General features: G+C 73.4%; 51 protein-coding genes and 1 pseudogene (1 of these 52 running past the window's edge). 14 read left to right on the top strand and 38 right to left on the bottom strand.

Translation table 11 applies throughout. From position 1 onward, the window contains the following. Positions 1-583 carry the 5' end (the start) of a hypothetical protein gene (locus ABZ937_RS03065; protein ID WP_361685031.1) on the bottom strand. The gene continues 1,208 nt to the left of window position 1, outside the view, so only the first 583 of its 1,791 coding nucleotides appear in the window; it begins with the start codon at positions 581-583; its stop codon lies beyond the left edge, outside the window. Further along, entirely contained in the window at positions 580-1,641 is a 1,062-nt protein-coding gene (locus ABZ937_RS03060) for an AAA family ATPase (RefSeq protein WP_361685029.1), read from the bottom strand. The genes ABZ937_RS03065 and ABZ937_RS03060 overlap by 4 nt, the downstream gene beginning before the upstream one ends. A gap of 193 nt (positions 1,642-1,834) precedes the next feature. On the opposite strand from ABZ937_RS03060, the gene ABZ937_RS03055 reads away from it, so the two are divergent. Further along, positions 1,835-2,686: a GIY-YIG nuclease family protein gene (locus tag ABZ937_RS03055; RefSeq protein ID WP_361685027.1), complete on the top strand. Its 852-nt coding sequence runs from the start codon at positions 1,835-1,837 to the stop codon at positions 2,684-2,686. 16 nt (positions 2,687-2,702) lie between these two features. On the opposite strand, the gene ABZ937_RS03050 is transcribed toward ABZ937_RS03055, so the two are convergent. Further along, complete coding sequence (locus tag ABZ937_RS03050) at positions 2,703-4,811, bottom strand: phage holin family protein (protein ID WP_361685025.1); 2,109 nt, start codon at positions 4,809-4,811, stop codon at positions 2,703-2,705. Between the two features lie 121 nt (positions 4,812-4,932). Further along, the gene (locus ABZ937_RS03045; protein WP_361685023.1) at positions 4,933-5,364 is read right to left on the bottom strand and encodes a hypothetical protein; all 432 of its coding nucleotides are present in this window, start codon (positions 5,362-5,364) and stop codon (positions 4,933-4,935) included. 84 nt (positions 5,365-5,448) lie between these two features. Between ABZ937_RS03045 and ABZ937_RS03040 the strand changes: the two genes are divergently transcribed. Beyond that, a complete protein-coding gene (locus tag ABZ937_RS03040) occupies positions 5,449-6,222 on the top strand; it encodes an MBL fold metallo-hydrolase (protein WP_361685419.1) in 774 nt (257 codons plus the stop codon). Next, positions 6,219-6,839: a VTT domain-containing protein gene (locus ABZ937_RS03035; protein ID WP_361685021.1), complete on the top strand. Its 621-nt coding sequence runs from the start codon at positions 6,219-6,221 to the stop codon at positions 6,837-6,839. Before ABZ937_RS03040 ends, ABZ937_RS03035 begins: the two co-directional genes overlap by 4 nt. Positions 6,840-6,853: 14 nt before the next feature. On the opposite strand, the gene ABZ937_RS03030 is transcribed toward ABZ937_RS03035, so the two are convergent. The 3 genes from ABZ937_RS03030 to ABZ937_RS03020 all read right to left on the bottom strand — a co-directional run bounded on the left by ABZ937_RS03030 (position 6,854) and on the right by ABZ937_RS03020 (position 10,272). Beyond that, positions 6,854-7,921: an MBL fold metallo-hydrolase gene (locus ABZ937_RS03030; RefSeq protein ID WP_361685019.1), complete on the bottom strand. Its 1,068-nt coding sequence runs from the start codon at positions 7,919-7,921 to the stop codon at positions 6,854-6,856. Next, positions 7,918-9,189: an aminotransferase class I/II-fold pyridoxal phosphate-dependent enzyme gene (locus ABZ937_RS03025; protein WP_361685017.1), complete on the bottom strand. Its 1,272-nt coding sequence runs from the start codon at positions 9,187-9,189 to the stop codon at positions 7,918-7,920. Before ABZ937_RS03025 ends, ABZ937_RS03030 begins: the two co-directional genes overlap by 4 nt. Positions 9,190-9,381: 192 nt before the next feature. Next, a complete protein-coding gene (locus tag ABZ937_RS03020) occupies positions 9,382-10,272 on the bottom strand; it encodes a hypothetical protein (protein WP_361685015.1) in 891 nt (296 codons plus the stop codon). Between the two features lie 289 nt (positions 10,273-10,561). Between ABZ937_RS03020 and ABZ937_RS03015 the strand changes: the two genes are divergently transcribed. The 4 genes from ABZ937_RS03015 to ABZ937_RS03000 all read left to right on the top strand — a co-directional run bounded on the left by ABZ937_RS03015 (position 10,562) and on the right by ABZ937_RS03000 (position 16,058). Beyond that, positions 10,562-12,358, top strand: a complete 1,797-nt coding sequence (locus tag ABZ937_RS03015; RefSeq protein ID WP_361685013.1) for a thiamine pyrophosphate-requiring protein — start codon at positions 10,562-10,564, stop codon at positions 12,356-12,358. Positions 12,359-12,609: 251 nt separating this feature from the next. Continuing rightward, positions 12,610-14,994 carry a phosphoketolase family protein gene (locus tag ABZ937_RS03010; protein WP_361685011.1) on the top strand — a complete coding sequence of 795 codons (2,385 nt, stop codon included), beginning with the start codon at positions 12,610-12,612 and terminating at the stop codon, positions 14,992-14,994. 111 nt (positions 14,995-15,105) lie between these two features. Next, the gene (locus ABZ937_RS03005) at positions 15,106-15,483 is read left to right on the top strand and encodes a DUF2795 domain-containing protein (protein WP_361685009.1); all 378 of its coding nucleotides are present in this window, start codon (positions 15,106-15,108) and stop codon (positions 15,481-15,483) included. A 32-nt stretch (positions 15,484-15,515) separates the two neighbouring features. Continuing rightward, complete coding sequence (locus ABZ937_RS03000; protein ID WP_361685007.1) at positions 15,516-16,058, top strand: type 1 glutamine amidotransferase domain-containing protein; 543 nt, start codon at positions 15,516-15,518, stop codon at positions 16,056-16,058. An 87-nt stretch (positions 16,059-16,145) separates the two neighbouring features. Here ABZ937_RS03000 and ABZ937_RS02995 read toward each other — a convergent pair whose 3' ends face one another. Continuing rightward, positions 16,146-16,433, bottom strand: coding sequence for a DUF6158 family protein (locus ABZ937_RS02995; protein WP_361685005.1), 288 nt, complete (start codon positions 16,431-16,433; stop codon positions 16,146-16,148). Between the two features lie 57 nt (positions 16,434-16,490). Between ABZ937_RS02995 and ABZ937_RS02990 the strand changes: the two genes are divergently transcribed. After that, complete coding sequence (locus ABZ937_RS02990) at positions 16,491-17,609, top strand: Vms1/Ankzf1 family peptidyl-tRNA hydrolase (protein ID WP_361685003.1); 1,119 nt, start codon at positions 16,491-16,493, stop codon at positions 17,607-17,609. A gap of 25 nt (positions 17,610-17,634) precedes the next feature. Here ABZ937_RS02990 and ABZ937_RS02985 read toward each other — a convergent pair whose 3' ends face one another. Beyond that, entirely contained in the window at positions 17,635-19,254 is a 1,620-nt protein-coding gene (locus ABZ937_RS02985) for an ATP-binding cassette domain-containing protein (RefSeq protein WP_361685001.1), read from the bottom strand. Between the two features lie 70 nt (positions 19,255-19,324). Further along, the gene (locus ABZ937_RS02980) at positions 19,325-19,981 is read right to left on the bottom strand and encodes a histidine phosphatase family protein (protein ID WP_361684999.1); all 657 of its coding nucleotides are present in this window, start codon (positions 19,979-19,981) and stop codon (positions 19,325-19,327) included. A 77-nt stretch (positions 19,982-20,058) separates the two neighbouring features. Between ABZ937_RS02980 and ABZ937_RS02975 the strand changes: the two genes are divergently transcribed. Together ABZ937_RS02975 and ABZ937_RS02970 are read left to right on the top strand one after the other, a co-directional pair. Continuing rightward, positions 20,059-21,555, top strand: a complete 1,497-nt coding sequence (locus tag ABZ937_RS02975; protein ID WP_361684997.1) for a phosphatase PAP2 family protein — start codon at positions 20,059-20,061, stop codon at positions 21,553-21,555. 145 nt (positions 21,556-21,700) lie between these two features. Next, positions 21,701-22,522 (top strand): class I SAM-dependent methyltransferase, encoded by an 822-nt coding sequence (locus ABZ937_RS02970; protein ID WP_361684995.1) that lies wholly within the window; start codon positions 21,701-21,703, stop codon positions 22,520-22,522. 21 nt (positions 22,523-22,543) lie between these two features. Here the strand turns inward: ABZ937_RS02970 and ABZ937_RS02965 are convergent, their stop codons facing one another. The 13 genes from ABZ937_RS02965 to ABZ937_RS02905 form a co-directional block, all read right to left on the bottom strand. Next, positions 22,544-22,834 (bottom strand): gas vesicle protein K, encoded by a 291-nt coding sequence (locus ABZ937_RS02965; RefSeq protein WP_361684993.1) that lies wholly within the window; start codon positions 22,832-22,834, stop codon positions 22,544-22,546. Beyond that, complete coding sequence (locus ABZ937_RS02960; RefSeq protein ID WP_361684991.1) at positions 22,831-23,019, bottom strand: gas vesicle protein; 189 nt, start codon at positions 23,017-23,019, stop codon at positions 22,831-22,833. Before ABZ937_RS02960 ends, ABZ937_RS02965 begins: the two co-directional genes overlap by 4 nt. Further along, positions 23,016-23,798, bottom strand: a complete 783-nt coding sequence (locus ABZ937_RS02955) for a GvpL/GvpF family gas vesicle protein (protein ID WP_361684989.1) — start codon at positions 23,796-23,798, stop codon at positions 23,016-23,018. The genes ABZ937_RS02960 and ABZ937_RS02955 overlap by 4 nt, the downstream gene beginning before the upstream one ends. Continuing rightward, positions 23,795-24,130 (bottom strand): gas vesicle protein, encoded by a 336-nt coding sequence (locus ABZ937_RS02950; RefSeq protein WP_361684987.1) that lies wholly within the window; start codon positions 24,128-24,130, stop codon positions 23,795-23,797. The genes ABZ937_RS02955 and ABZ937_RS02950 overlap by 4 nt, the downstream gene beginning before the upstream one ends. Continuing rightward, complete coding sequence (locus ABZ937_RS02945; RefSeq protein WP_361684985.1) at positions 24,127-25,218, bottom strand: SRPBCC family protein; 1,092 nt, start codon at positions 25,216-25,218, stop codon at positions 24,127-24,129. The genes ABZ937_RS02950 and ABZ937_RS02945 overlap by 4 nt, the downstream gene beginning before the upstream one ends. After that, positions 25,215-25,829: a DNA primase gene (locus tag ABZ937_RS02940; RefSeq protein ID WP_361685417.1), complete on the bottom strand. Its 615-nt coding sequence runs from the start codon at positions 25,827-25,829 to the stop codon at positions 25,215-25,217. Before ABZ937_RS02940 ends, ABZ937_RS02945 begins: the two co-directional genes overlap by 4 nt. 2 nt (positions 25,830-25,831) lie before the next feature. Continuing rightward, on the bottom strand, positions 25,832-26,089 hold the full coding sequence (locus ABZ937_RS02935) for a gas vesicle protein GvpG (protein WP_361684983.1): 258 nt from the start codon (positions 26,087-26,089) through the stop codon (positions 25,832-25,834). 29 nt (positions 26,090-26,118) lie between these two features. Beyond that, on the bottom strand, positions 26,119-26,889 hold the full coding sequence (locus ABZ937_RS02930) for a GvpL/GvpF family gas vesicle protein (protein ID WP_361684981.1): 771 nt from the start codon (positions 26,887-26,889) through the stop codon (positions 26,119-26,121). Continuing rightward, positions 26,886-27,305 carry a gas vesicle structural protein GvpA gene (locus tag ABZ937_RS02925; protein WP_361684979.1) on the bottom strand — a complete coding sequence of 140 codons (420 nt, stop codon included), beginning with the start codon at positions 27,303-27,305 and terminating at the stop codon, positions 26,886-26,888. The genes ABZ937_RS02930 and ABZ937_RS02925 overlap by 4 nt, the downstream gene beginning before the upstream one ends. A 70-nt stretch (positions 27,306-27,375) precedes the next feature. Further along, positions 27,376-27,747, bottom strand: coding sequence for a gas vesicle protein GvpO (gene gvpO / locus ABZ937_RS02920; protein WP_361684977.1), 372 nt, complete (start codon positions 27,745-27,747; stop codon positions 27,376-27,378). A gap of 45 nt (positions 27,748-27,792) precedes the next feature. Beyond that, a complete protein-coding gene (gene ligD / locus ABZ937_RS02915; protein WP_361684975.1) occupies positions 27,793-28,728 on the bottom strand; it encodes a non-homologous end-joining DNA ligase in 936 nt (311 codons plus the stop codon). Further along, on the bottom strand, positions 28,725-30,572 hold the full coding sequence (locus ABZ937_RS02910; protein ID WP_361684973.1) for a transketolase: 1,848 nt from the start codon (positions 30,570-30,572) through the stop codon (positions 28,725-28,727). Before ABZ937_RS02910 ends, ligD begins: the two co-directional genes overlap by 4 nt. Continuing rightward, entirely contained in the window at positions 30,569-31,945 is a 1,377-nt protein-coding gene (locus ABZ937_RS02905) for an NAD(P)/FAD-dependent oxidoreductase (RefSeq protein ID WP_361684971.1), read from the bottom strand. Before ABZ937_RS02905 ends, ABZ937_RS02910 begins: the two co-directional genes overlap by 4 nt. Positions 31,946-32,135: 190 nt before the next feature. On the opposite strand from ABZ937_RS02905, the gene ABZ937_RS02900 reads away from it, so the two are divergent. After that, the gene (locus tag ABZ937_RS02900) at positions 32,136-33,089 is read left to right on the top strand and encodes an LLM class F420-dependent oxidoreductase (protein ID WP_361685415.1); all 954 of its coding nucleotides are present in this window, start codon (positions 32,136-32,138) and stop codon (positions 33,087-33,089) included. 8 nt (positions 33,090-33,097) lie between these two features. On the opposite strand, the gene ABZ937_RS02895 is transcribed toward ABZ937_RS02900, so the two are convergent. Then, positions 33,098-33,523 (bottom strand): phage holin family protein, encoded by a 426-nt coding sequence (locus ABZ937_RS02895; protein WP_361684969.1) that lies wholly within the window; start codon positions 33,521-33,523, stop codon positions 33,098-33,100. Between the two features lie 79 nt (positions 33,524-33,602). On the opposite strand from ABZ937_RS02895, the gene ABZ937_RS02890 reads away from it, so the two are divergent. Then, complete coding sequence (locus ABZ937_RS02890; protein WP_361684967.1) at positions 33,603-33,950, top strand: VOC family protein; 348 nt, start codon at positions 33,603-33,605, stop codon at positions 33,948-33,950. Between the two features lie 5 nt (positions 33,951-33,955). On the opposite strand, the gene ABZ937_RS02885 is transcribed toward ABZ937_RS02890, so the two are convergent. The 14 genes and pseudogenes from ABZ937_RS02885 to ABZ937_RS02820 form a co-directional block, all read right to left on the bottom strand. Next, the gene (locus ABZ937_RS02885) at positions 33,956-34,501 is read right to left on the bottom strand and encodes a GNAT family protein (RefSeq protein WP_361684965.1); all 546 of its coding nucleotides are present in this window, start codon (positions 34,499-34,501) and stop codon (positions 33,956-33,958) included. Between the two features lie 122 nt (positions 34,502-34,623). After that, positions 34,624-35,562 (bottom strand): annotated as a pseudogene (locus ABZ937_RS02880) (hydroxyacid dehydrogenase); the annotation flags it as partial. Between the two features lie 164 nt (positions 35,563-35,726). Next, a complete protein-coding gene (locus ABZ937_RS02875) occupies positions 35,727-36,362 on the bottom strand; it encodes a LysE family translocator (protein ID WP_361684963.1) in 636 nt (211 codons plus the stop codon). 2 nt (positions 36,363-36,364) lie between these two features. Next, complete coding sequence (locus ABZ937_RS02870; RefSeq protein ID WP_361684961.1) at positions 36,365-37,294, bottom strand: homoserine O-succinyltransferase; 930 nt, start codon at positions 37,292-37,294, stop codon at positions 36,365-36,367. After that, positions 37,291-39,201 (bottom strand): FAD/NAD(P)-binding protein, encoded by a 1,911-nt coding sequence (locus ABZ937_RS02865; protein WP_361684959.1) that lies wholly within the window; start codon positions 39,199-39,201, stop codon positions 37,291-37,293. Before ABZ937_RS02865 ends, ABZ937_RS02870 begins: the two co-directional genes overlap by 4 nt. After that, a complete protein-coding gene (sbnB, locus tag ABZ937_RS02860; RefSeq protein WP_361684957.1) occupies positions 39,198-40,205 on the bottom strand; it encodes a 2,3-diaminopropionate biosynthesis protein SbnB in 1,008 nt (335 codons plus the stop codon). The genes ABZ937_RS02865 and sbnB overlap by 4 nt, the downstream gene beginning before the upstream one ends. 64 nt (positions 40,206-40,269) lie before the next feature. Further along, a complete protein-coding gene (gene sbnA / locus ABZ937_RS02855; RefSeq protein WP_361684955.1) occupies positions 40,270-41,217 on the bottom strand; it encodes a 2,3-diaminopropionate biosynthesis protein SbnA in 948 nt (315 codons plus the stop codon). Positions 41,218-41,987: 770 nt separating this feature from the next. After that, positions 41,988-43,955, bottom strand: coding sequence for a prolyl oligopeptidase family serine peptidase (locus ABZ937_RS02850; RefSeq protein ID WP_361684953.1), 1,968 nt, complete (start codon positions 43,953-43,955; stop codon positions 41,988-41,990). 3 nt (positions 43,956-43,958) lie between these two features. Further along, complete coding sequence (locus tag ABZ937_RS02845; RefSeq protein ID WP_361684951.1) at positions 43,959-45,263, bottom strand: M20/M25/M40 family metallo-hydrolase; 1,305 nt, start codon at positions 45,261-45,263, stop codon at positions 43,959-43,961. Further along, positions 45,256-46,089, bottom strand: coding sequence for a M55 family metallopeptidase (locus ABZ937_RS02840; protein WP_361684949.1), 834 nt, complete (start codon positions 46,087-46,089; stop codon positions 45,256-45,258). The genes ABZ937_RS02845 and ABZ937_RS02840 overlap by 8 nt, the downstream gene beginning before the upstream one ends. 106 nt (positions 46,090-46,195) lie before the next feature. Further along, positions 46,196-46,915: a methyltransferase domain-containing protein gene (locus ABZ937_RS02835; RefSeq protein WP_361684947.1), complete on the bottom strand. Its 720-nt coding sequence runs from the start codon at positions 46,913-46,915 to the stop codon at positions 46,196-46,198. Between the two features lie 77 nt (positions 46,916-46,992). After that, positions 46,993-49,425 carry a SpoIIE family protein phosphatase gene (locus ABZ937_RS02830; RefSeq protein WP_361684945.1) on the bottom strand — a complete coding sequence of 811 codons (2,433 nt, stop codon included), beginning with the start codon at positions 49,423-49,425 and terminating at the stop codon, positions 46,993-46,995. Between the two features lie 153 nt (positions 49,426-49,578). After that, positions 49,579-52,017: an MFS transporter gene (locus tag ABZ937_RS02825; RefSeq protein WP_361684943.1), complete on the bottom strand. Its 2,439-nt coding sequence runs from the start codon at positions 52,015-52,017 to the stop codon at positions 49,579-49,581. Positions 52,018-52,178: 161 nt separating this feature from the next. Further along, on the bottom strand, positions 52,179-52,622 hold the full coding sequence (locus ABZ937_RS02820; protein ID WP_361684941.1) for an SRPBCC family protein: 444 nt from the start codon (positions 52,620-52,622) through the stop codon (positions 52,179-52,181). A 134-nt stretch (positions 52,623-52,756) separates the two neighbouring features. On the opposite strand from ABZ937_RS02820, the gene ABZ937_RS02815 reads away from it, so the two are divergent. Both ABZ937_RS02815 and ABZ937_RS02810 read left to right on the top strand, forming a co-directional pair. Continuing rightward, on the top strand, positions 52,757-53,800 hold the full coding sequence (locus ABZ937_RS02815; RefSeq protein ID WP_361684939.1) for an Rv2578c family radical SAM protein: 1,044 nt from the start codon (positions 52,757-52,759) through the stop codon (positions 53,798-53,800). 149 nt (positions 53,801-53,949) lie between these two features. Further along, complete coding sequence (locus ABZ937_RS02810; RefSeq protein WP_361684937.1) at positions 53,950-55,503, top strand: alpha/beta hydrolase; 1,554 nt, start codon at positions 53,950-53,952, stop codon at positions 55,501-55,503. Positions 55,504-55,815 lie beyond the last annotated feature (312 nt).

Genomic DNA, 55,815 nt, shown 5'->3' with positions numbered 1-55,815 from the left:
CCATCGCGGCGGACACGGTCCGGGTCAGGGCGGTGGCGAAGGCCAGCTGCCGGTCCGGGATCGGGCCCTGCCAGGGCAGCCATTCGGTGAGCACCTGGTCGGGTTCGCCGGCCGCGGTGCCGCAGTGCTCGTAGGCGGGCGGCAGGCCGTGGGCGCGCCAGCGGGCCGCGAGCCGCTCCTCGTCGCCGTCGGGGTAGCTCGCGGGCAGTTCCTCGGGGGTGGTGCCGATGGGGAAGCCGAGCAGGAAGCGGTTGACGACGACGCAGCGGGCCGCGAGGTCGTACCGGTCGGGCTGCTCGCGCGGGCCCTGGGCGGCCGGGACGTGTCCGAAGCCGACGTGGAGGGCGGCGTGCGCGAGGGCCCACGCCCAGGCGCCGGGTTCGGCGAGCCGGTCGGGGTGGGCGTGCACGGTGGCGTCGGAGTCGACGACGAGCAGGCCGTCGCGCGGGGCGTGGACGCAGTTCTCGCCGCGGCAGACGCCGAAGTCGACGGCGGCGAGCGCCGGGTTGGCGCGCACCAGCCGCATGCCCTCGGCGAACGCCTCCCCGGCGAGGTCCCGCTGCTTCGGCCGGGTGCGGCTCACCGCCGCGCCTCCACCAGGCGGGGCATGTCGCGGGCGGCCTCGACCAGGAACCACGACGGCAGGACCGGGTTGCCGTCGGCATCGGAGGCGATGACGGTCTGGGCGACCTCGACGGAGACCTCGGCGAGCTGCACCAGCAGCGACTTGGCGCGGTAGGCGATCTGCCGGCCGTTCGCCGACATGTGCTCCTTGCTGACGGGCAGCTCCTTCACCAGCCGGCCGCGGAACGACTCGGCGAGGTAGTACAGCAGGTCGCGGTCCTGGAGGCGGTGCGGCCAGCGGGCGTCGCCCTTGAGGATCGCCTCGATCCCGAACCGGCTGCGCACGATCTTCACGTAGCCGCGGAAGGCGGTGGCGTGCGCGGGGGTGAGCGTGCCGTGCGCGAGGACGCTCAGGGTCGGCTCGTCCAGGTCGGGACCGAAGGAGTGCAGGGCGTCGGAGAGCATGTGCCAGGAGCGGGGCGTGGAGAACGGCTCCTCGGTCTTGGGCGGCTTGGACCACAGGTGGTCCGGCCGGTCGGTGAGGTGGTCCACGATCCACGGGTGGATGCCGTTGCCCGCGGCCCAGGCCAGCCAGTCCGTGGCGGACACCTCCAGATGGACGTGGGCGAGCCGGTTCACCAGGGCGGAGGCGAGCGGCCGGGCGAGGGCGTTGTCGGTGGAGCGGTTACCGGCGCCGATGACGATCGACCCCTCGGGCAGCTCGTAGTTCCCGATACGGCGGTCCAGGATCAGGGAGTAGAACGCCTTCTGCACATCCGGGGTGGCGGCGTTCAGCTCGTCCAGGAACAGGCAGTACGGCTCGTCCCGGGCGATCGTCTCCGGCGGGCAGAACACCGACCGTCCGTCCCGGATCTGCGGCACCCCGATCAGGTCCTCGGGCGCCAGCTGCGTACCGAGCAGGCTCACGCACTCCAGGCCGAGCGAGGCGGCGAACTCCCGCACCAGGGAGGACTTCCCGATCCCCGGCGCGCCCCAGAGGAAGACCGGCCGGACGGTGGCGAGCCCGAGGAGCAGCTCGGGAACACGGGCGGGGGTGACGGTGACGGCAGCCTGCAACGCGGGGATTCCTTCGGGTTGTTCGAGACGTGTACGACTCGGACAGTGTGGGCGCGGGCGCGGTGCGGGCGCAGCCGAATTTCCGCGGTCTGGCAGACTCGGCGGCGTTCTCATGACCTCGGGGGGTGCGATGACCGTTCGGCCGCGTGGCGCCAGTATCCGGATATTCCTCATCGACGGAACACCGCAGGGGATGCGGCTGATCGAACGCATCGGCTGGACCGGGTGCTGCCTGAGCTTCTCGCGTGCCGACTACGACCGGGCCCGGCAGCGGGAGGAGCTGAGGCGCTCGGGTGTCTACGTGCTCGTGGGGGCGGACCCGGAGGGGGCCCGACCCACCAGGGTCTACGTCGGCGAGGGCGAGGAGGTGCGGGTCAGGATCGACTCGCACTTCCGGGAGAAGGACTTCTGGTCCAGCGGTTTCGTCCTGTCGACGAAGGACGACTCCCTGAACAAGGCGCACATCAGGTACCTGGAGGCGCGTCTGATCGCCATGGCGCAGACGGCGCGGATCGCCGCGGTGGACAACGCCACGAATCCGGATGCGCTGGGCCGGCTGTCCGAGCCGGAGACCGCGGACATGGAGTCCTATCTCGACGAGGCGCTGATCCTGCTGCCGCTGCTGGGGGTCGCGGCGTTCGAGATCTACGACGAGCCCGACGCGTCCGCCGTGGTTCCGGTGACGAAGAAGGACCAGGCGCAGATCGCGGGCACGCGGTACCTGTTGAATACCCAGTTGACCGAGGCGGAGGGGTACAGCGACTCGCGGGGGTTCGCCGTGCTCGCCGGTGCGCTGGCGCGCAAGGAGGCCAAGGTGATGACGGCGGGGTATCAGCGGATCCGCGAGGAGCTCATCACGGAAGGCATCCTGGCGGACGAGAACGAACTCCAGTACCGGCTGTCCAGGACGTTCATCTTCGACAGCCCGTCGAGCGCCGCCAGTGTCCTGGCCGGGGGGAGCAAGAACGGGCGGACGGAGTGGCGGGACGAACGGGGCCGGACCATCAAGGACAACGAGGAGGCGACGGCGGCGTCCCCCGCCTGACCCGTCCCGGCCCGCCTCAGGCGGCCCGCTCCTCCTCCACGTCCGCGGTGAGCGGTACCTGGGGGCCGTTCAGTTCGCGGAGCCAGCGGCGCAGTACGCGGTGGACGTGTTCGGCGCCGGTCAGTTCCTCCCCGTCCGGGGCCGGTGCGGACAGGTCGTGCGGGGAGAGCAGGAACGGGCGGGACTGGGCGCCGCCGAGGCCGCCGTGGGAGCCGATCTGCTCCTCGAAGGCGAGGACCTCGCCGTCGGCGGGGTCGTGGGCGGAGTTCACCATGATGTCCGCGGTGTGCGGGAAGGAGTGGGTGCGACGGACGGCGTCGGCGGCGCCGGGGCCGAAGCGCTCCAGCGGGCCCGGCTCGTCGTCGAGCCCGGCCAGCGGGATCTCGGCGCCGTGGGCGCCCAGCACCACACCGTCGTGCTTCTCGCTGCGCACCAGCAGGAAGCCGATGCCGGGGTGGTTGGCGAGGGTGCTGAGCAGGGCCGGGTGACGGGCGTCGATCTCCTCCTTGGTCATGCGGTGCGGGACGTCCGGGAAGGAGATCAGGCCGAGGTTGCCGGAGGCCAGCACGATCGGTTCGGAGCCGCGGGAGGGGCGGTGGTGCTCGCCCTTCTCCTCCACGGGACGGCGCAGGGCGGCGCGGACGGCGGCGCGGGCCTCGGTCCCGCTGTGCGTACGCTCGGCCCGGCGCGGGACGGGCAGTCCGCAGCCGGCCCGGACGAGGTCGCCGAGGCTGAGGCCGTAGCGGGCGCGGAAGGTCTCGCCGGGGCTCTGTCCGTGGTCGGACAGGACGACGATGCGGTAGGGGCGCGGGGCGTGTTCGGCGACGCGTTCGAGGAGGGCGAGGGACCGGTCGAGGCGGCGCAGGACCTTCTCGGCGTCGCGGCTGTGCGGGCCGGAGTGGTGGGCGACCTCGTCGTAGGCGACGAGGTCGGCGTAGACCGCGGTGCGGCCGGCGAGCATGTCGCCCATGACCGCCGCGACGACGACGTCCCGTTCGACGACGGTGGCGAAGGCGCGGACGAACGGGTAGAGGCCGCCCCGGCCGACGCGCGGGCGCTGCCTGCTCAGGCGGGCCCGGGTGGACTCGCCGATCTCCCGGGCCACCTCGGCGACGAAGGACAGGGCGGTGCGGACGGCGTTGGCGGGGTCGGAGAAGTAGGCGAAGTACCCGGCGCGGGAACGGTTCGCCCGGCCGCGTCGACGGGTGGCGATCGACAGCACGAGGGCCTGCTCGCCGGCGCCGCCGCTGAAGAGGTTGCCGCGGCTGGCGCCGTCGACGGTGAGCAGTCCCCCGTGACCGGTGTGCAGCATGGCGCGGCGCTGCAGTTCGGCGGCGCTCGTGGGCCGGTTGCAGACCATCACCTCGCCGCGGTCCTTCTCGTACCAGCGGAAGGCCGGTACGTCGAAGGTGCTGCCGTGCAGGATGCCGAGCTGACTGGCGCCGGTCTGGCTGGACCAGTCGGTGCGCCAGGGGGTGAGGCGGTGGGTGGGCGGGGCGAGCCGGGCGCGGCCGCCGGCCGGCCGGGTGCCGGCGCCGGTGGACAGCCAGCGGGCGACCGTCGGCATCAGGCCCTTGCGGACCGCGTCCGTGAGGACGTCGTGGCCGACGCCGTCGAGCTGGACGAAGACCAGGCCGGGGGCGGTGGGGCAGGGCGGGTGGGCGCGGCGGCTGCGGGTGGCGAGGCGGTGCAGGCGGCGCCGGTAGGCCTCGTCGTCGCGCACGGCGAGGGCGCCGCCGGCGGCCGAGGCGACCGCGGACATCACGGCCGCCACGATGACGGCGGTCTCGGGCGCGGCGTCGCCGCGGCCGGAGGGGTTGATGCGCAGGGCGAGCAGCAGCAGGGAGCCGTTGAGGAAGAAGACCAGCAGGCCGAGGACGAAGGCGGGGACGAGCAGCAGCAGGCGGACCAGGAGCGGCCAGACCACGGCCGAGAGGATGCCGAAGGCTCCGGCGCCGCAGGCGGCGGCGACGGCGATCCGGGTGGCGCTGTCACCGTCGGCGGACTGGAGCTGGAAGTCGGGCAGGAGCGCGGCGAGGGCCAGCATGGTGACCGTGGAGACCGCCCATACGGCGATGCTCCGCCCGAGCTGACTGGCGATCCGCCGCCACCGCACGCCTCCCACGCCCCGTACACCTCACGTCCCGGCCCTCCCCCGCCCCTCGGGCCGGGGAGACCCCCTCTCGCTTCGCCGGGCCGGTCGGGCCCCGCTCCACCCTGTCACACGGGACGCCGTCCGGCCGGGGTCACCGTCCGTCGTACCCGGCCGTCGGCATCGACAGCCGGCGGTGCACCCGCGCCTTCATCTGCGCGTCGTACGACGGCTCGGCCCGCCCCACCGTCTCCACGCGCACGCCCCGGCGCGCGCACTCGGCGGTGAACTCCTCCACCGAGGACAGGGCCCGGCGCAGCACCCGGAGGCTGGGCGCGACGAAAACGTCCACCCCGGGCCGCACCCCGTCCCAGAGTGCGCAATGGTCGAAACGCAGTCCGCCGACGAGAAGTTCCCGGGCGACCACGTAGCCGTGCTCGGCGGCCCAGCGGGCGCACATGGCGTGCTGGCTGCGCGAGTCCACCAGGAAGGGGTCGGCCTCCAGCTCCTCCAGGGGTGTCAGGCTGGCGATGGCGGTGACCCGCACCGGCGTGAGCGCGCCGGAGGCACCCCGCAGCTGTCCCATGGCGTCCCCCTCACCTCCGGGTTTCGCCGCAGACCCTACTCCTGCCCGTAGGCTTCGGGGAGTCGCGTGAAGGGGGCGAAGAAGGTGCCGGTGGAGATCACCTGGTGGGGTCACGCCACCTGCACGGTGGAGGATGCGAACATCCGTGTGCTCACCGATCCCCTGTTCGCCCGCCGGCTCGCGCATCTGCGCCGCCGCCGGGGCCCGATACCGCCCGCCGAGGCCCGTCGCGCGGACGTGGCGCTCGTCTCCCATCTGCACGCCGACCATCTGCATCTGCCGTCGCTGGCCTGCCTCGCCCCGGGCACGCGCCTGCTCGTGCCCCGGGGCGCACCACGGGCCGTACCCGGCGTGCGCCGGCTGCGCCGGCTGCGGATCACCGAGGTGGCGCCCGGGGACGAGGTGCGGATCGGGGAGGCGCTGGTCCGGGTGGTGCCGGCGCTGCACGACGGGCGGCGGCTGCCGGTGGGCCCGCAGCGCTCGCCCGCGCTCGGCTACGTCGTGGAGGGCGAGGCGCGGACCTACTTCGCCGGGGACACCGGGCTGTTCGACGCGATGGCCGAGCGGGTCGGTCCGGTGGACGTGGCGCTGCTGCCGGTGGGCGGCTGGGGGCCGTACCTCGGCGAGGGGCATCTGGACGCGGGGCGGGCGGCGCGGGCGCTGGCCCGGCTGGCGCCGCGGGCCGCGGTGCCGGTGCACTACGGGACGTACTGGCCGATCGGCATGGACGCGGTGCGCCCGCACGAGTTCCACGCGCCGGGCGACGAGTTCGTGCGGCTGGCGGCGGTGAGCGCGCCGCAGGTCGCGGTGCACAAGCTGGGGCACGGGGAGAGTGTGCGGCTGGAGGTCGCGCGGTGACGTGGCTCGCCGAGGCGTCGAGAACCGTGACGCCCGAGTCCACGCAGCAGGCGATCGGGTATCCGACGCTGTTCCTGCTGGTCCTCCTCGGGGCGTTGGTGCCGGTCGTGCCGACGGGGGCGCTGGTGAGTTCGGCGGCGGTGGTCGCGTTCCATCAGACGGCGCCGTTCTCCCTGGCGTTGGTGTTCGTGACGGCCTCGCTGGCCGCGTTCCTGGGGGATGCGGCGCTGTACTGGCTGGGGCGGCGCGGGTTGCGGTCGAAGAACGGCTCGCGGTGGCTGGAGGCGATCCGGGCCCGGGCACCGGAGGAGCGGCTCGCGCAGGCGCGGGGGAAGCTGGCCGACCACGGGGTCGCGGTGCTGGTGCTGTCCCGTCTGGTGCCGGCCGGGCGGATACCGGTGATGCTGGCCTGTCTGATGGCGGAGTGGCCGCTGCGGCGGTTCGCCCGGGGGAACGGGCCGGCGTGCCTCGCCTGGGCGGCCACGTACCAGGTGATCGGCATTCTGGGAGGTTCCTTGTTCGAGGAGCCCTGGGAGGGCGTTGTGGTGGCGGTCGCGCTGACTGTCCTGATCAGCGCGGTGCCCGGTGTGTGGCGGCGGGTCCGCGCTGCCGGGTGAGGACGCGCTGCCGGTCAGCTGTCGAGTATCCGTGAGCCTCCGACGGGCAGGTCCCACAGGTCCTCTCCGGCCAGCCCCGCCTTCTCCCAGGCCGTCCGCACCCGGATGAGCGGTTCCAGGACCGGCTCCGCCGACAGGACGAACGTGCCCCAGTGCATGGGGGCCATGCGGTGGGCGCCCACGTCCAGGGTGGCCTGGACCGCTTCCTCGGGGTCGCAGTGGACGTCGCTGAGCCACCAGCGGGGGTCGTAGGCGCCGATGGGCATCAGGGCGAGGTCGATGCCGGGGTAGCGGCGGCCGATGCGGGAGAACCAGTGGCCGTATCCGGTGTCGCCGGCGAAGTAGAGGCGCTGTCCGTCGGGCGCCGTGAGGACCCAGCCGCCCCACAGGCTGCGACAGGTGTCGGTGAGGGTGCGCTTGGACCAGTGGTGGGCGGGCACGAAGTCGAAGCGCGTGCCGGAGAGTTCGGCGCCCTCCCACCAGTCCAGCTCGGTGACGCAGGTGAACCGGCGCCTGCTGAACCAGCGGCCGAGGCCCGCGGGCACGAACAGCGGGGTGTCGCGCGGGAGCCGGCGCAGGGTGGGGGCGTCCAGGTGGTCGTAGTGGTTGTGGCTGATGACGACGGCGTCGATGCGGGGCAGGGTCTCCCAGGGCACGCCCACGGGCGTGATGCGGGCGGGGGTGGCGATGATGCGGCGGGACCAGACGGGGTCGGTGAGGACGGTGAGTCCGCCGAGCCGGACGATCCAGCTGGCGTGCCCCGCCCAGGTGACGGCGAGGGTGCGGGTGTCGACGCGGGGCAGCGGGGCCGGCGCGTACGGCAGGCGGGGGATGTCGGCGAGGCCTTCGCGGCCGGGGCGTACGGCGCCTTCGCGGGCGAAGCGGGCGAGGGCCTTGAGGCCGGGCAGGGGCGCGGTCAGCCGGTCGTGGAACGCGCGGGGCCAGACGCGGTGTTCGCCCAGGGGGCGGGGCTCGGCGAGCGGCGGGAAGGGGGGCGCGAGGGGGGTCGGTGTGCCGGGTTCGCCGGCTGCCGTCGTGGTCGTCGTCGTGGCCGGTCCGGGCTCATGCGTCTGCTGCGTCATCGAGGAGGCTCCCGTCGCTGAGCGTCGTCGCGGAGATCGTCGAAGGCCGACCTCAAGGAGATCAGCGCGCGTTGCACGTGTGGCAGTTCCAACGGTGCGGGTGACATGAGGCATTCCGTGCGTTCCTCGTCGGTGCCGCCCAGCAGGGGCCCGGTGGCGAGCCGTACGCGCAGCGCCCCGAGGTCGTCGCCGAAGCGGTGGCCGCCGGGCGCGGGCATGCCGAGCCGGGCGGTGAGGAGGTCCTCCAGTTCCTGTGCGTCGCCGACGCCCTGGGCGGCGAGCGGTTCGCGCAGCGGTGCGAGGTCGGCGTACAGATGGCGGCCCGCCTGGGGCGGCCGGGCGAGCCCGCCGGCGGCGACGACCGCGGCGTGCGCGGCGGCGGCCACGCGCGCGTGCAGCCGTACGGCGGCGTCGCGGCGTTCGGCGAGGGGCGGGGGTTCGTCGAGGGCGTAGCCGGCGGCCGCCGCGACCGGTGCGGCGATCCGGGCGCCGAGGGCGGTGAGGATGTCGAGCACGCGCGCGTGGAGGTGCCGTCCGCCGTCGGTGGCCGGGAAACGGGCGACGGCGGCCGGCCAGCCCGGGGGCAGCAGGGCGCCGGCCAGGTCGGTGACGACGGTGACCTGGTCGGGCCGCATCTCGGCGGGGCTGAGCAGAACGGTCTCGTGCGGATCGTGCAGGGTGTCCCGCCAGGTCTCGTCGCTGACCAGGTGCAGGCCCTCGGCGGTGGCGGCCTCGACGGTCTCGTGCAGCAGTTCGGGCGGGGCGACGGTGGCGGTGGGGTCGTCGGCGACGGAGAGCACCAGCAGCCGCGGGTCGCCGCCCTCGGCACGGACCCGGCGGACGGTCTCCAGCAGCGCGTACGGGTCGGGGACGCCGCCGCTCTCGGCGGGGGTCGGCACATGGAAGACCGGCCGGCCGAGCAGCCGGGCGTACGGCGCCCACCAGGCGGCGCAGGGGCGGGGCACGAGGACGTCGGCGCCGTCGCCGGCCAGCGCGGCGGTCAGGGCGAGCAGCAGGGCGGGGGCGCCGGGTCCGGCGGCCACCTGGTCGGGGACGCAGGGCAGGCCACGGCGGGTCCAGTAGCCGCAGGCCGCCTCCAGCAGGGCGGGGGCTCCGCCGACGGGCTGGGCGCCGGCCCGGCCCGCGGCGGCGGCGAGTACGGCGGAGAGCTCGGGGAGCACGGGCAGGCCGTCGCCGGGGAGGGGCGGGCCGTAGCGGACGGGGCCGTGATCCTCCCCGCGCTCCTCCCCGGGGTGCGTCCGCCGCATGTCCGCCTCCGCGCAGTCCGTGGTGCCGTCGTAGCGCCTGTCAGTCGGTGCTGTTGTCGTCGGCCGCTGTGCTGTCCGGTGCCCGTGCGGGGTCTGCGGCGGCTGATGTCGGTGGGGCCCCTCGGCGGTGGCCCCGGGAAGGTGTGTACCCGCCGGACGGCCCTCCATGGGCGGTGCCCGGAGTCGCCCGGATCACATCCCGGTCGGCCGGCCTGCCGTGGAGCGGACGCGGCCGTACACCCGGTAGCCGGCGCCCGCGCAGGCGGCGGCGATGCAGGCGGCGCCGGCGGCGAGTGCGGGCACCGAGTCGCTGAAGCTGCCGCCCTGTCCCGCTTCCACCCCGTGGTCGACACCGGACGCCGCACAGCCGGCGGTGTCGTGGGAGTCGCGGCAGTTGTGGTCGTCCTGACCGCTGTTGTCGTGACCGCTCTGGTCCCGGCCGCCACTGTCCTGAGCCGGGTTGTCGCGGTTGTCGCGCCCTGCGCCGTCCTGACCGGCGCCCACCTGCCCGGCGCCCACCTGCCCGCCGCCCTCCTGCGCGGCGCCGTCACGCCCCGCCCCCACCTGGCCGCCGCCGTCCACCCCGGTCCCGTCAGGCGGCGCCCCGGCCTCCGCACCGCCCTCGCAGTACTCCCCGTCCCGGCACTGACCGGCCCCCTCGCCGCCGTCACCGCTCCCGGTGACGTCGTAGCTGGTGCTCCAGGACCTGCCCGGTGTCCCGGAGGCGGCTGGGCAGGTGCCGGTGACGGTCGACGCGGCGGCGGCCGCGCCGCCCGCGGGGGCGCCGCCGGTGGCGATGCGGGCGGTGCCCCGGTAGACGGGCCCGGCCGCGCTGTCGCTGGTGCCGGTGACCCGGGTCAGGCGCGCGGTGCCGTCCGCGAAGGCCGGTGAGGCGGCGTCGAGGGTGTCCGGCACCGGGCCGGTGAGGGGGTCGCAGGACACGGAGACGGTGACGGTGCCGCCGGGTCCGACGGCGGTGGGGCTGGTCCGGGCGGCGGGGTCGGCGGAGGCGACGGGGCCGGTGAGGGCGAGCACGGCACCGGCGGCGAAGGCGAGGGACAGAGCGCGGGCGGTGCGGCGCATGGGAGGGGCTCCTCGGCGGAGTGCGGCGGGGCGGCCGTACGCCGGCGCACCGGTGGGACGGCAACGCCGTCCGGCGCCCGGGTACGGGGGGCACGGAATCGTGCCCTCGCTTGTCATGACAGCCCGCGCGTGGCCGTACCGCGCGCGGCCGGAGCCCATTCGCGGGACACGCGGGGCCGGGCGGGTGACAGCAGGCGTGCGGGCCGGGGAGGTTTTCCGTGCCCCGCGCAGGTGACTCGGTACGCGCTGACCGGATCGTCCGCCGCGTACTGCACGAGGAGGTCTCCCCATGAGCACCAAGGTCGCCGACCATGTCCTTGACCGCCTGCGCGCCTGGGGCGTGGAAGTGGTTTTCGGCTATCCGGGCGACGGCATCAACGGACTGCTCGCCGCCTGGGGCCGCGCGGACGACCGGCCGCGGTTCATCCAGTCGCGACATGAGGAGATGTCCGCGTTCGAGGCGGTCGGGTACGCGAAGTTCAGCGGCCGTCTCGGGGTGTGCGCGGCGACCTCGGGGCCCGGCGCGATCCATCTGCTCAACGGCCTGTACGACGCGAAGCTGGACCACGTTCCGGTGCTGGCGATCGTCGGCCAGACCGACCGGAGCGCGATGGGCGGCTCCTATCAGCAGGAGGTCGACCTGCACACCCTGTACAAGGACGTCGCCTCGGAGTTCGTGGAGACGGTGACGGTGCCCGAGCAGCTGCCGAACGTGCTGGACCGGGCGATCCGCACCGCGTACGCCCGGCGCTGCCCGACCGCGCTGATCATCCCCGGTGACGTACAGGAGCTGGACTACGCGCCGCCCACGCACGAGTTCAAGATGGTGCCGTCCAGCCTCGGGATGAGCGACTACACGGCGACCCCGACGGACGAGGCGCTGAGCCGGGCGGCGGAGGTGCTGAACGCCGGCGACAAGGTGGCCGTCCTGGTCGGGCAGGGTGCCGCGGGCGCGGTCGCGGAGGTGCGGGAGATCGCCGAACTGCTCGGCGCGGGGGTGGCGAAGGCGCTGCTGGGCAAGGACGTGCTGAGCGACGAGCTGCCGTATGTGACCGGGCCGATCGGGCTGCTGGGCAGCCGGCCGTCGTACGAGCTGATGCGGGACTGCGACACGCTGCTGACGATCGGTTCCTCGTTCCCGTACACGCAGTTCATGCCGGACTTCGGCAAGGCGCGCGGGGTGCAGATCGACATCGACGCGCACATGATCGGCATGCGGTACCCGTACGAGGTGAACCTCGTCGGTGACGCGAAGGCGACGCTGCGCCGGCTCATCCCGCTGCTGGACAGCGACCGGGGCGGGCGCGAGTGGTACGACACGGTGTGCGCGAACGTGCGGCGCTGGCACGAGACGATGGAGCGGCGGGCCGGGCTGTCGGCCGATCCGATCAACCCGGAGTACGTGGCCCGGGCGCTGGATCCGCTGCTGCCGGACGACGCGATCCTCACCTCCGACTCGGGTTCGGTCGCCAACTGGTACGCGCGGCACATCACGATGCGTCCGGGCATGCGCGGTTCGCTGTCCGGGACGCTGGCGACGATGGGCCCGGGGGTGCCGTACGCGATCGGGGCGAAGTTCGCGCACCCGGACCGGCCGGTGTTCGCGCTGGTCGGGGACGGGGCGATGCAGATGAACGGCCTGGCGGAGATGATCACGGCGGCGAAGTACCGGGACCGCTGGTCGGATCCGCGGCTGGTGGTGGCGGTGTGGAACAACCAGGACCTGAACCAGGTGACGTGGGAGATGCGGGCGATGGAGGGCGCGCCGTCGTTCCTGCCGTCGCAGGCGATCCCGGACGTGCAGTACGCGGCGTTCGCCCGCTCGCTCGGGCTGACCGGCATCCGGGTGGAGAAGCCGGAGGACGTGGAGTCGGGCTGGCGGGCCGCGCTGGAGGCGGACGGGCCGGTGGTGATCGAGTTCCTGACCGATCCCGCGGTGCCGCCGATCCCGCCGCACGCCACGTGGGAGCAGCTGGAGGCGACGGCGGCGTCGATCCTCAAGGGCGACACCGACCGGGGTTCGATGATCAAGCAGGGTCTGAAGGCGAAGGTGCAGGAGTTCCTGCCGGGCCGCCAGAAGCGGTGAACGGTCCCCTGGCCCCGAGGGGTGTTCGGACGCGTCCGTCCGGAGCTGGTCAAGGGGCGTGAGCCGGTGGCAGGGCGGACGCTGTAGCGGGTGGACTCACGCCGTGGGAGCGGGCGGGGCACGGACGGTCGGCCCGGCGAGCCGGGCCGAACGGTCCCTGTCGGCATCGGCGGGTTCGCCGGAGGGTGGGGTGCGGTGCCCCCGGCACGCGTCACACCCCCGACCGCCGCCCGAACCGGGAAGGACCGACCATGTCCCTGGACACGCAGCAGGCGCCCACCGGACCCGCCGACGAGGAGCTGGGCCGCTTGGACGCCCACTGGCGCGCGGCGAACTACCTCTCCGTGGGCCAGATCTATCTGCTGGCCAACCCTCTGCTGACGGAACCGCTGCGGCCCGAGCACGTCAAGCCGCGTCTGCTCGGCCACTGGGGCACCTCTCCGGGCCTCAACCTGGTCCACACGCATCTGAACCGCGTCATCAGGGCCCGCGGCCTGGACGCCGTATGCGTCTGGGGCCCCGGCCACGGCGGTCCGGCGGTGCTGGCGAACTCGTGGCTGGAGGGCTCCTACACCGAGACGTATCCGGACGTCACCCGGGACGCGGCGGGCATGGCCCGGCTCTTCAGGCAGTTCTCCTTCCCGGGCGGGGTGCCCAGCCATGTCGCCCCCGAGACGCCGGGCTCGATCCACGAGGGCGGCGAGCTCGGCTACTCCCTGTCCCATGCCTACGGCGCGGCCCTCGACAACCCCGGTCTGCTGGTCGCCTGCGTGATCGGCGACGGTGAGGCGGAGACCGGCCCGCTGGCCGCCTCCTGGCACTCGAACAAGTTCCTGGACCCGGTCCGCGACGGTGCCGTGCTGCCGATCCTGCACCTGAACGGCTACAAGATCGCCAATCCGGCGGTGCTGGCCCGCCTGCCCGAGACGGAACTGGACGAACTCCTGCGGGGCTACGGCCACGAGCCGATCCATGTCACCGGCCACGAACCGACGACCGTCCACCGCGCGATGGCCCACGCCATGGACACGGCCCTCGACCGCATCGCCGCCTTCCAGCGCGCCGCCCGCCAGGACGGTGCCGGCGACCGGCCCCGCTGGCCGGTGATCGTCCTGCGTACCCCCAAGGGCTGGACCGGTCCCGCCGAGGTCGACGGGCTGCCGGTCGAGGGCACCTGGCGCGCGCACCAGGTGCCGCTCGCCGGTGTGCGGGACAACCCGGAGCATCTGCGGCAGCTGGAGGCGTGGCTGCGCTCCTACCGGCCCGAGGAGCTGTTCGACGAGCACGGCGCCCCGCGTGCGGACGTGCTGGCCTGCGTCCCGCCGGGCGCCCGGCGGCTCGGCGCCACCGCGCACGCCAACGGCGGGCTCCTGCTGCGCGAGCTGCCCCTGCCGCCGCTGGAACGCTACGCGGTGGCCGTCGACAAACCCGGCGCGACCCTGCACGAGCCGACGCGTGTGCTCGGCGACCTGCTCCAGGACGTCATGGCGGCCACCACCGACCGGCGCGACTTCCGGCTCGTGGGCCCCGACGAGACCGCCTCCAACCGGCTCCATGCGGTCTACGCGGCCAGTGGCAAGGCCTGGCAGGCGGCCACCCTGCCGGCCGACGAGCACCTGGACCGGCACGGCCGGGTGATGGAAATCCTCTCCGAGCACACCTGCCAGGGCTGGCTGGAGGGCTACCTCCTCACCGGCCGGCACGGGCTGTTCTCCTGCTACGAGGCGTTCGTGCACATCGTGGACTCGATGGTCAACCAGCACATCAAGTGGCTGCGCACCACCCGGGGCCTGCCCTGGCGCGCTCCCATCGCCTCCCTCAACTACCTGCTGACCTCGCACGTGTGGCGGCAGGACCACAACGGCTTCTCCCACCAGGACCCCGGCTTCGTGGACCACGTGCTGAACAAGAGCCCGGAGGTGGTGCGGGTCTACCTCCCGCCGGACGCCAACACCCTGCTGTCGGTGGCCGACCACGTACTGCGCAGCCGCGACTACGTCAACGTCGTCGTCGCCGGCAAGCAGCCCTGCTTCGACTGGCTGTCGATGGAGGAGGCGAAGGTCCACTGCGCCCGTGGCTCCGGCGTCTGGGAGTGGGCCGGCACCGAGGACGGCACGCGCGAACCGGACGTGGTGCTGGCCTGCGCCGGGGACGTGCCCACGCAGGAAGTGCTGGCCGCGGCCCAGTTGCTGCGCCGCCACCTGCCCGAGCTGGCGGTGCGGGTGGTGAACGTCGTCGACATCGCCCGGTTGCTGCCGAGCGGGGAGCACCCGCACGGCATGAGCGACTTCGAGTACGACGGGCTGTTCACCGCGGACAAGCCGGTGATCTTCGCGTACCACGGCTATCCGTGGCTGATCCACCGCCTGGCCTACCGGCGCACCGGTCACCGCGACCTGCACGTGCGCGGATACAAGGAGATCGGCACCACGACCACGCCGTTCGACATGGTGGTCCGCAACGACCTGGACCGCTACCGCCTGGTCATGGACGTCATCGACCGCGTGCCCGGCCTGGCGGTGCGGTCGGCGGGCGTACGCCAGCGCATGGAGGACGTCCGGCAGCGTCATCACGTCTGGATCCGCGAGCACGGCACGGACCTGCCCGAGGTGGCGGACTGGACCTGGACCGGCTGAATCGGCGTTACGCGACGGCCGTCCCGGGTACGCGTCTGCACACCGAACGGAGCGGTGCGCAGATCAGCCACCACGGTTGCCCAGCGGACCTTCGACCCTCTGGAGGAAGAGATGCAGCGAGGCAGTGACCGGCTGAGCGTCCACCGGGACGACGAGATGAAGCACGAACTGAGGGGTCTGCTCCGGTCCGGCCATCCCACGCGCGTCGAGGAGTGGCACGACCCGGAGCCGGCCGCGGACGACGACCCGGAGCTGTGGAGCGGACCGGTCGGCGGTCTGGGCTCCCCGGCGTCACTGGAGCGGACCCGGCTGGAGCTGGCCCGGCACCTGGGCCGGCACGCCTTCCCCGCGAAGTCGGGTGAGCTGGCCCGGGCGCTGCGCCGGAGCAACGCGCCCGGATCCCTGATCGACGCGGTGGCCGGGCTGCGGCACGGGCACCGGTACGAGAACGTGCAACAGCTGGCCGAGGCGCTGGCGGGCGGTACGTGAGCCGGGACCCGGCGGAAAGGAAGCTGAAGATCATGCGTATCGCGTTTCTGGTGGCGCCGGAGGGGGTCGAGCAGGTCGAGCTGACCGAGCCGTGGAAGGCGGCCGCGGACGCCGGGCACGAGCCGGTGCTGGTGTCGACCCGGTCCGGAAAGATCCAGGCGTTCAACCATCTGGACAAGGCGGACACGTTCCCCGTGGACGAGGTGGTCGGTGAGACGTCGGCCGGGTCGTTCGGCGGTCTGGTGCTGCCCGGCGGGGTCGCCAACCCGGACTTCCTGCGGATGGACGAGAAGGCCGTCGCTTTCGTGCGGGACTTCTTCGATCAGGGCCGCCCGGTCGCCGCGATCTGCCACGCGCCGTGGACGCTGGTGGAGGCGGACGTCGTCAGCGGCCGGGTGCTGACGTCCTGGCCGAGTCTCCGGACGGACATCCGCAACGCCGGCGGCACCTGGGTGGACGAACGGGTGAAGATCTGCGACCACGGCTCCAACCAGTTGGTGACCAGCCGCAAGCCGGCCGACCTCAAGCCCTTCTGCGACGCGTTCCTGCACGTGTTCGCCGGGGAGCCGGGCTGACCGGATCCTCCTGCGCAAAGTCGCCGCACCTCACGGCCGGCCTGATCCGAACGACAGGGCCGAGCCCTCTGGACGCCGGGCCGGCGGTCAGGTGCCGGGCGTGCCCGGAGTCGCCGTCTCGCCGCAGCCGCGTTCGCGGGCGCCCTCGCGGGTGCGGCCCGCGCTCACCAGGCGACGGGGGTTGCGGCGCAGATACTCGCCCTCCAGCTGTGCCATGCGCTCGTTGTGGGCCCGCAGTGCGTCGTTCGAGCCGTACAGGAGTGTGTCGTGGCGCGTGCGGTGGATCGTCTCCAGCTCCTTCATGAGCTGCTGGTCGTCCAGCCGGCTGGGGTCGACTCCGGTCATGGTGGTGCCCCGCTCGTCGTGTTCGTTCATGGGCTTCGGGTACCCGCCCGGCGTGCACTGCCCCCGAGCGGTTTCCGGGAGGAATCCATGGAGCTCGCGTTTCTGAGTCCACTGTACGAACATCCGGGGTCCTGGGCCTCCGCATACGTCGACCTGTCCGGGCACGGCGAGGACATGGGTCACCAGCGGCATCTGACGGCGGAGGCGGTGTCCCGGCAGCTGCGGGAGCAGGGCGCCGACGAGGCCACCTGCCGGGCGGTGTACGAGGCGGTGGAGGCGCTGCGGCACGCCTCCGACCCGTACGGGAGGGCTCTCTTCGCCCGGGACGGCGAGGTGGCGCTCCAGGTGCCGCTGACCAAGGCGCCGCCGGGCGGGCTGGTGCACTGGGGCCCGCTGCCGCATGTGACCCCGCTGCTGGACCTGGCCGGTGAGGACCCGGTGGCGCTGGTGGCGTACATCGACCGTACGGGTGCAGATTTCGAGCTGCGCAGCGCGGTGCTGCGGGAGGAGGCCGGGCAGGTCACCGGCAGCCGGCAGTGGCCGATGCACCGGGCGAAGGCCTCCGACTGGTCCGAGCGGCACTTCCAGCTGAAGGTGGAGAACACCTGGGAGAGCAACGCGCGGGAGATCGCCGAGGCGCTCGCTTCCTGTCAGGCCGAGACCGGGGCCGACCTGCTGATTCTGTGCGGGGAGGAGCGGGAGTGCCGGTCGGTGCACGAGCAGCTGCCCCAGCAGGTGCGGGGCCGGGCGGTGGAGGCCGCGCACGGCATCGGCAGCAGGCTGCTGCCCGGGGAGGTGGAGGACATCCGCGCCCGGCACGTCCGGGAGCGCGTCCTGGCCGAGGTGGACCGCTACCGGGCCGCCCGGATGCCCGACGAGGAGCGGCGGGCGGCGGCGATCGAGGGCGTCCCGCAGCTGATCGAGGCGGCCCGCGAGCACCGGCTGGCCGAGCTGCTGATCCGCCCGGACGCGCCGGACACGCACCGCGAGGTGTGGATCGGCGAGGACCCGGACCAGCTGGCGGCGCGCCGTACCGAACTGCGGATGCTCGGCGAGGAGCACTCCTGGCCGGCCCGCGCCGACGACGCGCTGGTCCGGGCGGCCGTGGTGACGGACGCGCCGGTCGTCTCGCTGACGCCGGTGCTGGAGGAGACCGGCGACGAGGTCGCGGCGGGCGGCATGGGCGCGCTGCTGCGCTGGAAGTAGCGGCGCGTGACAGCGCGGGTCCGGGTCACCGGGCCCGCTCCACCCGCCGTTCGTCCCAGACCGGTTCCGGGGTCTCGCGGACGCGGCCGTCGCTGCCGAAGACCAGGAAGCGGTCGAAGGAGCGGGCGAACCAGCGGTCGTGGGTGACCGCGAGGACCGTGCCCTCGAAGGCCTCCAGGCCCTCCTGGAGGGCCTCGGCGGACTCCAGGTCGAGGTTGTCGGTGGGCTCGTCCAGGAGCAGTGCGGTGGCGCCGGCCAGTTCCAGCAGCAGGATCTGGAAGCGGGCCTGCTGCCCGCCGGACAGCCGGTCGAAGCTCTGCTCGGCCTGCTGGGTGAGTTCGTAGCGGCGCAGCCGGGACATGGCCGCGCCCCGGTCCTGGGCGTGCTCCTTCCACAGGATGTCCAGGAGGGTGCGGCCCTGGAGCTCCGGGTGGGCGTGGGTCTGCGCGAAGTGGCCGGGTACGACCCGGGCGCCCAGCTTCCACTCCCCCGTGTGCGCGACGTCGTCGCCGGCGAGCAGCCGGAGGAAGTGCGACTTGCCGGAGCCGTTGGAGCCGAGGACGGCGACCCGTTCGCCGTAGAAGACCTCCAGGTCGAACGGCCGCATCAGACCGGTCAGCTCCAGTCCCTGGCAGGTGACGGCCCGCACGCCGGTACGGCCGCCCTTCAGGCGCATGGTGATGTCCTGCTCGCGGGGCGGCTCCGGCGGCGGGCCGGCCTCCTCGAACTTGCGCAGCCGGGTCTGCGCGGCCTGGTAGCGGGAGGCCATCTCGTGGCTGACGGCGGCGGCCTGACGGAGGTTCACGACGAGCTTCTTCAGCTGGGCGTGCTTCTCGTCCCAGCGGCGGCGCAGCTCCTCGAAGCGGGCGAAGCGTTCGCGGCGGGCCTCGTGGTAGGTGGCGAAGCCGCCGCCGTGCACCCAGGCGTCGGCGCCGGCCGGACCGGGTTCGACGGAGACGATCTTCTCGGCGGAGCGGGCCAGGAGTTCGCGGTCGTGGGAGACGAACAGGACCGTCTTCCTGGTCTCCTTGAGCTGCTCCTCCAGCCATCGCTTGCCGGGCACGTCGAGGTAGTTGTCCGGCTCGTCCAGCAGCAGCACCTCGTCGGTGCCGCGCAGCAGCGCCTCCAGCACGAGCCGCTTCTGCTCGCCGCCGGAGAGGGTGCGCACCTGCCGCCACTGGGCGCGCTCGTAGGGGACGCCGAGTGCGGCGGTGGTGCACATGTCCCACAGCGTCTCGGACTCGTAGCCGCGCACCTCGGCCCAGTCGGCGAGGGCCTGCGCGTACCGCAGCTGGGCGGCCTCGTCGTCGACGGTCATGATGGCGTGCTCGGCCTCGTCGACCGCTTTCGCCGCCTGGCGGATGCGGGGCGGGGCGACGGACACGAGCAGGTCCCGTACGGTCGTCTCGTCCCGTACGGAGCCGACGAACTGGCGCATCACGCCGAGGCCGCCGCCGACGGTGACGGTGCCCCCGTGCGGCTTCAGCTCGCCGGAGATCAGCCGCAGCAGCGTGGTCTTGCCCGCGCCGTTCGGGCCGACCAGGGCGACGACGGCGCCTTCGCCGACCCGGAAGGACACATCGCCGAGGAGCGTCCTCCCGTCGGGGAGGCAGTACTCCAGGTGCGCGGCTTCCAGATGTCCCATGGGCAGGCATTCTGCGGGGCGCCCGGGACCGGGGGCAAACGCATATCCGACGCCGGCCCGCGCCGGTTCGCTACCCGGTCGGCCCCAGCGCCTCCCCCGCCGGTCCGCTCTCGCCCGCCGGTGCCACCAGGGCGCCCTCCCAGGACAGGGCCTTCCAGCCGTCGGACGGGGAGCCCTCCAGGATCACCACGCCGGTGTTCTCCAGCGGGCGGGCCCGGGCGAAGGCGACGTCGACGTTGTGGGCGCGGGCGGCGGTCCACACGCGGATCGCGGCGCCGTGGCTGACCATGGCGACGGTCCGGGCGCCGCTCGCGGCGGCCTCGGCGACCACGGCGTCGTACCGGGCGAGGGCCTCCTCGCCGCTCTCCCCGCCGGGCATGCGCAGCGCGGTGTCCCCGGCCGCCCACGCGAACACCGTGCGCAGGTACCGCTCGCCCTGCGGGGAGTGGCCGGGCAGCATCTCCAGGTCGCCGGCGGACAGCTCGCGGATGCCGTCGCGCACGAGGACGTCCAGGCCGCGGGCGGCGGCCAGCGGGGCGGCGGTCAGCTGGGTGCGGATCAGCGTGGAGGCGTAGAGGGCCTCGATGTCCTCGTCGGCGAGCGCCGCGGGCAGCGCGGCGGCCTGCGCCTCGCCGAGCGGGGTCAGTCCCGGGCCGGGTACCGCGGTGTCCAGCAGACGGTCCACGTTGGACGGGGTCTCGCCGTGGCGGACGAGGAGCAGGCGCATCCGGGGGATTCTCCTCTCGCACCGGCGGCCGGCGCACGGGGGCACACGAAACGGGCTCTTCAGGGTAACCGCACCCCATGAGCCCAGACCTGGACCTGACTGTCTCCGCGACCGCCGCCCGCACCCCGCTGCGCGCGGCGCTCGATCTCGACGGCCGGCTGTTCGAGGCCGCCGCGGCCTGGCACTGGCCCGGCGCCGAGCGGATCCTGCCCCGGCTGAGCCACGGCGCGAACCACGGTGTGCTGTGGTTCGCGACGGCCGCCGCGATGGCCGCGGTCCGCACCCCCCGGGCCCGCCGGGCGGCGGCCCGGGGGGTGGCCTCGCTCGCCCTGGCCTCGCTGACGATCAACACGCTCGGCAAGCGCTCGGTGCGCCGGGCCCGGCCGGTGCTGGACCCGGTGCCGCTGGTGCGGCGGCTGAGGCGGCAGCCGATCACCACGTCCTTCCCGTCCGGGCACGCGGCGTCCGCCACGGCCTTCGCGACCGGGGTCGCCCTGGAGTCGCCGGCGTGGGGTGCGGCGGTGGCGCCGGTGGCGTTCTCGGTGGCGATGTCCCGGGTGTACACGGGCGTGCACTTCCCGAGCGACGTGCTGGCCGGGGCGGCGCTCGGCGCGGGCGCCGCGTTCCTGGTACGGCGCCTGGTGCCGACCCGCTCCCAGGTCACGCGGCCCGCCCGGCCGCGGGCCGAGGTCCCCGCGCTGCCCGAGGGGGCCGGCCTTGTGATGGTCGCCAACCGGGCGTCGGGTACGGCGGAGCGGGTGCGGGCGCTGCACGACGCGCTGCCGGAGGCGGAGATCGTCGAGTGCGCGCCGGAGGAGATCGGGGACGAGCTGCGGAAGGCGGCGGCCCGGGCGCGGGTGCTCGGGGTGTGCGGCGGCGACGGCACCGTGAACGCGGCGGCCCTGACCGCCCTGCGGCACGGCCTGCCGCTCGCGGTGCTGCCGGGCGGCACCCTCAACCACTTCGCCTACGACCTGGGCGTGGAGGACGAACGCCGGCTGGCGCGGGCGGTCCGGCACGGCGAGGCGGTCCGGGTGGACGCGGGCCGGTTCGTCGCCGGGCGCACGCAGGGCCTGTTCCTCAACACGCTGAGCCTGGGCGTGTACCCGGAGCTGGTGCGCGCCCGGAGCACCTGGTCGCATGTGATCGGCGGCTGGCCGGCCGGGGTGCTCGGCGCCCTGCGCGTGCTGCGCGCCGACCGGCATCCGCTGGAGGTGGAGCTGGGCGGTGAACGGCGGCCCCTGTGGCTGCTGTTCGTCGGCAACGGCGTCTACCACCGCATGGGTCTCGTGCCGGGCCGCCGTACGGACCTGGCGGACGGGCTGCTGGACGTGCGGGTGGTGCACGGCAACCGCAGGCCCGCCCTGCGGCTGTTCGCGGCGGCGCTCGCGGGCCCGCTGACCCGGTCGCCCGTGCACGCGGCGGTGCAGGTGAACCGGCTGCGGCTGACCGGTGTCGCCCCGGGCACCCCGCTGGCGTACGACGGCGAGGTCACGGCGGTGTCGGGCGAGGTGACGCTGGAGAAGCTGCCGGAGGCCCTGACGGTCTACCGCCCGCTGGACACAGCCACTTGACGAACCGTCGGCCACACCGCCTGACACACCCTCAGTCCACATGGCGAAACCAAGGTCTCATCATTCGGCATGCGCGCGTACGGTTGAGCCGTACCGGCGGACGGGTCAGGCCGGTCCGCCGACGTAGGGGTGAAGGGGTACAGCCATGCCGAAAGCGCAGGAGACCGCCGTCTACACACACGGGCACCACGAGTCGGTGCTGCGTTCGCACACCTGGCGGACCGCCGCCAACTCCGCGGCCTATCTGCTCGGCGCGCTCAAGCCCCACATGCGCGTCCTGGACATCGGCTGCGGGCCCGGCACCATCACCGCCGACCTGGCGGAACTGGTCCCCGACGGCCATGTCACCGGCGTCGACCGGGCGCCCGACGTCCTGGAGCGGGCCCGGGCCACCGCCGCCGGCCGCGGCCTGACCAACGTCGACTTCGCGGTGGCCGACGTCCACGCCCTGGACTACCCGGACGACACCTTCTGCGTGGTCCACGCCCACCAGGTGCTCCAGCACGTGGGCGACCCGGTGCGGGCGCTGCGCGAGATGCGCCGGGTGACGAAGCCGGGCGGCTTCATCGCGGTACGGGACGCGGACTACGCGGCGATGACCTGGTATCCGGCGGTACCCGGCCTGGAGGACTGGCTGGACCTGTACGAGCGGGTGGCCCGGGCCAACGGCGGCGAGCCGGACGCCGGGCGCCGGCTGACGGCGTGGGCGCGGGCCGCCGGCCTCACGGACGTCACGGCCGGCTCCAGCACCTGGACGTTCGCCACGCCCGAGGAGCGGGCCTGGTGGAGCGGCCTGTGGGCGGACCGCACCGTCGCCTCCACGTACGCCGACCGGGCCGTGCGGGGCGGGCACGCGACGGCGGAGCAGTTGGAGGCGGTGTCGGAGGCCTGGCGGGAGTGGGGCCGGCAGGAGGACGGCTGGTTCGCGGTCCTGCACGGCGAGATCCTGTGCCGGAAGGAAGCCTGAGCGGAAGCGGCGCCGGTGCGGTCACTCGCGGGGCAGCAGCGGTCCGAGCGGCCCGAGGTCCAGATTCAGGTCCTCGGGCCGCAGGCCGTACCGCTCCCGCAGTTCGGCCATCCGGTCCTCCAGCAGCATCAGGGTGAGCCCGATCCGCTCCTCCTGCTCCTCGGTCAGCTCGCCGGTGTCGAAGCGGCGCACCGCCTGCCGCTCCATGAGCTGGCGCAGCAGCTCCACCACGGTGAGCACGAGCTTCACCAGGTCGCGTTCGACGGTGTCGGGTTCCAGATCCAGCCGGTTACGCGGCGTACGCGCGGTCATACCCGCTCCTCGAACGGCGAGGGCACCTGCTGGTTCACCGAGCTGATCAGCGCGTTCAGGTCGATGCGGACGAGATCGACATCCGCGATGCGCAGGGTGATGTCGCCGGTGAGGACGACTCCGCCGGCCAGCAGCCGGTCCAGCAGGTCGACCAGGGCGACCTCACGGCGTTCCACTGCGGTCACCGTCCCTCCCCCACGTTCTCCCCCGTCCCCTCGCCGGAGAACGAGTACGCGGCCCACGGGCCGGTGAGCTCCACCCGGATCCCGGGTTCCTCGTCCTTCGTACGGTCCACCAGCTCCACGAACTCCTCCGAATGCGCCCGCGGCACCAGATAGGCCGCGTTGAGCACGTTCCGCCCGGGTGCCCCGGACAGCGCGGAATCCTGCGGGCGGTGCCAGCAGAACTCCTCGGCGCGCTCGGCCAGGCGCCGGTGCAGGGAGCGGGCGAACCGCTCGGCCCGCTGCCACCTCTCCTCCTGCGCCTGGCCCTGCTCGCGCCGGCGGCGGAGATAGTCCCGCCCGCTCACCGGCTGCGCCGCCGCGGCGGGCGCGGGCTCGGCGGGCTCCGGCTCCAGGTAGACCTTCACGCCCCACTCCACCCGGCCGTGCAGCCGGTCGAGCAGGCCACGGAAATGGCCCTCGCGGGCCTCGATCATGGTGCGTACGGCGCTGTCGTCACGGAAGACGGTCGCGAGCCGCAGCGGCAGCGGGGTGGTGACGGTGGTGAGCGCGTCGACCACGCCCTGGTGGGCGCGGGCGGTCGCGGCCAGCCAGTCCAGGTCCTCCAAGTGGGCCTTCAGCGCCTCCTCGGCGAAGTCGGCCTCCGGGACCGTACTGACGACCGCGACCAGCCCGTGGTGGTGCAGCAGCGCCGGCGGGGCGCCCCCGACACCCGTCAGCTGGGCCTGCAGGGGCGTCCTGAAGGGGCGGCAGACGGCGTACACGTACCGCAGTCCGGTCATGGTCCCTCCTCCGGGGCGCGGTCCGGCTCCAGCTCCTCCAGCCGGGTGAGCCGTTCCCTCAGGCGGGCGTTCTCCCGGGTCAGCTCGTCCCGGCGGGCCCGGGAGGAGAGCGCGGGGTCGCTCTCCCACCAGTCGATCCCCATCTCCTTCGCCTTGTCGACCGAGGCGACGATGAGCCTCAGCTTGACGGTGAGCAGTTCGATGTCGAGCAGGTTGATCCGGATGTCACCCGCGATGACGACACCCTTGTCGAGCACGCGCTCGAGGATGTCGGCGAGGTTCGCCCCCGAGCCCTGGCCATAGGGCTCGGGAAGGCGCCCGGGCGTCGTCATCGACGGCTCCTGCCCTCGGCGTACTCGGGTTCCTCTTCTTCGTCTTCCTCGGCCTCGTACTCGTCCTCGTACTCGTCGCCTTCGCCTTCCTCCCCTTCTTCGTCCTCCGCGGGCTCCTCCTCGGCTTCCTCGTCCTCGGCCTCGTCCTCGTAGGGCTCCTCCTCGGCTTCCTGCTCCTCGGCCTCTTCCTCCTCGGGTTGTTCCTCCTCGGCCACGGCGTCCTCGTGGCTGCGGACCACCTCGCCGTCGCGGATCTCGCCGCGCCAGCCGTCCTCGGCCTCGCCCTTGAGGGTGATGAACCGGGCGAAGTTCTTCAGATCCAGCCTGGTCCGGCGCCCCTGCGCCCGCCAGATGTTGCCGGTCTTCTCGAAGAGGCCCGTCGGGTAGTACTCCATGACCAGCAGGACCCGGGTGAGGTTCTCCTCCAGCCGGTGGAAGGACACCACTCCCTTGGTGGTGCCCTTGGCGCCCTCCGACGTCCACTGGATGCGGTAGTCCGGGATCTGCTCGGTCGTCTGCGCCTTCCAGCTGCGGCTGGACCAGAAGATCTTCGCCTGCCAGTCGGAATGGGTGTCGTCGGCCCGGCTCGCGCTCTTGACGCCCTTGGCGAAGGAGCTGAAGGCCTGGTACTGGGTCCACTGGTCATAAGCCGTGCGCAGCGGCACGCCGACGTCCACGGACTCCATGATCACGGTGGGCTTCCTGCCCGCGCCGCCCTTCTTTCCCTTGCCGCCTCCGAGGTTCCGCACGGCACTGATCACGCTCTCCTTGGCCTGGGAGGCGCCCGTCTCCAGCATGGAGCGCAGCGGGCCCTTGCCCTCGGCGAGCCTGCGCCCACCGTCGAGCGCCAGTCTGGCGAACCCCGGGCTCTTGCCCTCGGCGATGTCGTTCAGCTTGACGGTGGCCTCGCCGAGCTTGTGGCCGAGGCCGGTCAGCATGCGCTGGGCCTGTGCGGACAGGTACTCCTGGACCTCCTCCTTCAGCCGGTCGGCAGTCTCGCTGTGGGCGAGGTCCGCCAGCGGGCCCGCCTGGTCCGCTCCCGCGGCCCGGCCGGCCCGGGAAGCCGTGGATCCGAGGGTGTCGGTCATCGGTCATCGCCGCCCTTCGACTGCCGGGAGGCGGCCCCCCGGCCGCCGCCGGCAGAGGCCGTCTTCTTCGCAGCCCTGCGGGTCCCGCCCGCCTTGTCGGCCGCCGACTTTCCCGCCGGGGCCTTCTTCCCGGTCTTGCTCGCCTTCCTGGCCGGGGCCCGCTTCTCGGGGGCCTTCTGCCCGGTCTTCTCGCGGGGCGCCTCGTCCCGGGACTCCGGCTCTTCCTGCTCCTGCCGCTCCTGCTCGTCCGGCTCCTCTCGCTCGTCCGGCTCCTCCTCGGAGCCGGCCGGCAGGGCTCCGGACAGCTGGTCGCGCAGCTCGGCGGTACGGCCGTGCAGCCGGTCGGCGAGCGTGCTCATCTGCCGCTCGACCATCGCGCCGGTGGCCGCCTTGCCGACGCCCCGCAGATCCTCCCGGAGCTGGTCTCCGATCTCCTTGAACTGCGGGTTGTCCCGCAGCTGCCGGTTCACCTGGTCCGCGAGTGCCCGCGGACCGAGGTTCAGCTTCTTGCCGGCCACCAGGGAGCCGACCGTGAGCGCCATTTTCATCTTCTTCGTACGCCCGAGCAGATATCCGGCCCCTATGGCGAGGCCCAGTGCCGTTCGGTTCATCGTCACGTCCCGTCTCCAGTGGTGTCGCCGGAGCGCAGGCCCCGCTCCAACCGGTCGAGCAGCTCGTCCTCCAGCCGGTCGAACTCCTCCTCGGTGACCTCGCCCGCCTCCAGCCGCTCTTCGAGGCGGGCCAGCTCGGCCCGTACCGTGGCGGGGTCGTAGTAGATCCGCTCCGCCTCGCGGAGCACCTGCCGGATCGCCCACGCGCTGCCGCGCGCGGGTGCGAAGGGCAGCAGCAGCACTTCCGAGATCAGTCCCATGGGACCCTCCTTCCGCTCGGGCCCGGCCGCTACGGCACTCCGGCGTCCGCGCCGGCCGTGCTCCCCGCGGGCTCGGCCGGGCCGGGCTCGACGAAGCTGTACGGCGGCAGCGGGCCGTTGACCCGCAGGTCCAGGTGGGCGTGCTCGGCGCGGGCCCGCTCGGCCGCGGCCAGGAAGTCCTCGGCGGACTCCCGCGCCACCAGGAAGGAAACGTTGAGCAGCCAGCCGGTGGACTCCGGGCCCACGCTGACCGCGGCGGCGGCCGGCTGGAGCAGGCGCTGCACCTCGGCGGCGTCCTCGGCCTCCTGGGCCTTGACGGCGGCGGCCACCATCTCACCGAGGCGGATCCTGTCGTCGTAACCACCGCCACCCGCCTGCCGGTTGGCCTCGGCGAGGGCGCGGATGTCCGCGTTCTCGGCCATCACGAGGTGCAGGACGGCGTCCTCGACGTGGGTGGCCTTGACGTTGTACTCGACCTTGCCGTCCAGCTCACGCAGCCGCTCCTCGTAGTAGTCCGCCCGTTCGGTCAGCACCGCCGTGACGGTGTCGTCGTCGGGGGAGACGCCGCCGAACCGCATGGGCAGCACACAGCCGCCCGCGCCCGCCTCGGCGAGCACGTTCTGGTGCGCGAGGAGGTCCCTGCGCTTGGGCCGCAAGTCCTCAGGGGCATCGCTGACCAGGGCGGCGAGCGCACCCGCCGTGAGGACCCGCACGGGTCGGGGCGGTTCGCCCACGCCGTCCATGCCCTCGGGGAGTGCCGGGTGCGAGCGTGCGGTGATCCCGTAGACGTAGGTGCTCACTCCTGTTCCTCCTTCCGCCGGGCCGGGGCCTTGCGGGGACGCGGCCGGGGCTCGCGCTCACCCTCCTCACGGGCTTGGCTGAAAGCGTCGGACAGCGTCTGCGCGGCGCCGGACAGCGCGCCCTTGGCCTTGCCGCGGGCTCCGCCCTCGGTGACCTCGCTGACCACCTCGGGCAGCCCGGGAGTCTTGCTGGGCCCGGACTCCAGGTCCAGGCGGTTGCACGCCTCGGCGAAGCGCAGATAGGTGTCGACGCTGGCCACGACGACCCGGACGTCGATCTTCAGGATTTCTATACCGACCAGAGAGACCCGTACAAAGGCATCGATGACGAGTCCCCGGTCGAGAACCAGCTCCAGGACGTCGTAGAGGCCACTGGTGCCTCCGCCGCCGGACTGCTGTGCCGGGACTACGGTCATGCCGACCGTTCCTCCTCGTGGGTAGTCGGTGCCACGCCGGGTGCGTGGCCGCGGTGGGTGGGCGGGCGGCCTAGTGGCCGCCGGGTCGGCGCACGTCGGCCCGTCCGCGTTCGTAACGGCGGACACGCCGGTAGCCGGTGAGCTGCCCCTCGGGGTCCAGGTCGACCTGGTAACTCGCCATCAGGCTCATCGTGTCCGGTACTCGTACGAGTTCCACGACCTCGACCTCCAGCGACCAGCCGTCCTCGGTCTGCTCGAAGGAGGTCACCGTCTCGGGGACGAGCCCGGTGAGTTCGGCGAGCTGGCTCCGGGCCTGGCGCAGCACCTCGACGGGGGCCGCTCGCCGGTCGTCCGCATGGTCGCCTGCGCCGTTCTGTGCCTGCTGTGACTTTTGGGGTTTCTGTGAACTCTGTGACTGCGATGTGCTGTTTGTGTTTGACATAGCCGCCTCTTTCTGCGGGTGGCCGCTCATCCCCTGGCCAAACCTTCAGGAGCGCATGTCCGCGAGCCGGCGCCGGGCCGGGCCCAGACCGTGTCCCCGGGCCGGCAGTCCCTTCCAGGGCTCGGTGCGGGCCTGGTCGACGGCGTCGGCGACGGTCCAGCGGCGGGCGTCCAGGCCGGTGTCGTCCAGCTGCTCCCAGGCGAGGGGAACGGCCACCGGGGCGCCCGGGCGGGCGCGGACGGTGTAGGGCGCGACGGCGGTCTGGGCGTACGCGTTGCGCTGCACGTCGAGGTACAGGCGCTCGCCGCGGTCCTCCTTGCGGGCGGCCGTGGTGAGCCGGTCCGGGTCCTGGGCCACGGCGAACTCGGCGACGTCGCGGGCGAATTCCCGTACGTCGTCGAAGTCGTGGCGGCCGTCCAGCGGGACGACGAGGTGCAGTCCGCGCGAGCCCGTGGTCATCGGGGCGGCGGGCAGGCCGAGTTCGTCGAGCAGCTCGCGCAGCCGTCCGGCGGCCGTGCGGACGGCGGAGAAGTCGTCGCCGGGGGGATCGAGGTCGAAGACCAGCCGGTCGGGGTGGTCGGGGCCGCCGGCCCGGTCGACGCGGGACAGCCAGCGGTGCAGCGTGAGACATGCCTGGTCGGCGAGGTAGAGGAGGGTGGCGGTGTCGTCGCAGACGACGTGGGTGACCGTGCCGCCCTCCTTGGGCACCTCGGCCCGGGTGATCCAGTCCGGGTAGTGGTCCGGGGTGTTCTTCTGCATGAACCGCTCGCCGTTCAGGCCGTCCGGATACCGCTCCAGCATCAGCGGACGGCCCCGCAGATGCGGCAGCAGATACGAAGCGACGGAGCGGTAGTAGTCGGCGAGGTCGCCCTTGGTGTACTCCTCGGCACCCCCGCCGCCGGGGAAGAGCACCTTCCCCGGCCGCTGGATCTCCACCGTGCGGCGGCCCGCCCGTACGGCCCGCGTGTCGCCGCGGCTCATCGCACGACCGCCTCCTCGACCAGGAGCCGGGCCGCCGCCGCGATGCTCGCGGCGTCGATGCCGGCCGCGTTGAGCTGCTCGTCGGGCGCGGCCGAGCCCGGCATGGTGCGCACCCCGAGCCGGACCAGGCGGGGCATCGGCCCGCCGTCGCCGAAGGCCTCCGCGACGGCGTCCCCGAGGCCGCCCTCCGGGCGGTGGTCCTCCACCGTGACCAGGCAGCCGGTCTCCTCGGCCGCCCGGCGCAGGGTCGCGCTGTCGACGGGCTTGACCGAGTACAGGTCGATCACCCGCACCGGGATGCCGTCCTCGGCGAGCCGGTCGGCGGCGGCCAGCGCCTCGGGCACGGTCACCCCGGCCGCGACGACCGTCAGCCGGTCGTCCTCGCCGGCTCGCAGCGTCTTGCTGCCGCCGACCGGGAACTCCTCGTCGGGGCCGTAGATCACCGGGGTCTTGCCGCGGGAGGTCCGCAGATAGCGGATGCCCTGCAGGCCGGCCATGGTGGCCACCAGCCGGGCGGTCTGGTTGGCGTCGCACGGGTACAGCACCGTCGAGCCGTACAGGGCACGGAACATCGCCAGGTCCTCCAGGCCCATCTGGGAGGGCCCGTCCTGCCCGATCGCGACACCGGCGTGCGAGCCGACCAGGTTGATCCCGGAGCCGCTGATGGAGGCCATGCGCACGAAGTCGTGGGCGCGGGTGAGGAACGCGGCGAAGGTGGCGGCGTACGGCACCCAGCCGCGCGTGGCGATACCGACGGCCGCGGCGACGAGCTGCTGCTCGGCGATGTAGCACTCGAAGAACCGGTCGGGGTGGGCCTTGGCGAACTCCTCGGTACGGGTGGAGTCGCCGACCTCGCCGTCCAGGGCGACGACATCGCCGCGGGCGGTGCCGAGCGCGGCGAGGGCCGTGCCGAAGGCGTCCCGGGTGGCGACCTCGTCGCCCCGGTCGTAGTGCGGCAGCTGGACGACCTCGGTGGTGAGCGAGCGCAGCGCGGCGGCGGCCCGCGGCTCGGACACGCGCACGTGCAGACCGCGCGGCCCGCCGAGTTCGGCGACGGCCTCCTCGGGCTCGGGCAGCGGCTTGCCGTGCAGGCCCTCACGGTCCTCGACGGCCGCCACGCCCTTGCCCTTCAGGGTGCGGGCGAGGATCACGGTGGGCTGCCCGCTGGTGGACAGCGCCTCCCCGTAGGCCCGGTCGATCTTGTCGACGTCGTGCCCGTCGATCTCGACGGTGTGCCAGCCGAAGGCCTGGAAGCGGCGGGCGTAGGCGTCCAGGTCGTGGCCGTGCCGGGTGGGGCCGCGCTGGCCGAGCCGGTTGACGTCCACGATGGCGGTCAGGTTGTCCAGGTGCTCGTGGCCGGCGTGTTCGGCGGCCTCCCACACCGAGCCCTCCGCCAGCTCGCTGTCGCCGCACAGCACCCACACCCGGTAGCCGGTGCGGTCCAGCCGCTTCCCGGCGAGGGCGATGCCGACGCCGACCGGCAGGCCCTGGCCGAGCGAGCCGGTGGCCGTCTCCACCCAGGGCAGCCGGCGGGGCGTCGGATGGCCCTCCAGCCGGCTGCCGAGCTTGCGGAACGTGACCAGCTCGCCGTCCTCGATCGCGCCGGCCGCCTTGTACGCGGCGTACAGCAGCGGGGTGGCGTGCCCCTTGGACAGCACGAAGCGGTCGTTGGCGGGGTGTTCGGGGCGCTCGAAGTCGTAGCGCAGATGGTTCGCGAGCAGGACGGCCAGCAGATCGGCGGCGGACATCGAGGACGTGGGATGCCCGGATCCCGCGGCGGCGGCGGCCCGCACGCTGTCCACGCGCAACTGCTGGCCCAGTTCGGCGAGTTCGTCGGTGTTCATGAGTCTCCTCGGTCTCCTTGCGCGCGGTCGCGCTCGGTCGGGGCGTTCGGGCGGTCCGGGGGTTCGAGGTCCGGTACCCGCGCCAGTTCCGGTGAGGCCGTGTCCAGGGGCACCGACCAGGCGCGCACGAGGCCCAACTGGACGCCCTGGCGCGGGAGTACGGCGTCCAGCAGCCAGTCGGCGGTGACCCGGATGCGGTTGCCGGGCAGCGCGGCCAGGTGGTAGCCGCGGGTGACCGCGCCCGCCACCGGGCCGGACAGCGGGATGCCGAACGGGTTGGCGGCGGCTTGTACCCCGCCCAGGTCGACGGCGAAGCCCAGGTCCCGGTGGCGGTAGGGGCGCCGGCGCCGGCCGAGGCCGAGCGAGCCGGCCACGTTCTCCGCGGCCACCCGGCCCTGCCGCCAGGCGTGCTGGGCCGTCATCGAGGTGAACCTGCCCGGGTGCTCCAGGTCGGGCACGGCGGCGGCGTCCCCGCAGGCGAACACCTCGGGCCGGCCCGGCAGTTGCAGGTACGGGTCGACGACCAGCCGCCCGCGTTCCAGCGGCTGCCCGACGGCCTCCACCAGCGGATCGGGCCGTACGCCCACGCACCACACGAGGGTCCGGGACGCGACGAACTCCCCGTCGGTGAGCAGCACCCCGTCCCGGGTGGCCTCCTTCACCGACGTGCCCATCCGCACCTCGACCCCGCGCGCCCGCAGCACCCGGTCGGCCGTACGGGACATCCGCTCGTCCATCTCCGGCAGCACGCGCGGCGCCACGTCCAGCAGGATCCAGCGGGGGCGCAGCCCGGCGGGCAGCGGGTGCCGGCGGGCCAGCCGGTCGGTGAGCATCTGGAGCTGGGCGGCGACCTCGGTGCCGGTGTAGCCGGCGCCGACCACCACGAAGGTGCACCGGGCGGCGCGGCGCTCCGGGTCGTCGTCGGCGGCGGCGAGTTCCACCTGCCGGGTCACGTGGTCGCGCAGGTACAGAGCCTCGGGCAGCCCGCGGAAGCCGTGCGCGTGCTCGGCGACGCCGGGGACGGGCAGCAGCTTGTTGACGCTGCCGACGGCCAGGACCAGGCGTTCGTAGCCGAGGCTGCCGGTGCCGCCCTCGGGGTCGGTGTAGTGGACGGTGCACCCGTCCAGGTCGACGCCGTCCGCCTCGCCGAGCACCAGGCGCACGCCGTGCAGCGTGCCGGGCAGGGAGACGGTGACCCGGCGGGCCTCCAGGATGCCGGCGGCGACCTGCGGCAGCAGCGGCAGGTACAGGAAGTAGTCGGTCGGGTTCAGCAGGGTGATGTCGGCACGGTTCCGGGTCAGCCGGGCCAGGGTGCGGGCAGCCCGGTACCCGGCGAAACCGGCGCCGACGATCAGGACGCGAGGTCGGCTCACGGTACGCCTCCGGCGGTGTGGCTCGTCCGAGGTCTTCCGCGTAACCGGGGCCGGGGCACCCAAACGCCGGGAGGGCCACCCTTACGGCGGCCGGGCGCCGCCGGGCCGGCGTTTCGCCCCGCCGCCCCCGGTTACCCGGGCCGGGACCGGATCCGACCCGACCGGCTTGGCTCTCGCGGAGGTCTCCCCCATGCCCGAGTACGGCTACTTCCTGGCGAGCGAGGAACACGACCCCGCAGCCCTCGTCGAGCAGGCCCGGATGGCCGAGCAGGCCGGCTTCCAGGCGCTGTGGATCTCCGACCACTATCACCCCTGGAACGGCGCGCAGGGCCAGAGCGCGTTCGTGTGGTCGGTGATCGGCGCGCTGTCGGAGGCGGTGTCGCTGCCCATCGAGACTGCGGTGACCTGCCCCACCGTGCGCATGCACCCGGCGGTGGTGGCGCAGGCCGCGGCGACGAGCGCCGTGATGACCGGGGGCCGTTTCCGGCTCGGCGTCGGCACCGGCGAGGCACTGAACGAGCACATCCTCGGCGACCGGTGGCCCCCGCTGCATGTGCGCCTGGAGATGCTGGAGGAGGCGATGCAGGTGATGCGCCGGCTGTTCACCGGCGAGGAGGTCAGCCACCGCGGCACCCACTACACCGTGGAGAACGCCCGCCTCTACACCGTCCCCGACGAGCCCGTCCCGATCGACATCTCCGGCTTCGGCCCGAAGGCGACCTCGCTGGCCGCGCGCGTGGGCGACGGCTACATCACGATGATGCCGAAGGACGAGATGGTCACGCAGTTCCGCAAGGGCGGCGGCGGGAGCAAGCTGGTCAGCGGCGGTACGAAGGTCTGCTACGGCACCGACGTCGACGCGTGCGTCCGTACGGTGCACAAGCTCTGGTACAACGAGCTGCTGCCCGGCGAGATGGGCCAGGTGCTGCCCTCGCCCCGGCACTTCGAGCAGCTCCACGAGCTGGTCACCGAGGACATGGTGCGCGACGAGGTCGTGTGCGGGGACGACGCCGACCGGCATGTCGAGGCGCTGAAGGCGTTCGCCGACGCCGGGTTCGACCGGGTGTACGTGAACCAGATCGGGCCGGATCAGCAGGGCTTCTTCGACTTCTATCGGACGAAGGTGCTGACCCGGCTCGGGTGAAGGTGCGGTCAGGCCCTGTGGCTCGGGGCGTCCGGGTCGGCGGGCGGATGCGGGGGCACCGGCGGGTAGGGCATGCCCAGGCCCGTCGGCGGAGTGGCCGGTGGGGTGCCGCCCAGGACCCGATGCGGGGCGTGGGGGCCGAGCGCGGAGTGGGCGGCGCCGCGGAGGCACAGGGCCACCGCGCCCAGGAGTGCCGCGGTGATCAGTGCCGCGGCCCAGGCAGGCAGGCCGATCGCCAGGGCCAGCCCCACGGCGAGGGCAACCGCGCCGCCCGCGTACAGGGCGACGGCGCCCGACGCGGCGTAGAGCATGGCGCTGCGGCGTCGCTTGCGAGTCTGCTCGCGCAGTTCGTCGCGTACCGTCTCGCGTGCCACCTGAGCCAGCTCTTCGACGAGGTGCTTGTCCAGATGTTCCAGGTGATCAAAACGGTCCATGTCTTGCGGGTACCCGCCCATCACAGCGGGTAACGCGGGGGCCCTGCGCACATCCGGCGGCCCCAACTAGGCTCGTGCCATGGAGATTCTGGGCGCCTCGCTGCGCATCTGCGTCGACGACCTCGACACCACGATCCCCTTCTACGAGCGTCTGGCGGGAGGCAGAGCGCAGCGCTTCGCGCGCGGTGCCGTCGAGGTCGCCGCGGTCGGCTCGTTCCTGCTGATGAGCGGCCCGGAGGAGGAGCTGGAGATCCTGCGCAAGGTGACCGCGACGATCGCCGTGAAGGACGTGGACGAGGCCCACCGGCTGCTGACCGAGCTGGGCGCCCGGATCGTCGCGGGGCCGGTGCCGACGCCGGCGGGCCGCAATCTGCTGGCGGTGCATCCGGACGGGGCGGTCTTCGAGTACGTGGACCAGCGTGGCTGAGCCGGTCAGCCGCGCATCTCGGTGGTGAGGGCCCAGCGCTCGTGGTCGCGCCAGGCACCGTCGATGTAGATCATGTTCGGTGAGAAGCCCTCCAGGCGGAAGCCGGCGCCCCGGGCGAGGGCGATGGAGGCGGCGTTGCCGGGCTGTGCGTTGATCTCCAGCCGGTGCAGGGCCAGCGGCCCGAACGCGTACCCGATCACCAGCTCCAGGCCTTCGCGCATCAGGCCCCGCCCGGCCGCGTGCGCGAAGGCGCCGTAGCCGAGGGCGCCGCACCGGAAGGCGCCCCGCACGATGTTGTTGATGTTGATGAAGCCGGCGATGTCCCCGCTGCCCTTCTCGCAGACCAGGAAGCCGGCCCGGGCCGGGTCCTCGATCAGCCGGCCGGCGTAGTCGGCGTACGCCTCCTCGTTGTCCGGCGGGAACAGCCACGGCCGGTGCAGATCCTTGCTCTCCCGGGCCCGAGCGGTGAACTCGGGGCCGTCGGCGAGGGTGAAGGAGCGGATGGTGACGCGGGAGCCGGTGGCGAGCGGGCTGGACGGAGGATGCGGCATCCGGCCAGCTTAGAACCCGCGGGGCTCCCCGCGCCGCCTGTCCGCACGCACTTCGCGGACCCGGGCCGGCGCCCCGGGGTCCGCTGCCCCTCCCGGTCGGGTGGCGGTGCTCAGCGGGGGGTGTTCAGGGCCTCCGGGGCGGGTTCGCCGCCGAGGGTCTGGAGGACCGCGCGGATGACGTCCGTCGCCGCTCGTTCCTGGGCTTCCCGGGTGCTGGCCCCCAGGTGCGGGGTGACCGTCACGTTGTCGAGCGCGAGGAGGGGGGAGTCCGTGCACGGCTCGTCGTCGAAGACGTCCAGGGCCGCGCCCGCGAGGCGGGATTCCCGCAGGGCCGTGTGCAGGGCCGCCTCGTCCACGATGCCGCCGCGGGCGACGTTGGCGAGGTAGGCCGTGGGCTTGACCAGGCGGAGTTCGGCCTCGCCGATCAGGCCCGCGGTCTGTGGCGTCCTCGGTACGTGGACGGTGATGAAGTCGGAGCGGGAGAGCAGTTCGTCCAGCGGGGCGAGCTTGATGCCGTGCTGGTCCGCCGTCTCCGCGGCGGCGTAGGGGTCGTGGCCGAGGACCGTCATGTCGAAGGCGGACATGCGCCGGGCCACGGCCAGGCCGATGCGGCCGAGCCCGACGATGCCCAGTGTCTTGCCGGCGAGTTCGGTGCCGACGTGGGTGCTGCGCCGCCAGATGCCGGACTTCACCTCCCTGCCCGCGGCCTGGATGTCACGGGCCGCCGCCAGCAGCAGCCCGCAGGTCAGCTCGGCGGCGCTGACGACGTTGGCGGCCGGGGCGTTGACCACCACGACGCCGGCCGCGGTGGCGGCGGCGACGTCGATGTTGTCGACGCCCACCCCGGCCCGCCCGACGACGGCCAGCCGCGGGGCCGCCGCCAGGACCTCGGCGTCCACGGTCGTGGCGCTGCGGACGAGGAGTGCGTGGGCGTCGGCCACCGCGGCCAGGAGCTGCGAGCGGTCGGCGCCGTCGCAGTGACGCACCTCGTACTCGGGGCCGAAGCGCTCCAGGGCGGCCGGCGGCAGGGGGTCGGCGACCAGGACGACACGGGAAGACATCGGGTTCTCCGTAGAGGGTGTGGGGGCTGCTGGGCTCTGCGCGGGGGCCGTGGAGCCGGGGTGGCGGGGGGCGGGCCCGCCGGCGGTGGCCGCGGGGCCCCCGACGGCAGGACCGCTGCGGGCGAAAGTGGCTCCCCCGCCCCCGACGGCCCCGGTGCCGCGGCTCAGCTCTCGACCGCCATCACGATGCCGAAGGCGATCATGACCGTGCCCGCGGTGGCGTCGACGTTGCGGCGGACCGTACGGCGCTTCATCCAGGTACGCAGACCGTGGGCACCGAGGCTGATCAGGCCGTACCAGATCACCGCCTCCACCGCGTTGACCGCGGCCAGCGCGCTGCCCATGAGAGCGGGGGACACGCCGGAGGGTATGAACTGCGGGATCGTGGCGCCGTAGAAGACACCGACCTTGGGGTTGGCCAGGTTGTTGAGCATGCCACGGCCGAAGGAGCGCCACAACGAGGCGGCCTCCGGTGCCAGCTCGGTGTCCCCCTCCTGTCCCGCGCCGATGGCCCGGGCCGAGCGCCACAGCCCGATGCCCAGCCAGACCATGTAGGCGGCGCCGACGATCCGGAACACGGTGTACGCCATCTCCGAGGCGTCCAGCAGCGCTCCGATACCCACCGCGATCGCCGCACCCCAGATGACGGCGCCGACGCCCACGCCCACGCCGGTGACGAAGCCGTGGAGCCGGCCGCGCGCGACGGTGTTGCGGATGACCAGCGCGGTGTCCACGCCCGGCATGACCACCAACAGGGCGGACACCAGGGCGAATGACACCAGTGACTGAAGGACTGACACGCTTACACTCCTGACTTCTCGGCCACGATCTCGGCCAGGGGGACTCCGTCACGCGTAAGGCCGCGCAACCAGTTGCGGTAGAAGATCCGTCCGGGCTCCCGCCAGTTTTCCACCGGGGTGGCCGACGGGTCGTCGTTCGGGAAGTAGTTGGCCGGAAGGGCGATGTCCGCGCCCTTGGCCTGGTCGCGACGGAACTGGCGCAGCAGGGTGTCGGTGTCGTACTCCGGGTGCCCGGAGACGTACAGCTCCCGGCCGCCCCGGCCGACCGCGATGTGCACCCCGGCCTCGGGCGACTCCACCAGGATCTCCAGTTCCCCGGTCTTCTCGAAGTCGGCGCGCAGGTTCTCGGTGTGACGCGACTGCGGCACCGCGACGACCGGTTCGAAGCCCGCCAGGAGCGGGGAGGAGGGGTCGGTGAGCCGGTTGGGGAAGTTGCCGAACAGCTTGGCGGGCAGCCGGTACTTGGGGATGCCGTACCGGTGGTACAGCGCGGCCTGGGCGCCCCAGCAGACGTACTGGGCGGAGGTGACGTTCTCCTGCGCCCAGTCGATGATGCCGCGCAGCTCGTCCCAGTACGTCACCTGTTCGAAGGGGAGCAGCTCGACGGCGGCGCCGGTCACGACCAGGGCGTCGAAACGGCGGTCGGCGACCTCGTCGTGCGTCCGGTAGTGCTCCTTGAGGTACGCCTCGGGCGTGGTCTTGGAGACGTGGTCCCGCGGGCGCAGCAGGGTGACGCGTACGGGGAGCCCGGTGCCGGACAGCAGACGGAGCAGCTGGGTCTCGGTGACCGGTTTGTCCGGCATCAGGTTGAGGATCGCGAGTTCGACGGCCGGGGTGGCGGTGCCGGCCTCGGGAGGTTCGACGGTGACCGTGATGCCTTCCTCGGCGAGCTGGTCGACGGCGTCGATCCGGGTGGGGACGATGAGGGTCACTGCGCAGGGCTCCTGGTGGTCTCGGGCTCTGTTGCGGCGGCGAGTTCGGCCAGTACGGCCGTGACGCACCGGTCGGCGTCCGCCAGTGCGCGGTTGCGGCCTCCGGGGGAAGGCACGTAGTGGTTGTAGAAGGTGGCCCCCTCGCAGAGCGGGCCGAGGACGCGGACCTTCCGGTCGGGCCGGCCGTCGGCGGCCACGGGGTGCTGGTCCGCCGTGATGTCGACGCCGCGGCTGCTGCGGGCGCCGGGGCGGTGGCGGCGGATCCGCCCGCTCGCCACGAGGTCCGCCAGCAGCGGACTGCCGGTCGCCTCCACGTCGGGCTGCCCCGAGGTGGCGTACGCGAGCCAGTCGGCCGGTGCGCTGTGGCCGGTGCCGAGACGGGTGGAGGAGATCCGCCACGCCGTCCCGTCCCACGCGACGCGCGGTGCGGGCCCGAAGGGGACGCTGACGGTCCCGGCCTCCAGCAGGGCGAGGAGTTCCTCGTGCCGGTCGAGCTGCGGGCCGGTCACGGAGCGGTTGAGGGTGGCGGTGAAGGAGCCGTAGAACTCGTCGTGGGAGTCCTCGTCCAGACCGCCGAAGTCGACGGCGTGCCGGACGACGTCGCGCAGGTCGCGCAGGACTTCGAGGCCGGCCTTGGTGGGGCTGCCGCCGAGGCCGAGCCGTGCCTCCACCAGGTCCGACCGCAGCCGCTCCTCGTACCACTTCCGGTAGGCGTCGCTGGAGTCGAACTCGGCGCTGTCGGGGAAGAGCAGGTCCTGCGGGTCGAAGTGCCCGAACCGCTCGGCGTGTTCCAGGTCCAGGGCACGCAGCGCGTCGTCCAGGGTTCCGGCGTCGGCCGCCGCGCGCAGCCTCGCCGTGAGAGCGTGCTCGGCGTCGGCTCCCCCGGCGAGGGCGGCGCCGCGCCGGTGGAAGGCGATGCGCATCTCGGTGCGGATCAGGGGGAGCAGGTCGCCGTGCAGGTTCAGGGGGCGGTCGTCCCCGGCGGAGCGGAGGCGGTCGAGGGCCTGGCGGGTGAACACGACCGGCTCGTACGGTCCGCCACTGCGGTTGGCAGCGGGCCGGGCCCGGAAGGGTATGCCGGTGCGGGAGAACAGCAGGATGCGCGGTTCCCGTCCGCTGGGCAGGTAGCGCAGGCCGCCGTCGACCGCCTCGTACCGGCCGCCCCGGCCGAGGGTGAGCGAGGCGAGGACGTCCATGGCGGACAGGCCGGTGCCGCCGAGGGCCACGGTCTGGCCGGCGGTGACGTCCGCGAAGGCCGCGGCCGGCGGGTAGATGTCGTGGATGCGACGGGACGCGCCCGGCGCCCGTGGGTCGGGGCCGGCCGGCGGGGTATGGCCGGTGGTGAGAAAGACCGTGTCGACCCGCAGGGTCTCGCCGGTGTCCAGGGTGATCCGCCGGGAGTCGTCCGGACCGGCGGACAGGCTGGTCGCCGTGGCGCGGTGGAGCCGTATCTCCACGTTCTTGGGGGCACGGTCGAGGAGGCGCCGCAGGAACCAGCCGAGGTACTCGCCGAGCACCCGCCGGGGCAGGTAGTCGTCCGGTCGCACCGGCCGGCCCTCGTCACCGAGCGTGTGGCCGTCCTCGCCGACCTTCAGGCCGCGGGCCGTCACCCATGCGTAGAGGTCGGGGCCCCGGTCGCCGACGGCCTCGCCCACCGTCGCCTCCTCGGGGAAGAGGCTCACCTGTGCGCAGACGGTGTTGAGCAGCAGGTGGTCGGGCTGGTCCACGGCGTGGATGCCGACGCCGGTGCCGTCCGGGTCCACCACCTCGATCACGAGCCGGCGGCCCGCCCAGTCCGGGCCGGCGGCGCGGGTGACGAGGCGTTCGAGGACGCCGATGCCCCGGGAGCCCAGGCCGATGATCCCGACGGTGCCCGCGATCGGCGTCTGCCGGAAGGAAGTCGTCACCACCGCTCGGTCTCTCCGAAGAAGTCGTCGATGGCGGTGACGCGGCCCGATGCGGCGGCGACGCGGTGCACTTCGAGGCCCACCGCGAGGTCCAGGACGCCCAGGCCGAAGGGAGAGAAGACGACCGGCTTGTCCGTGCCGACCGTGACCTCTCCGTTGATCACCTCGGCGATGGTGCCGGTGATGAAATCCCGGTTGCCGTACTTCTGTTCGGCGAGGTGTGGTGAGGTGTTGGCCTTCAGGCAGTGGTCGACGTCGTCCAGCACGCTGTAGGAGCCGGCGATCAGTTCGGGGCCGATGTCCCGCAGGGAGATGTTGAGGACGATCTGCCCGGGGGCGAAGGCGTCGGGCGCGAGGACGTACGGCTCCCCCGCCGTGGTCGCGAAGACGACCAGGTCGGCGCCGGACACGGCGTTCTGGAGGGTGTCGGCGTAGGACGCCGGGTACTGGAGCCGCTCGGTGGCGTGGGTCGCCAGGGCCGTGCCGTACTCCTGGCTCAGGTCGTGCACCACGACCTGCTCGAACGTCCACTGCTCGGCGTGGAAGAACTCCAGGATGTTGCGGGCGATGATGCCCGCGCCCACGACCGCGAGCCGGCCGCCCTTGCGCCCCCCGGTGAGGACGTCCGCCGCGAGGACGGCCGATGCGGCGGTGCGGGCGGCACTGATCTGCGAGGCCTCCAGGAGCGCGAACGGGTAGCCGGTCTCGGCGTCGTTCAGGACGAGCGTGGCCGAGGCTCGGGGGATGCCGCGCTGGATGTTGGCCGGGAAGCTCGCGATCCACTTGATGCCGGCGACCTCGCGCTCGCCGTCGAGGTAGGCGGGCAGCGCGATGATCCGGTCCGCCGGCTTCTCGGGGAAGCGGAGGAAGTAGCTGTCCGGGTTCACGGAACGTCCGGCGTGGTGGGCGAGGTAGGTGTCCCGCACGACCCGGACGATGTCCCGGCGGCTGTCCCGGACGATGTCCCGGACGGTACGGCCGCCTACGACATCAAATTCGAACATGGTGACTCCTTCAATTCCTTTATGGATGTGCGCTGTTGAGCAAGGGACGACGGGGGCGTCCGGGTCAGTCGTCGACGGGGCCGAAGCGCTCGCCGACCCAGTCGTCGTCGTAGACCGTGTCGAGGTAGCGCTCGCCGAGGTCCGGGCTGATGGCGACCACCGACGCGTCCTCGGTGATGTCGCGGCTCGTGGCCGCGACCGCGGCCAGCACCGAACCGGTGGAGCCGCCGGAGAGGATGCCCCGCCGGGTCGCGAGTCGCCGGCACATGCGCACCGCCTCGGACTCCGGCACCATGACGACCTCGTCGACGAGCCCGTCACGGAGGATCTCCGGACGCCGGCTCGTGCCCAGGCCGGGGATGTGCCGGCGTGCCGGGAGGGAGCCGAAGGTGACCGAGCCGACCGTGTCCACCGCGAAGATGCGGGTCCCGGGCGAGTGCTCGCGGAAGTACTCGGCGCAGCCCATGAGCGTGCCGGTGGTGCCCGCGCCGACGAAGAGGATGTCGACCGCGCGCTCCTTGAGCAGGGCCGGGGCGGTGCGCCGGTAATGGGCCAGCGGGTTCGCCTCGTTGGCGTACTGGTTGGGCCACACCAGGCCGGGGTCCTCGCGCAGCCGGGCGTGGATGTGGTCGATACGGGACTGGAGGAAACCGCCGTTGGCGTCCCGGCGGTCGACGATGACGACCTCGGCGCCGTACGCCCGCATCAGACGGACGCTCATGGCCGCGGTGTTGGGGTCCGCGACACAGGTGAACCGGTAGCCGCGGGCCGCGCAGACCGAGCTGAGCGCGATGCCGAGGTTGCCGGAGGACGACTCGATGACCCGGCCGCCGGGTTTGAGCAGGCCACGGCGCTCCAGGTCCTCCAACAGGCCCACGGCGGCCTTCAGTTTGATGGACCCGGCGGGGTTGAGGCCCTCGATCTTGAGCGTGAGGTCGATGCCGGGGATGAAGCCGTGCAGGTCGAGGAACAGGTCGTCGAGGACCATGTCGTACGCATTGCGAAAGATCATCGAGCACCTTCGGAAACGGGTTGAGCGTGACGGAGGTGGTACGAGTGGTGCGCCTGCGGTGTCGGCGGCACACCGACGGGACCCGGGCGACGAAGCGGGCTCGGACATGCCGGGAACACGGACATGGCCGTCGCAGGACGTGACGCGGACGTGATCCGGAATGCGGCGGCGAGGTGCTGCCACCCCGCCCGGCCGGATGTCAGGGCACGTTTTCAGCCGTTGAAGGCGCTTGCCCCACCGGTGAGTCGCCCGGCCCGACGGAACGGGAGGCACGGCGTGCGGGCCCCGGGCCGACACGGTGCGGTACAGGCGTCGCCGGAAGGACCCTGTCCGGACGCGGCGAGTCGCCGGCGTCTCAGGGTGCGCGTCGCGGGGACTTCGCCGGGACGGTGACGACACCGCTCCTCGCGGTGTGGGAGCCGCCCGCTCCGGTCATGGAGACGGGAGTTCGCTCGCCCGGGCGGCAGGGCGTCGACGAGTGGTAAGTGGTCGTCCGTCTGCTCGCGGACCGACGCCCCCGACGGCCTGGAGTGGCTTTCCCTCAGCGCGACGACCGGACGCGTGACGTACACGCCGTCCCCCTTCCCCCGTGTGCGGCAATTGTGTTGCCCGTGCATCACGCGGTGTCCGAGTGGCGGCATTGCGTGATCTTGTGGAAACCCTAACCCGCGACCAATGACACGTCTATGACAACCGCGTTAAGGGCTCACGTAGATGACCGAACGGGACCGTGCCCGGCCGAAATGCGCCGGACGGTCACGTGGGTTCCTTCACGGGAGGAGCTCCACCTTCGGCGCCGGCGGTGCCGGGGCGAGCCCGAACACCTGGGAGTACAGGGACAGTTCGGCCTCCAGAGCGCGCACCATCGTCTCGGCCTTCCGGAACCCGTGCCCCTCCCCCTCGAAGGTGAGGTAGGCGTGCGGCACGCCCCGGCCCGCGATCAGCGCGAGGAAGCGTTCGCACTGGGCGGGCGGGCAGATCACGTCGTCCAGGCCCTGGAGCAGCAGGAAGGGCACGGTGAGCCGGTCGGCGTGCGCGGTCGGGGAGCGTTCGGCGTACCGGGCGGGCACCTCGGCGAGCGGGCCGATCAGCGACTCCAGGTAGCGGGACTCGAAGTCGTGCGTCTCCCCGGGGCCCCAGGTGGCGAGGTCGAGCACCGGGTAGAGGATGGTGCCGCAGGCGTAGACGTCGGTGGTGGTCAGGGAGGCTGCGGTGGTCCAGCCGCCCGCGCTGCCGCCCCGGATCGCCAGCCGGGCGGGGTCAGCGGTGCCCTCGTCGGCGAGAGCGCGGGCGACGGCCGCGCAGTCCTCGACGTCGACCACGCCCCACTGCTCGCGCAGCCGCTCGCGGTAGGCCCGGCCGTATCCGGTGGAGCCGCCGTAGTTGACCTCGGCGACCCCGATGCCCCGCGAGGTGAAGTAGGCGATCGCCAGGTCCAGCACGAGCGGCACCCGGCTGGTGGGCCCGCCGTGCGCCCAGATGACGTACGGCGGCAGCTCCCCGTCGGGCGCGGCACGGCCGGGGTGGTGCGGCGGGTAGACGTGGGCGTGCACCTCGCGGCCGTCGGGGCCGCAGAAGGTGCGGATCTGCGGCTCGGGGTAGTAGGCCGGGTCGACGGGGTCGCGGTGCCGGGCGCCGATCACGCGGGCGCGGCCGGTGCCGGTGTCCAGTTCGATCACTTCGTGGGCGGTGCGCGGGCTGGCGCCTACCGCGACGACGCGCCGGCCGTGGGCGGCGAGGGTGGGGGTGCACTCCGTCCAGGGTCCGGCGGCGTCGACGAGTTCGCCGGATTCCGGGTCCAGTATCCCGAGCGCGGTCGCACCGCGGCCGTGCACGACCGCCAGCAGGCCGTTGTCCAGGGGCGCGAACCAGCTCAGCCCGAGCTGCCACAGCGGCCCGCCGAACTCCTCCTCGCGGGGGCACAGCGGGGTGCCGTCGCGGTAGAGGTTCCACCAGCCGCTGCGGTCGCTCGCGTACAGGAGCCGGCCGTCCGCCGACCACTCGACCTGCGCGACGGCCTCGCCCGGTCCGCCGGCGACGGTCCGCGCGCCGGTCAGCCGGCCGTCGTCGCTCACGTCGGCGACCAGCAGCTCGGTGCCGTCCCACGGCATCCGGGGATGGTCCCAGCCCAGCCAGGCGGCCCGCCGGCCGTCGGGCGACAGCCGGGCTCCGGTGACGAACCGGTGCCGGGGCGCGGTGAGTTCCCGGACGGCACCGCGGTCGTCGGCGGCCGAACCGTCCAGCGGTACGGCGGCCGGCACCCGGCGTATGTCGTCGGGGCCGTCCCCGGTGAACTCCTCCAGCACGCACCACACCTCGCCGCGGGCGAGGTCCACCCGGGGCTCCGCCCAGCGCAGGCCGCCGCCCACCGGGGACACCGGGGTGAGCGGGGAGGGCTCGCCGCCGGGCTCGTACCGGTACAGCCGCTGGTCGGCGAAGTGCACGAAGACGATCAGGGGCCGGCCGTCCCGGATCGCCCCGGCCCAGGGCCGGCCGCCGTACTCGATGACCCGGCTGCGCACGTTCCACGGCGCGGGCAGCACCGACTCCTCGCCCCCGTCGGCGCGCCGGCGGACCAGGGCCCGCCGGCCGCCCTCGGCCGGCCGGGGCTCGGTCCACCAGATCTCGTCCCCGACGAACCCCACCCAGTCCGGCCGCCCGTCGTGCGCGGCGGCCAGCGCGGCGTCGATGGGCGACGGCCAGGAGCCGTACGGCGATCTCAGCACTTCGTCCCCCACTGTCTAGGCCGTCCGCAGGAAGCGGTCCAGCACCCGCACCCCGAAGTGCAGCGCCTCCACGGGCACCCGCTCGTCCACGCCGTGGAACAGCGCCTGGTAGTCGAGGTCCGCGGGCAGCTTCAGCGGGGAGAAACCGTAGCCGGTGATGCCGAGCCGGGAGAACTGCTTGGCGTCCGTGCCGCCCGCCATGCAGTACGGCACCACATGGGCACCGGGCGCGAACTCCCGTACGGCGGAACGCATCTTCGCGAACACCGGCGCGTCCACCGGTGCCTCCAGGGCCACCTCGCGGTGCGCGAACTCCCACCGCACGTCCGGCCCGGTCAGCGCGTCCAGCGTGGCGGCGAACTCCTCCTCCGTGCCGGGCAGACAGCGCCCGTCCACATGGGCGACCGCCTCGCCGGGGACGACGTTGACCTTGTAACCGGCGTCCAGCATGGTCGGGTTGGCGCTGTTGCGGACGGTCGCCTCGACCAGCCGGGCGGCCGGGCCCAGCTTCTCCAGCAGCGTGTCCACATCGGTGGAGCCGGCCTCGATGCCGTACAGGGCGGCGAGTTCGTCCAGGGCGGCGCGCACGGTCGGGGTGATCCGGAGCGGCCACTCGTGCTCGCCGATGCGGGTGATGGCGGCGGCGAGCCGGGTCACCGCGTTCTCCTTGTTCACCCGGGAGCCGTGCCCGGCCCGGCCGCGCGCGGTGAGCTTCAGCCAGCCGGTGCCCCGCTCCCCCGCGGCGATCGGGTAGATCTCGCGGCCAGCGCCGTCGTGGAAGGTGAAGGCACCGGACTCGCCGATGCCTTCCGTGCAGCCCTCGAAGAGTTCGGGATGCCGGTCGGCGAGGAACCCGGAGCCGTCCTCGGCGCTGGCCTCCTCGTCCGCGGTGAACGCGATGACGAGGTCGCGGCGGGGCCGTACGCCCTGCCGGGCCCAGGCCCGGACCACCGCGAGGATCATCGCGTCCATGTTCTTCATGTCGACGGCGCCCCGCCCCCACACCACACCGCCTTGGACCTCGCCGGAGAACGGGTGGACGCTCCAGTCGGCGGCCTCGGCGGGCACCACGTCGAGATGGCCGTGGACCAGCAGCGCGGGGGCGGACGGGTCGGTGCCCGCGATCCGGGCCACCACGTTGGTACGGCCCGGGGTGCGCTCCAGCAGCAGGGGTTCCAGGCCCGCCCCGGCCAGCCGTTCGGCCGTGTACTCGGCGGCGGGCCGCTCCCGGCAGTCGCCGCCGCCCCGGTTGGTGGTGTCGATACGGATCAGGCCGGAGGTGAACTCCACCACCTCGTCCAGGGCCAGCTGGTCAGCCATACTGCTCCTCCACGGCGGCGGAGACGATCGTGGTGACCGCCTTGAACGTCCTGATCCCCTCGTACATGGTGGCGCTGGTGTACGCCACCTTCCGCTCACCGATCCGTGCCACGCCGGGCACGACGGTGGCGGCCTGCGCCAGATGCTCGGCGTCGAACTCGACGGCGACCGTGAACGGCCCGGCCGCCACCGATTCCTGACGGGCCGCCAGCTGGGCTGCCTCCTTGGCCGCCGCGCGGATGTCGGCCGCGGTGCGGGCCGGGGTCCGGCACACGGCCGCGTACCGCGACACATGGTCCTTGACGGCGACCTTCAGCGCCTCGGGCGCGTAGCCGAGGGCGTCCTCGCAGGCCACGTCGTCGCCGGTGACGAGGACGACGGGGACGCCGTACTCGGCGACGACGTGCGCGTTGAGCAGACCCTCGCTGGCGCGGACGTCGTTCAGCCAGACCCCGGTGATCTGGTTGGCGAGGTAGGTGTGGGCGAGGACGCCCTCCATGCCGGCGCCGGCGTGGTAGCCGACGAACGCGATGCCGTCGACGTCACCGTGCTGGACGCCCTCCACCATGGACAGCGCCTTGTGCCGTCCGGTGAGCATCTCCACCCGCTCGTCGAGCCGCTCCAGGAGGAGGTTGCGCATGGACCAGTGGGCCTCGTTGACGAGCACCTGGTCGGCGCCGCCGTCGAAGAAGCCCTCCGCGGCGGCGTTCACGTCCGAGGTGAACATCGACCGGCACCGCTCCCACTGCGGCGTCCCCGGCAGCACGTCGCCGGGCCAGGTGACGCCTGTGGCACCCTCCATGTCGGCACTGATGAGGATCTTCATGGTCCGTCACGTTACGCGCCGAGCGGCGGACAGGCTACGACCGCGCCGGAGCACTCCACGGCGGCGTCGGTGGCGCGGGCACGGGCGAGGCCGACGCGGGTGCCGGTCACGCCTTCGCGAGGACGAACCAGTGGGCCGGCAGGTCGATGCGGGTGCCGTCCGCGAGGTTCTCGGTCTGCGGCAGGGCCGTCTCGCCCTCGGCCAGGACGGTGAGGCCGGCCTCGGCGAGCAGCCGCGGGATCTCCTCGTCGGGGGCGTCGGCGGGCTTGAGCCCGTGCTGGAAGACGCGCCGGAGCTTGGGCCCCGGGCCGCCCGGCTCGGACGCGGCGCGTCTGAGGACGTCCCGGGAGCCCGAGGTGAGTTCGACGACGAAGGCGCGGCCCGCGCCGCCGATGAGTTCGGCGACGGCGGCGGCCACCACTGGGCGCGCGGCCGGTTCGCTCTGGTGGATGACGGCCCGCATGTAGACGTGGGCGTCGCCGAGCCGGTCGTGCAGGGCGCGCACGGCGTCGCGGTCGGTGAGGTCGAGCTGCTGGAACTCGACGGCGTCGCCGTGCGCGGTGCGGCGGGCGTGCTCGACGGCCGCGTACGAGAGGTCGACGCCTACGGCACGGGCGAACCGGGTGGCCAGATAGTGCGTCTGGGTGCCGTTGCCGCAGCCGAGGTCGACGATCGTCCGGTCCGGGTCGGCGTAGCGCAGGAGCAGTTCGCTGTGCGGTGCGGCGCTCAGGGAGGGATCGGCGTCCCAGATCGCCTCGCCCCGGCCGTCGGAGGTCTCCTTCCAGTAGCTCTCCCAGGCGTTGCGGTACTCGTCCGAGACGTTCATGCGCTCTCCCCACGGTTCGGTTCCGTGATCGGGATATCGCGCGGGCCGGGGACGGGGCAAGGGCCGGGGGGCCACCTTCACGGGATGTGGAGGGCCTGTTCGAACCAGACGGTCTTGCGGTGGCCGCTGGCGCTGGCGCCCCACTCCCGGGCCAGCCGGCTGACCACGCGCAGCCCGCGGCCCGACTCGTCGTAGGGACCGGCGGCGAGCAGGGCGGGCAGGGCGGGTTCCTCGTCGGTGACCTCGAACAGCAGCGCGTCGGTGCGGACCACCCGCAGGGCGATCCGGTCGCCCCCGGCGTGCCGGACGGCGTTGGTGACGACCTCGCTGACCAGCAGCTCGGCCGTCTCCACCGGGTGAGGCAGGCCCCAGTCGAGGAGCCGTTCGCGGACCAGGCGGCGGGCCCGGCCCACCTCGCGCGGGTCGGCGTCGAACCGCCATTCGGCGACGTGGTCGCCGGGGATGCCGTTGAGGCGGGCCATGAGCAGGGCGACGTCGTCCTTGCGTCCGCCGCGGGTGTTCAGCGCGCGGATGATGGTGTCGCAGGCGTCGTCCATCGAGGCCGCGGGGTGGGCGGCGGACTCGCAGAGCGCGGCCAGGCCCTCGCCGATGTCGCAGCCGCGCACCTCCACCAGGCCGTCGGTGCACAGCACCAGCCGGTCGCCGGGCGCGACCGGGACCCGGGTGGCCTCGAACGGGACGCCGCCGACGCCGATCGGGGCACCGGTGGGCAGGTCGAGGAGTTCGCTGCTGCCGTCCTCGGCGCGGACCAGCACGGGCGGGATGTGGCCGGCGTTGGCGAGGGTCAGCTCGCCGCGGATCGGGTCGTAGACCGCGTACAGGCAGGTGGCGAGGTAGTTGTCGCCGAGCCTGCGGGCCAGGTCGTCCAGGTTGCGCAGGAGCTGGGCGGGCGGGGTCTCCATGGCCGCCATGGTCTGCACGGCGGTGCGCAACTGGCCCATCATCGCGGCCGAGTTGAGGCCGTGGCCCATGACGTCGCCGACCACGAGGGCGGTGCGGGAGCCGGACAGCTTGATGGTGTCGAACCAGTCGCCGCCGATCCGGCCGAGCCGGGTGCCGGGCAGATAGCGGGTGGCGATGTCACAGCCGGCCATCCGCGGGGCGACCTGCGGCAGCATGCTGTCCTGGAGGGTGTCGGCGACGTTCTCCTGGTACGTGTACATGCGGGCGTTGTCGAGCACGAGGCCCGCGCGGGCGGCGAGTTCGGCGCCGGTGGTGCGGTCCATGTCGTCGAACTGCGGCCGGTCGGGGCGGCGCATCAGCACCATGAAGCCGAGGACGACGTTGCGCGCCTTGAGCGGGACGATCAGCAGGGACCGGCCGCCGATGAGCGGCCTGAGGTCGCGCTTCTCGAACTCGCCGGAGATGCGCTCGGACAGCTCGTCGGTGACCCGCGGGACGAGGACCGGCTCGCCGGTGACCATGCACTTGTAGAACGGGGTGTGCTCGGGGAAGGCGAAGGCCTCGCCGACCGGCACGGTGTCGTCCCAGCGGCCCGGTTCGTCGTTGTGCTCGACCCAGACGCGGAACATCACGGTGCTGGCGTCCGGCGGGCCGTCCGGGAAGCCCTCGCCGGCCAGCACCGCGGCCCGCAGATGGGTGCCGGCGAAGTCGGCGAAGCGGGGCACGGCGGCGCTGGTGACCTCGCGGATGGTCTCGCCGAGGTCCAGGGAGGAGCCGATGCGCGAGCTGACCTCGTTGAGGAACTCCAGCCGCTCGCGGACGGCGGCGTACTCCAGGTCCTGTTCGGCGCCGGCCGGGACCACGGCCGCCACGGTCCGCTGCTGCGGTACGACGGCTTCGGCGCGGGTGCGTCCCGGGCGGCGGGGCACGCCCCAGTACGGGGTCACGGGCACCCGGTCGTACTGGCTGAACTCCAGGATCGGGTAGCCGAGTTCGAGGATCTGCGCGACGATCCGGGCGCTGAGGCCCGGGCCCATGTTGGGCAGGATGTCGGGCAGACGCCGGGCGAGTTCCTCGGAGGCGGGCAGTTCGGTGTGGCGGGCGAAGCCGGGCGAGATGCGCTCGGCGGTCTCGTCGTCGTAGCCGCGTTCGTCGCGCAGCCGGGTGGCGTCGGCGGCGAGCACGAGCAGCCGGGAGGGGTCCGGGCCGACCAGCGGGTAGGCCCACCACAGCACGTCGAGCCGCTCGTCGGCGGATGCCTGCCGGGGCGGGCAGAGGCGGGCGCGGCCGGCCGTCGCGTAACCGGTGTGCCCGCCGAGCGAGGCCTCCAGGTCGGGGCCGGCCGCGTCGTACCCCTCGTACCCGTCGTACGCCTCCGGCAGCGCGCCGGAGACCGGCAGCAGGTCGGCCGCGGGGTGTCCGACGGCGTCCTCCCGGCGTACGCCGAACAGGCGTCGCGCGCCGCTGCTCCAGTGGGACACCAGGCCGGCCCGGTCGACGACGACCACGGCCAGGGGAATCCGGCCCGCCGCGGTGTCGCCGACGCCGCGTCCGGGAGCTGTGTCCCGCTCGCTGCCACGGTCCATGGCCCAGGCCCTCTCTCCCCACGGCTGTTCGCAAACGATCTGTGCCGCCCGCCACTACGGTACGGCGGCGTACGGTCGCGATGTGTGGCAATCCTGGAATTGGTTTCACCGGATGCACCGGCGCACGGCCCGGCGCGCGGAGGGTGCCCCGGATCAGTCCTCGTGCCCCAGCTGGAGATCGCGCTCGGTGCGGCCACCGCCCGCGACCTGCAACACCGTGGCGACCGGCGGGTAACCCGCGGCGATGACGGTGTACTCGCCGGAGGAGAGATCCACGAACCGGAACGTTCCGTCCGCTCCCGTGGTGAGGGTGTCGACGACGTTGCCGGCGGCGTCGAGCAGGGTCACCCGGGCGTCCTCCACGGGGCGTCCGCCGCCGGACCGGACGGTGCCCTTCAGCACGGCGCCGCCCGCGAGTTCGATGTCCTGCCGGGTCTCCCGGGCGGCCTGCACGGTGACCGGGAGCGCGGCGGGCCGGAAGGCGGGGGCGCTGGCGGCGAGGGTGTACTCGCCGGCGACGAGTTCGGTGATGACGTAGCCGCCCTCGCGCCCGCTGCGGGTGGCGGAGACGACCTCGCCGTGCACGTTGGTGAGGGTGACGGTGGCGTCCCGGACGGGGCTGCCGTCGGCGGTGAGCACGCTGCCGGCGAGGCGGCCGGCGCCGCCGAGGACGACGTCGAGTTCGACGGGGCGTTCGCCGACGCTGACGGAGACGGCCTGCGGCTGGTGCCCGCCGGCGGCGGCGATCAGCACGTACGACCCGGAGCCGGGCGTGCTGAGCGCGTACCGTCCGTCGTCGCCGCTGGCGCCCCGGCCGATCTGCCGGCCGGTGACGTCGATGAGGGTGAGCGCGGCGCGGGGCACCACGGTGCCGTCGGGGTGCTGCACCGTGCCGCAGACGGGGATGCCGGCGGCGTACGGCGAGCGGGGCGGGGCGGGGGTCCCCGCGGCCGGGGTCCGGGGGCGGGCGTGCGGGATCGGAGCGTTCACGGTCTCGGGCTCCGTTTCGGTGGCGTGGTGGGACACCAGCGGTTTCTCCTTGAGGAAGAAGGCGATGAGCAGGCCGAGGACGAGCACCGGGACGAGGTAGAGGAAGATCCGGGGCATCGTGTCGGCGTAGGCGCGGATGTAGGCGTCGCGCAGGGCCGGGGGCAGCGCGTGGACGAGCTGCGGGGTGATCGAGTCGGCGGCGGGCAGTCCGCTGCCCGCGCGCGGGGGCAGTTCCCGGCGCAGGGCGTCGGTGAGCCGGTCGGCGAAGAGGGTGCCGAAGACGGCGGCGCCGACGCTGCCGCCGATCTGCCGGAAGTAGTTGTTGGCGCTGGTGGCGCTGCCGAGGTCGGCGGGGCGCACGGAGTTCTGCACGGCGAGGACGAGGACGGGCATCACCAGGCCGATGCCTGCGCCGAGGACGGCCATCCAGATGCTGTAGTGCAGCCGGGGTGTGCCGGTCTCCAGCCGGGACAGCAGCCACATGCCGACGGCGGAGAGGGCGCCGCCGAGCACGGGGTAGATCTTGTAGCGTCCGGTGCGGCTGATGAGCTGGCCGCCGATGATCGAGGCGCCGACGATGCCGGCCATCATGGGCAGCATCAGCAGCCCGGACTCGGTGGCGCTGGCCCCGTCGACCATCTGCAGGAAGGTCGGCAGGTAGCTGGCGGCGCCGAACAGGGCGACGCCGATCACCAGGCCGACCAGGCCGCTGGTGGTGAAGACGGAGTCGCGGAACAGCCGGAGCGGGATGAGGGGTTCGGCGGCGAAGCGCTCGGCGACGAGGAAGAGGACGCCGGCGGCGAGGGCGCCGGCGCCGAGGCCGAGGATCTGCCGGGAGTCCCAGGCGTATTCGGTGCCGCCCCAGCTGGTGAGCAGGACCAGGCAGGTGGAGGCGGCGGCGAGCAGCAGCGCGCCGAGGACGTCGAGCCGGGCACGCGCCCGCGGCTTGGGGAGTTTCAGCACGACGGCGACGACGGCCAGGGTGACCAGGCCGAAGGGGACGTTGATGTAGAAGCACCAGCGCCAGGAGAGGTGGTCGGTGAAGTAGCCGCCGAGCAGCGGGCCGGCGACCGAGGCGAGGCCGAAGGCGGCGCCGATCAGGCCCATGTACCGGCCGCGTTCCCGGGGCGGCACGATGTCGGCGATGATCGCCTGCACGCCGATCATGAGCCCGCCCGCGCCGACGCCCTGGACCGCGCGGAAGGCGATCAGCTGGTCCATGGTCCCGGCCCGGCCGGCGAGCGCGGAGCCGAGGACGAAGACGGCGATGGCGAACTGGAAGACGCCCTTGCGGCCGAAGAGGTCGCCGAGTTTGCCGTACAGGGGCAGGCCGATGGTGGAGGTGAGCAGGTAGGCGGTGATCGCCCAGGACATCCTGTCCAGGCCGTGCAGTTCGCCGACCACCTTCGGCAGGGCGGTGGCGACGATCATCTGGTCCAGGGCGGCCAGCAGCAGCGCCAGCATCAGTCCGAAGAACACCAGCCGGACCCGGCGGGGCCCGAGTTCGGCGGGCGGGGCGGGGGGTGGCGGTGCGGCGGCCTTCTCCTCGTCCGCCGCCGGTGCCACGACCGGCTCGTGCTGCGCCAGAGTCGTCCCGCCCACGGTCCGCTCCCCTCGTCACATCTGTCACATTTCCCGCGTGAGGCGACAACTGCGAGCAACTGCGGCGAGTTACGGTTCCGCCCGGCGCGGGGCGGCGATCCACTCGAACCGGTGAAGGGGTCGATCAGGGGCCAACGCCCCTTCACCGGCGGACCCTTGGGCTACTTCTCGACCTCGGCGGCGAGGTTGGCGAGCAGGGCGTCGTAGATCCGGCCGAGGCCCTTGGGGGCGAAAGTCCTCTCGAAGAAGCCGCCGATGCCGCCGGCGCCCTGCCAGGTGGTGGTGACGACCACGCGGGACCGCCCCTCGCCGGCGGGGGTGACGCGCCAGGTGGTGACCATGGAGGAGTTGCGGTCCTTCTCGACCAGCTCGCCGTCGGTGGGCTCGCTGACCTCCAGCAGGCAGTCGCGCACCCGCTTGCTGGTGGCCTGGAGCTTCCAGTGGACGAGGGTGCCCTCGCCGTCGCCGCCCTCGCGCACCTCGTACTCGCTGAACGGCTCGGGCAGCAGCTTGCGCCGCGTGTCGCGGTAGTCGGCGAGAGCGTCGAACACCTTCTCCGCGTCCGCCGCGACGACCCGCTCCGTAGTGGCCTCGACCTGCGCCATTGCGTTCCTCCAGGACCTGGTTTCTCGGGGTTGGGGCAAGCCAACCACCCCGGCGCCCGGCCGCCCAAATCGGGGTACGCACGATCACGGGAACACATGTTCTATTGTGTGGCCAGCGCTACCGAGGAGGCGTCATGCGCTGGGAGAACCTCACGGACGAGAGCGAACACGGCCGGGCCGCCGACGCCGCGCTGTTCGGCGCGGATGCCGTGACCACGCGTACGTTCGACACACCCGAGTTCCGCGGGATCACCTTCCACGAGGTGCGGGCGCGCTCGGTGCTGAACCGGGTGCCGGGCGCCTCGCGCATGCCGTTCGAATGGACGGTGAACCCCTACCGGGGCTGCTCGCACGCGTGTGTGTACTGCTTCGCCCGCAAGACGCACAGCTACCTGGACCTGGACACGGGCATCGGCTTCGACACCCAGATCGTGGTCAAGGTGAACGCCCCCGAGGTGCTGCGCCGACAGCTCGGCTCCCACCGCTGGCGGGGCGACCACGTGGCCATGGGCACGAACGTCGACTGCTACCAGCGCGCCGAGGGCCGCTACCGGCTGATGCCGGGCATCATCTCGGCGCTCACCGACCACGCGAACCCGTTCTCGATCCTCACCAAGGGCACCCTGATCCTGCGCGACCTGGACCTGCTGGTCCGGGCGGCCGAGGTGACGGACGTGGGCATCTCGGTCTCCGTCGGCTTCCTGGACACCGAGCTGTGGCGCACGGTGGAGCCGGGCACGCCCGCGCCCGAGCGCCGGCTGGACGTCGTCCGCACCTTCGGCGAGCACGGGATCGGCTGCGGGGTGCTGATGGCGCCGGTGATCCCGTTCCTGAGCGACCACCCGGACCGGCTGCGGGAAACGGTACGGGCCATCGCGGCGGCCGGGGCCACCTCCGTCACGCCCCTGGTGCTGCATCTGCGCCCGGGCGCCCGGGAGTGGTTCATGGCCTGGCTCGGGCAGCACCATCCGCACCTGGTGCGCCGGTACGAGCGGCTGTACGCGGAGGGTGCCTACGCGCCCAAGTGGTACCAGCGCCGGATCACCCGTCAGGTGCACGAGCTGGCGCAGGAGTACGGCATCGGGCCCACGCGCGCGGCGTCGGTCCGCCGGATCCGCCCGGCCGAGCCGGCGCCGGCCCCCACCGCGTCGGAACCGGTCCAGCTCAGCCTCATGTGAGCACGTCCGAGGGCGTTAGGGGGCATCCCACGGCCCAATTGGGTCAACTATCGCCGCAACGCGTTCTTCAGGGCCCCGATTCCGGGACGATCCGGCGAGAACCGTGACCCTCGCGGTGCACGGAAACCCGCCGTCCCGGAAGGACCCGAATGAGAACACGCGCAGCCGTGCTGTGCGCGGCCGCCGCCGTGGTGGCGGGCTCGCTCACCGGCGTTCCCGCGCAGGCCGCCGCCTCGGCGCAGCTCAGCTGGAAACAGTGCGGCACCAGCGACTACCCGCGGCTCCAGTGCGCGTCCCTGAAGGTGCCGCTGGACCATGCGAGGCCGTCGGGACGGCAGATCACCCTCGCCCTGACCCGCGTCCCGCACACGGCGCCGGCCTCCCAGGGCCCGCTGCTGGTCAACCCCGGCGGCCCCGGCGGCAGCGGCCTGGTGCTCGCCGGGCTGGTCGCCTCGACGCTGCCCAAGGGCGTCGCGGCCCAGTACGACATCATCGGCTTCGATCCGCGCGGGGTCGGCCGGAGCAGGCCCGCCCTCGACTGTGTGCCCGGCCACTTCACACCGCGGCGCCCGGACTCCGTGCCGGCCACGCCCGCGCTGGAGCGGGCGAACATCGACCGCGCGAAGGCCTTCGCCGCGGCCTGCGGACGGAAGTACGCGGACCTCCTGCCGTACCTGGACACCGTCAGCGCGGCCCGGGACCTGGACGTCGTCCGCCGGGCCCTCGGCGCGCCGCGGCTCAGCTACTTCGGCTACTCCTACGGCACTTACCTGGGCGCGGTCTACGCGAAGCTGTACCCCACCCGCGTCCACCGCCTGGTGCTGGACTCGATCGTCGACCCGAGCGGGGTCTGGTACGCGGACAACCTCGGCCAGGACTACGCCTTCGACGAGCGCCATCGCGCGCTGATGGCCTGGATCGCCCGGCACGACGACGCCTACCGGCTGGGCAAGGACCCCGCGAGGATCGAGGCCCGCTGGTACGCGATGCGGTCGGCCCTCGCGAAGAAGCCGGCCGGGGGCAAGGTCGGCGCCGCCGAGCTGGAGGACACCTTCATGCCCGGCGGGTACTACAACGGCTACTGGCCCTACCTCGCCGAGGCGTTCGCTGCCTACGTCCACACCAGGGCCACCGGCCCGCTGGTGGAGGCGTACCAGAACTTCGGCGCCGTGGACTCCTCGGGCGACAACGGCTACAGCGTCTATACGGCGGTGCAGTGCCGGGACGCCGCCTGGCCGCGCGACTGGAACCGGTGGCGCGCGGACACCTGGGGCGTGTACGCGAAGGCACCCCTCATGGCCTGGAACAACACCTGGTACAACGCGCCGTGCGCGTTCTGGCCGACGGCCTCGCAGCAGCCGGTGGACATCGCCAACGGCGCGCTGCCGGCGGCGCTGCTCTTCCAGGCGACCGACGACGCGGCCACGCCCTACGCCGGCGGCGTCAGGGTCCACGGGCTGCTGGCCCGGTCCGGCCTGGTGGTCGAGCAGGGCGGCGGCAACCACGGCGTCACGCTGAGCGGCAACGCGTGTCTGGACCGGTACCTGGCCGCGTACCTGACGGACGGCAGGGTTCCGCACGGCAGCGGTCCGGTGGACGCGGTCTGCGCGAAGACCCCCGACCCGAAGCCCCTGCAGACGAAGTCGGCACCACCGACGTCCCGCGGCGCGACCCTGCACGACCTGCTGGGCTTCCGCCGGTAGCCACCCCGCCCGAGCGCGGGGGCTTCCGCGGGCAGCCGCCGTGCCCGGGGCCGGGGGCTTCCGCCGGGTAGTTGACTCGCCCGCCGCGGGGGCTTCCGCCGGTAGCCGACCCGCCCGCGGGGGCTTTCGCGGGTAGCCGACCCGTCCACCTGCGGGGGCTTCCGCCAGGTAGCCAACCCGCCCGGCCCCGGAGGCTTCCGCCAGCAGCCGACCCGCCCGCCCGCGGGGGCTTTCGCGGGTAGCCGACCCGTCCACCTGCGGGGGCTTCCGCCAGGTAGCCAACCCGCCCGGCCCCGGAGGCTTCCGCCAGCG

It is taken from the genome of Streptomyces sp. NPDC046727 (genome assembly GCF_040645635.1).
Lineage (GTDB): Bacteria > Actinomycetota > Actinomycetes > Streptomycetales > Streptomycetaceae > Streptomyces.
The sequence above is the reverse complement of the archived record's forward strand: the minus strand, read 5'-3'. Positions and strand labels throughout refer to the sequence as shown.

Bases quoted from the DNA above. Each gene is read 5' to 3' on its own strand.
- ABZ937_RS03055 (WP_361685027.1), top strand. From the start codon at position 1,835: ATGCGGCTGATCGAACGCATCGGCTGGACCGGGTGCTGCCTGAGCTTC.
- ABZ937_RS03045 (WP_361685023.1), bottom strand. From the start codon at position 5,364: ATGGGACAGCTGCGGGGTGCCTCCGGCGCGCTCACGCCGGTGCGGGTC.
- ABZ937_RS03030 (WP_361685019.1), bottom strand. From the start codon at position 7,921: ATGACGCAGCAGACGCATGAGCCCGGACCGGCCACGACGACGACCACG.
- ABZ937_RS03025 (WP_361685017.1), bottom strand. From the start codon at position 9,189: ATGCGGCGGACGCACCCCGGGGAGGAGCGCGGGGAGGATCACGGCCCC.
- ABZ937_RS03020 (WP_361685015.1), bottom strand. From the start codon at position 10,272: ATGCGCCGCACCGCCCGCGCTCTGTCCCTCGCCTTCGCCGCCGGTGCC.
- ABZ937_RS03015 (WP_361685013.1), top strand. From the start codon at position 10,562: ATGAGCACCAAGGTCGCCGACCATGTCCTTGACCGCCTGCGCGCCTGG.
- ABZ937_RS03010 (WP_361685011.1), top strand. From the start codon at position 12,610: ATGTCCCTGGACACGCAGCAGGCGCCCACCGGACCCGCCGACGAGGAG.
- ABZ937_RS03005 (WP_361685009.1), top strand. From the start codon at position 15,106: ATGCAGCGAGGCAGTGACCGGCTGAGCGTCCACCGGGACGACGAGATG.
- ABZ937_RS03000 (WP_361685007.1), top strand. From the start codon at position 15,516: ATGCGTATCGCGTTTCTGGTGGCGCCGGAGGGGGTCGAGCAGGTCGAG.
- ABZ937_RS02995 (WP_361685005.1), bottom strand. From the start codon at position 16,433: ATGAACGAACACGACGAGCGGGGCACCACCATGACCGGAGTCGACCCC.
- ABZ937_RS02990 (WP_361685003.1), top strand. From the start codon at position 16,491: ATGGAGCTCGCGTTTCTGAGTCCACTGTACGAACATCCGGGGTCCTGG.
- ABZ937_RS02985 (WP_361685001.1), bottom strand. From the start codon at position 19,254: ATGGGACATCTGGAAGCCGCGCACCTGGAGTACTGCCTCCCCGACGGG.
- ABZ937_RS02980 (WP_361684999.1), bottom strand. From the start codon at position 19,981: ATGCGCCTGCTCCTCGTCCGCCACGGCGAGACCCCGTCCAACGTGGAC.
- ABZ937_RS02975 (WP_361684997.1), top strand. From the start codon at position 20,059: ATGAGCCCAGACCTGGACCTGACTGTCTCCGCGACCGCCGCCCGCACC.
- ABZ937_RS02970 (WP_361684995.1), top strand. From the start codon at position 21,701: ATGCCGAAAGCGCAGGAGACCGCCGTCTACACACACGGGCACCACGAG.
- ABZ937_RS02965 (WP_361684993.1), bottom strand. From the start codon at position 22,834: ATGACCGCGCGTACGCCGCGTAACCGGCTGGATCTGGAACCCGACACC.
- ABZ937_RS02955 (WP_361684989.1), bottom strand. From the start codon at position 23,798: ATGACCGGACTGCGGTACGTGTACGCCGTCTGCCGCCCCTTCAGGACG.
- ABZ937_RS02950 (WP_361684987.1), bottom strand. From the start codon at position 24,130: ATGACGACGCCCGGGCGCCTTCCCGAGCCCTATGGCCAGGGCTCGGGG.
- ABZ937_RS02945 (WP_361684985.1), bottom strand. From the start codon at position 25,218: ATGACCGACACCCTCGGATCCACGGCTTCCCGGGCCGGCCGGGCCGCG.
- ABZ937_RS02940 (WP_361685417.1), bottom strand. From the start codon at position 25,829: ATGAACCGAACGGCACTGGGCCTCGCCATAGGGGCCGGATATCTGCTC.
- ABZ937_RS02935 (WP_361684983.1), bottom strand. From the start codon at position 26,089: ATGGGACTGATCTCGGAAGTGCTGCTGCTGCCCTTCGCACCCGCGCGC.
- ABZ937_RS02925 (WP_361684979.1), bottom strand. From the start codon at position 27,305: ATGACCGTAGTCCCGGCACAGCAGTCCGGCGGCGGAGGCACCAGTGGC.
- gvpO (WP_361684977.1), bottom strand. From the start codon at position 27,747: ATGTCAAACACAAACAGCACATCGCAGTCACAGAGTTCACAGAAACCC.
- ligD (WP_361684975.1), bottom strand. From the start codon at position 28,728: ATGAGCCGCGGCGACACGCGGGCCGTACGGGCGGGCCGCCGCACGGTG.
- ABZ937_RS02910 (WP_361684973.1), bottom strand. From the start codon at position 30,572: ATGAACACCGACGAACTCGCCGAACTGGGCCAGCAGTTGCGCGTGGAC.
- ABZ937_RS02900 (WP_361685415.1), top strand. From the start codon at position 32,136: ATGCCCGAGTACGGCTACTTCCTGGCGAGCGAGGAACACGACCCCGCA.
- ABZ937_RS02895 (WP_361684969.1), bottom strand. From the start codon at position 33,523: ATGGACCGTTTTGATCACCTGGAACATCTGGACAAGCACCTCGTCGAA.
- ABZ937_RS02890 (WP_361684967.1), top strand. From the start codon at position 33,603: ATGGAGATTCTGGGCGCCTCGCTGCGCATCTGCGTCGACGACCTCGAC.
- ABZ937_RS02885 (WP_361684965.1), bottom strand. From the start codon at position 34,501: ATGCCGCATCCTCCGTCCAGCCCGCTCGCCACCGGCTCCCGCGTCACC.
- sbnB (WP_361684957.1), bottom strand. From the start codon at position 40,205: ATGTTCGAATTTGATGTCGTAGGCGGCCGTACCGTCCGGGACATCGTC.
- sbnA (WP_361684955.1), bottom strand. From the start codon at position 41,217: ATGATCTTTCGCAATGCGTACGACATGGTCCTCGACGACCTGTTCCTC.
- ABZ937_RS02845 (WP_361684951.1), bottom strand. From the start codon at position 45,263: ATGGCTGACCAGCTGGCCCTGGACGAGGTGGTGGAGTTCACCTCCGGC.
- ABZ937_RS02840 (WP_361684949.1), bottom strand. From the start codon at position 46,089: ATGAAGATCCTCATCAGTGCCGACATGGAGGGTGCCACAGGCGTCACC.
- ABZ937_RS02835 (WP_361684947.1), bottom strand. From the start codon at position 46,915: ATGAACGTCTCGGACGAGTACCGCAACGCCTGGGAGAGCTACTGGAAG.
- ABZ937_RS02830 (WP_361684945.1), bottom strand. From the start codon at position 49,425: ATGGACCGTGGCAGCGAGCGGGACACAGCTCCCGGACGCGGCGTCGGC.
- ABZ937_RS02820 (WP_361684941.1), bottom strand. From the start codon at position 52,622: ATGGCGCAGGTCGAGGCCACTACGGAGCGGGTCGTCGCGGCGGACGCG.
- ABZ937_RS02815 (WP_361684939.1), top strand. From the start codon at position 52,757: ATGCGCTGGGAGAACCTCACGGACGAGAGCGAACACGGCCGGGCCGCC.
- ABZ937_RS02810 (WP_361684937.1), top strand. From the start codon at position 53,950: ATGAGAACACGCGCAGCCGTGCTGTGCGCGGCCGCCGCCGTGGTGGCG.